The organism is Pseudomonas zhanjiangensis (assembly GCF_041027545.1).
GTDB lineage: Bacteria > Pseudomonadota > Gammaproteobacteria > Pseudomonadales > Pseudomonadaceae > Aquipseudomonas > Aquipseudomonas zhanjiangensis.
Window position 1 is genome coordinate 113,295 of record NZ_JBFTEG010000003.1, and the last position, 56,526, is coordinate 169,820.

General features: G+C 65.9%; 50 protein-coding genes, 2 tRNA genes and 1 pseudogene (2 of these 53 running past the window's edge). 37 read left to right on the forward strand and 16 right to left on the reverse strand.

The annotated features are described in order from the left end of the window. The 5 genes in view from parC to AB5S05_RS05335 are tightly spaced (at most 13 nt apart) and all read left to right on the forward strand, a layout consistent with a single transcriptional unit that may run on beyond the window. Nucleotides 1-830, forward strand: the end of a protein-coding gene (parC, locus tag AB5S05_RS05315; protein WP_369286455.1) for a DNA topoisomerase IV subunit A. The gene continues 1,429 nt to the left of window position 1, outside the view; only the last 830 of its 2,259 coding nucleotides appear in the window; its start codon lies off the left edge, out of view; the stop codon is at nt 828-830. A 13-nt stretch (nt 831-843) separates the two neighbouring features. Continuing rightward, the gene (locus AB5S05_RS05320; protein ID WP_369286456.1) at nt 844-1,974 is read left to right on the forward strand and encodes an MlaE family ABC transporter permease; all 1,131 of its coding nucleotides are present in this window, start codon (nt 844-846) and stop codon (nt 1,972-1,974) included. Between the two features lies 1 nt (nt 1,975). Then, nucleotides 1,976-2,746 (forward strand): ABC transporter ATP-binding protein, encoded by a 771-nt coding sequence (locus tag AB5S05_RS05325; RefSeq protein ID WP_369286457.1) that lies wholly within the window; start codon nt 1,976-1,978, stop codon nt 2,744-2,746. Next, nucleotides 2,743-3,696, forward strand: a complete 954-nt coding sequence (locus AB5S05_RS05330; protein WP_369286458.1) for an MlaD family protein — start codon at nt 2,743-2,745, stop codon at nt 3,694-3,696. Before AB5S05_RS05325 ends, AB5S05_RS05330 begins: the two co-directional genes overlap by 4 nt. 7 nt (nt 3,697-3,703) lie before the next feature. Next, complete coding sequence (locus AB5S05_RS05335; protein WP_369286459.1) at nt 3,704-4,405, forward strand: PqiC family protein; 702 nt, start codon at nt 3,704-3,706, stop codon at nt 4,403-4,405. 15 nt (nt 4,406-4,420) lie between these two features. Here the strand turns inward: AB5S05_RS05335 and AB5S05_RS05340 are convergent, their stop codons facing one another. After that, a complete protein-coding gene (locus AB5S05_RS05340; RefSeq protein WP_369286460.1) occupies nt 4,421-5,944 on the reverse strand; it encodes an AhpA/YtjB family protein in 1,524 nt (507 codons plus the stop codon). A gap of 167 nt (nt 5,945-6,111) precedes the next feature. Here AB5S05_RS05340 and serB point away from each other — a divergent pair, with 167 nt between their 5' ends. Continuing rightward, nucleotides 6,112-7,326: a phosphoserine phosphatase SerB gene (serB, locus tag AB5S05_RS05345; RefSeq protein WP_369286461.1), complete on the forward strand. Its 1,215-nt coding sequence runs from the start codon at nt 6,112-6,114 to the stop codon at nt 7,324-7,326. A gap of 54 nt (nt 7,327-7,380) precedes the next feature. Here the strand turns inward: serB and AB5S05_RS05350 are convergent, their stop codons facing one another. The 5 genes from AB5S05_RS05350 to AB5S05_RS05370 form a co-directional block, all read right to left on the reverse strand. Further along, the gene (locus AB5S05_RS05350) at nt 7,381-9,450 is read right to left on the reverse strand and encodes an EAL domain-containing response regulator (RefSeq protein WP_369286462.1); all 2,070 of its coding nucleotides are present in this window, start codon (nt 9,448-9,450) and stop codon (nt 7,381-7,383) included. Between the two features lie 63 nt (nt 9,451-9,513). After that, entirely contained in the window at nt 9,514-11,319 is a 1,806-nt protein-coding gene (locus AB5S05_RS05355; protein ID WP_369286463.1) for a cyclic-di-GMP receptor FimW-related protein, read from the reverse strand. Nucleotides 11,320-11,513: 194 nt separating this feature from the next. Then, nucleotides 11,514-12,377 carry an archaetidylserine decarboxylase gene (gene asd / locus AB5S05_RS05360; RefSeq protein ID WP_369286464.1) on the reverse strand — a complete coding sequence of 288 codons (864 nt, stop codon included), beginning with the start codon at nt 12,375-12,377 and terminating at the stop codon, nt 11,514-11,516. 21 nt (nt 12,378-12,398) lie between these two features. Next, nucleotides 12,399-13,214 (reverse strand): rhodanese-like domain-containing protein, encoded by an 816-nt coding sequence (locus AB5S05_RS05365; protein WP_369286465.1) that lies wholly within the window; start codon nt 13,212-13,214, stop codon nt 12,399-12,401. A 46-nt stretch (nt 13,215-13,260) separates the two neighbouring features. Continuing rightward, entirely contained in the window at nt 13,261-14,787 is a 1,527-nt protein-coding gene (locus AB5S05_RS05370; protein ID WP_369286466.1) for an HDOD domain-containing protein, read from the reverse strand. Nucleotides 14,788-14,900: 113 nt separating this feature from the next. Between AB5S05_RS05370 and motA the strand changes: the two genes are divergently transcribed. After that, a complete protein-coding gene (gene motA / locus AB5S05_RS05375; RefSeq protein WP_369286467.1) occupies nt 14,901-15,749 on the forward strand; it encodes a flagellar motor stator protein MotA in 849 nt (282 codons plus the stop codon). A gap of 5 nt (nt 15,750-15,754) precedes the next feature. Further along, nucleotides 15,755-16,777 (forward strand): flagellar motor protein MotB, encoded by a 1,023-nt coding sequence (gene motB / locus AB5S05_RS05380; protein WP_369286468.1) that lies wholly within the window; start codon nt 15,755-15,757, stop codon nt 16,775-16,777. 44 nt (nt 16,778-16,821) lie between these two features. Here the strand turns inward: motB and rsgA are convergent, their stop codons facing one another. Further along, nucleotides 16,822-17,853: a small ribosomal subunit biogenesis GTPase RsgA gene (rsgA, locus tag AB5S05_RS05385; protein WP_369286469.1), complete on the reverse strand. Its 1,032-nt coding sequence runs from the start codon at nt 17,851-17,853 to the stop codon at nt 16,822-16,824. A gap of 108 nt (nt 17,854-17,961) precedes the next feature. On the opposite strand from rsgA, the gene AB5S05_RS05390 reads away from it, so the two are divergent. Then, nucleotides 17,962-18,762, forward strand: coding sequence for a class I SAM-dependent methyltransferase (locus AB5S05_RS05390; RefSeq protein WP_438943543.1), 801 nt, complete (start codon nt 17,962-17,964; stop codon nt 18,760-18,762). A gap of 57 nt (nt 18,763-18,819) precedes the next feature. Next, a complete protein-coding gene (gene orn / locus AB5S05_RS05395; RefSeq protein ID WP_369286470.1) occupies nt 18,820-19,362 on the forward strand; it encodes an oligoribonuclease in 543 nt (180 codons plus the stop codon). Here the strand turns inward: orn and queG are convergent. Beyond that, complete coding sequence (gene queG / locus AB5S05_RS05400; protein WP_369286471.1) at nt 19,359-20,444, reverse strand: tRNA epoxyqueuosine(34) reductase QueG; 1,086 nt, start codon at nt 20,442-20,444, stop codon at nt 19,359-19,361. The two genes, orn and queG, sit on opposite strands and share 4 nt — an antisense overlap. Before the next feature lie 59 nt (nt 20,445-20,503). Between queG and AB5S05_RS05405 the strand changes: the two genes are divergently transcribed. The 14 genes and pseudogenes from AB5S05_RS05405 (at nt 20,504) to AB5S05_RS22105 (ending at nt 35,545) form a co-directional block, all read left to right on the forward strand. After that, a complete protein-coding gene (locus tag AB5S05_RS05405) occupies nt 20,504-22,006 on the forward strand; it encodes an NAD(P)H-hydrate dehydratase (RefSeq protein WP_369286472.1) in 1,503 nt (500 codons plus the stop codon). Beyond that, complete coding sequence (gene tsaE / locus AB5S05_RS05410; RefSeq protein ID WP_369286473.1) at nt 22,003-22,470, forward strand: tRNA (adenosine(37)-N6)-threonylcarbamoyltransferase complex ATPase subunit type 1 TsaE; 468 nt, start codon at nt 22,003-22,005, stop codon at nt 22,468-22,470. Before AB5S05_RS05405 ends, tsaE begins: the two co-directional genes overlap by 4 nt. Before the next feature lie 8 nt (nt 22,471-22,478). Next, nucleotides 22,479-23,909 carry an N-acetylmuramoyl-L-alanine amidase gene (locus AB5S05_RS05415; RefSeq protein WP_438943544.1) on the forward strand — a complete coding sequence of 477 codons (1,431 nt, stop codon included), beginning with the start codon at nt 22,479-22,481 and terminating at the stop codon, nt 23,907-23,909. Further along, on the forward strand, nt 23,906-25,783 hold the full coding sequence (mutL, locus tag AB5S05_RS05420; protein ID WP_369286474.1) for a DNA mismatch repair endonuclease MutL: 1,878 nt from the start codon (nt 23,906-23,908) through the stop codon (nt 25,781-25,783). The genes AB5S05_RS05415 and mutL overlap by 4 nt, the downstream gene beginning before the upstream one ends. Nucleotides 25,784-25,820: 37 nt before the next feature. Then, nucleotides 25,821-26,795 (forward strand): tRNA (adenosine(37)-N6)-dimethylallyltransferase MiaA, encoded by a 975-nt coding sequence (gene miaA, locus AB5S05_RS05425; RefSeq protein ID WP_369286475.1) that lies wholly within the window; start codon nt 25,821-25,823, stop codon nt 26,793-26,795. A gap of 101 nt (nt 26,796-26,896) precedes the next feature. Next, complete coding sequence (gene hfq, locus AB5S05_RS05430) at nt 26,897-27,157, forward strand: RNA chaperone Hfq (protein WP_369286476.1); 261 nt, start codon at nt 26,897-26,899, stop codon at nt 27,155-27,157. A 14-nt stretch (nt 27,158-27,171) separates the two neighbouring features. After that, entirely contained in the window at nt 27,172-28,473 is a 1,302-nt protein-coding gene (gene hflX / locus AB5S05_RS05435) for a ribosome rescue GTPase HflX (protein WP_369286477.1), read from the forward strand. A gap of 97 nt (nt 28,474-28,570) precedes the next feature. Then, on the forward strand, nt 28,571-29,725 hold the full coding sequence (hflK, locus tag AB5S05_RS05440; RefSeq protein WP_369286478.1) for an FtsH protease activity modulator HflK: 1,155 nt from the start codon (nt 28,571-28,573) through the stop codon (nt 29,723-29,725). Next, on the forward strand, nt 29,725-30,594 hold the full coding sequence (gene hflC / locus AB5S05_RS05445) for a protease modulator HflC (protein WP_369286479.1): 870 nt from the start codon (nt 29,725-29,727) through the stop codon (nt 30,592-30,594). Before hflK ends, hflC begins: the two co-directional genes overlap by 1 nt. Nucleotides 30,595-30,702: 108 nt before the next feature. Then, complete coding sequence (locus AB5S05_RS05450; RefSeq protein WP_369286480.1) at nt 30,703-30,888, forward strand: DUF2065 domain-containing protein; 186 nt, start codon at nt 30,703-30,705, stop codon at nt 30,886-30,888. A gap of 37 nt (nt 30,889-30,925) precedes the next feature. Continuing rightward, nucleotides 30,926-32,113, forward strand: a complete 1,188-nt coding sequence (locus AB5S05_RS05455) for an ATP phosphoribosyltransferase regulatory subunit (protein ID WP_369286481.1) — start codon at nt 30,926-30,928, stop codon at nt 32,111-32,113. A 67-nt stretch (nt 32,114-32,180) separates the two neighbouring features. After that, nucleotides 32,181-33,476 (forward strand): adenylosuccinate synthase, encoded by a 1,296-nt coding sequence (locus AB5S05_RS05460; RefSeq protein WP_369286482.1) that lies wholly within the window; start codon nt 32,181-32,183, stop codon nt 33,474-33,476. Between the two features lie 950 nt (nt 33,477-34,426). Continuing rightward, nucleotides 34,427-34,687: pseudogene (locus tag AB5S05_RS22100) on the forward strand (HAMP domain-containing protein); the annotation flags it as partial. Further along, complete coding sequence (locus AB5S05_RS22105) at nt 34,661-35,545, forward strand: methyl-accepting chemotaxis protein (RefSeq protein WP_438943549.1); 885 nt, start codon at nt 34,661-34,663, stop codon at nt 35,543-35,545. The pseudogene AB5S05_RS22100 and the gene AB5S05_RS22105, both read left to right, overlap by 27 nt. 101 nt (nt 35,546-35,646) lie before the next feature. On the opposite strand, the gene AB5S05_RS05470 is transcribed toward AB5S05_RS22105, so the two are convergent. Both AB5S05_RS05470 and AB5S05_RS05475 read right to left on the reverse strand, forming a co-directional pair. Then, nucleotides 35,647-35,733 (reverse strand) — tRNA-Leu (locus tag AB5S05_RS05470). A gap of 91 nt (nt 35,734-35,824) precedes the next feature. Then, a tRNA-Leu gene (locus tag AB5S05_RS05475) sits at nt 35,825-35,911 on the reverse strand. 205 nt (nt 35,912-36,116) lie between these two features. Between AB5S05_RS05475 and rnr the strand changes: the two genes are divergently transcribed. From rnr to dnaB, 7 genes are all read left to right on the forward strand, one after another. Then, nucleotides 36,117-38,651 carry a ribonuclease R gene (gene rnr, locus AB5S05_RS05480; RefSeq protein ID WP_369286484.1) on the forward strand — a complete coding sequence of 845 codons (2,535 nt, stop codon included), beginning with the start codon at nt 36,117-36,119 and terminating at the stop codon, nt 38,649-38,651. Next, a complete protein-coding gene (gene rlmB / locus AB5S05_RS05485; protein ID WP_369286485.1) occupies nt 38,648-39,418 on the forward strand; it encodes a 23S rRNA (guanosine(2251)-2'-O)-methyltransferase RlmB in 771 nt (256 codons plus the stop codon). The genes rnr and rlmB overlap by 4 nt, the downstream gene beginning before the upstream one ends. A 232-nt stretch (nt 39,419-39,650) precedes the next feature. Continuing rightward, nucleotides 39,651-40,076 carry a 30S ribosomal protein S6 gene (gene rpsF / locus AB5S05_RS05490; RefSeq protein ID WP_369286486.1) on the forward strand — a complete coding sequence of 142 codons (426 nt, stop codon included), beginning with the start codon at nt 39,651-39,653 and terminating at the stop codon, nt 40,074-40,076. Between the two features lie 28 nt (nt 40,077-40,104). Next, nucleotides 40,105-40,335: a 30S ribosomal protein S18 gene (gene rpsR / locus AB5S05_RS05495; RefSeq protein ID WP_213639508.1), complete on the forward strand. Its 231-nt coding sequence runs from the start codon at nt 40,105-40,107 to the stop codon at nt 40,333-40,335. Nucleotides 40,336-40,371: 36 nt separating this feature from the next. Next, nucleotides 40,372-41,265 carry a YybS family protein gene (locus tag AB5S05_RS05500; protein ID WP_369286487.1) on the forward strand — a complete coding sequence of 298 codons (894 nt, stop codon included), beginning with the start codon at nt 40,372-40,374 and terminating at the stop codon, nt 41,263-41,265. Between the two features lie 21 nt (nt 41,266-41,286). Further along, complete coding sequence (rplI, locus tag AB5S05_RS05505; RefSeq protein ID WP_369286488.1) at nt 41,287-41,733, forward strand: 50S ribosomal protein L9; 447 nt, start codon at nt 41,287-41,289, stop codon at nt 41,731-41,733. 117 nt (nt 41,734-41,850) lie between these two features. Then, on the forward strand, nt 41,851-43,245 hold the full coding sequence (gene dnaB, locus AB5S05_RS05510; protein WP_369286489.1) for a replicative DNA helicase: 1,395 nt from the start codon (nt 41,851-41,853) through the stop codon (nt 43,243-43,245). Between the two features lie 21 nt (nt 43,246-43,266). Here the strand turns inward: dnaB and AB5S05_RS05515 are convergent, their stop codons facing one another. Then, nucleotides 43,267-43,968, reverse strand: coding sequence for a helix-turn-helix transcriptional regulator (locus tag AB5S05_RS05515; protein ID WP_369286490.1), 702 nt, complete (start codon nt 43,966-43,968; stop codon nt 43,267-43,269). Between the two features lie 29 nt (nt 43,969-43,997). Continuing rightward, nucleotides 43,998-44,363, reverse strand: coding sequence for a VOC family protein (locus tag AB5S05_RS05520; RefSeq protein ID WP_369286491.1), 366 nt, complete (start codon nt 44,361-44,363; stop codon nt 43,998-44,000). A gap of 440 nt (nt 44,364-44,803) precedes the next feature. Between AB5S05_RS05520 and AB5S05_RS05525 the strand changes: the two genes are divergently transcribed. The 5 genes from AB5S05_RS05525 to AB5S05_RS05545 are packed head-to-tail and all read left to right on the forward strand — an operon-like array spanning nt 44,804 to nt 49,539. Beyond that, nucleotides 44,804-46,804: an FAD-dependent oxidoreductase gene (locus tag AB5S05_RS05525; RefSeq protein WP_369286492.1), complete on the forward strand. Its 2,001-nt coding sequence runs from the start codon at nt 44,804-44,806 to the stop codon at nt 46,802-46,804. 9 nt (nt 46,805-46,813) lie between these two features. Next, nucleotides 46,814-48,154, forward strand: coding sequence for a cytochrome c3 family protein (locus AB5S05_RS05530; protein ID WP_369286493.1), 1,341 nt, complete (start codon nt 46,814-46,816; stop codon nt 48,152-48,154). A gap of 39 nt (nt 48,155-48,193) precedes the next feature. Next, complete coding sequence (locus AB5S05_RS05535) at nt 48,194-48,769, forward strand: Tll0287-like domain-containing protein (RefSeq protein ID WP_369286494.1); 576 nt, start codon at nt 48,194-48,196, stop codon at nt 48,767-48,769. After that, entirely contained in the window at nt 48,750-49,085 is a 336-nt protein-coding gene (locus AB5S05_RS05540) for a c-type cytochrome (protein ID WP_369286495.1), read from the forward strand. Before AB5S05_RS05535 ends, AB5S05_RS05540 begins: the two co-directional genes overlap by 20 nt. Nucleotides 49,086-49,122: 37 nt before the next feature. Further along, entirely contained in the window at nt 49,123-49,539 is a 417-nt protein-coding gene (locus tag AB5S05_RS05545) for a globin family protein (protein WP_369286496.1), read from the forward strand. 37 nt (nt 49,540-49,576) lie between these two features. Here the strand turns inward: AB5S05_RS05545 and AB5S05_RS05550 are convergent, their stop codons facing one another. Next, nucleotides 49,577-51,475: a diguanylate cyclase domain-containing protein gene (locus AB5S05_RS05550; protein ID WP_438943545.1), complete on the reverse strand. Its 1,899-nt coding sequence runs from the start codon at nt 51,473-51,475 to the stop codon at nt 49,577-49,579. Nucleotides 51,476-51,674: 199 nt separating this feature from the next. On the opposite strand from AB5S05_RS05550, the gene AB5S05_RS05555 reads away from it, so the two are divergent. After that, nucleotides 51,675-53,996: a YgiQ family radical SAM protein gene (locus AB5S05_RS05555; RefSeq protein ID WP_369286497.1), complete on the forward strand. Its 2,322-nt coding sequence runs from the start codon at nt 51,675-51,677 to the stop codon at nt 53,994-53,996. Between the two features lie 62 nt (nt 53,997-54,058). Here AB5S05_RS05555 and AB5S05_RS05560 read toward each other — a convergent pair whose 3' ends face one another. From AB5S05_RS05560 to AB5S05_RS05570, 3 genes are all read right to left on the reverse strand, one after another. Then, nucleotides 54,059-55,324, reverse strand: a complete 1,266-nt coding sequence (locus AB5S05_RS05560) for an Hsp70 family protein (RefSeq protein ID WP_369286498.1) — start codon at nt 55,322-55,324, stop codon at nt 54,059-54,061. A gap of 85 nt (nt 55,325-55,409) precedes the next feature. Next, the gene (locus tag AB5S05_RS05565) at nt 55,410-55,847 is read right to left on the reverse strand and encodes a YqaA family protein (RefSeq protein WP_369286499.1); all 438 of its coding nucleotides are present in this window, start codon (nt 55,845-55,847) and stop codon (nt 55,410-55,412) included. Nucleotides 55,848-55,876: 29 nt separating this feature from the next. Continuing rightward, a protein-coding gene (locus AB5S05_RS05570) for a VC0807 family protein (RefSeq protein ID WP_369286500.1) crosses the window boundary here: on the reverse strand, nt 55,877-56,526 show its 3' portion. The gene runs 79 nt beyond the window's last position; 650 of the gene's 729 nt are visible here — the last part of the coding sequence; its start codon lies beyond the right edge, outside the window; its stop codon occupies nt 55,877-55,879.

Consider the following 56,526-nt stretch of genomic DNA (forward strand, 5'->3'; position numbering starts at 1 on the left):
AGACCTATGGCGACGCACGCCGCTCGCCGATCGTCGCCCGCGCCGAGGCCCGCGCTCTGTCGGAAACCGAGTTGATGCCGACCGAGCCGGTCACCGTGGTGATCTCGGAGAAGGGCTGGGTGCGCTGCGCCAAGGGCCATGACATCGATGCCACCGGGCTCTCCTACAAGGCTGGCGACGGCTTCAAGGCCGCGGCGCCGGGGCGCTCGAACCAGTACGCGGTGTTTATCGACTCGACCGGACGCAGCTATTCGCTGGCCGCCCACTCGCTGCCCTCGGCGCGGGGCCAGGGCGAACCGCTGACCGGGCGCCTGGCGCCGCCGCCGGGGGCCAGCTTCGAATGCGTGCTGCTGCCGGAGGACAATGCCCTGTATGTGATCGCCTCCGATGCCGGCTACGGCTTCGTGGTCAAGGGCGAGGACCTGCAGGCCAAGAACAAGGCCGGCAAGGCCCTGCTCAGTCTGCCGGTCGGGGCCCGGGTGATGCCGCCCAAGCCGCTGGGCAATCGCGAGGAAGACTGGCTGGCGGCGGTCACTAGCGAGGGTCGCCTATTATTGTTCAAGGTGGCCGACCTTCCGCAGCTGGGCAAGGGCAAGGGCAACAAGATCATCGGCATTCCCGGCGAGCGGGTGGCCAGCCGCGAGGAGTACCTGAGCGATCTGGCCGTGCTGCCGGCCGGCAGTACCCTGGTGTTGCAGGCCGGCAAGCGCACCCTGTCGCTCAAGGCCGATGACCTGGAGCACTACAAGGGCGAGCGCGGCCGCCGCGGCAACAAGCTGCCGCGCGGATTCCAGCGGGTCGATGGGCTGCTGGTGGAGAGCCTGAGCTAACCGGGGAGAGCGGATGACTGAGGGCGTGCAGGCAGCGGGGTTGCAGTGGGCGCCTGAAGACGGTCAGGCGGCGCGTCTGCAAATAGAGGGCGCCTGGCTGCTGGAGGTCGCCAAGCCAGACCTTGAGGCCGTCTGGCATGGCCGCCGGCAGCGAGGGCGGCAGGTGGCGGTCGAGGTGGCGGTGAGCGCCTGGGACAGCAGCCTGCTGGCCCTGCTGCGGCGTCTGCAGCGCCTGGCCAAGGCGCAGCAGGTAGAACTGCAGTGGCAGGGCCTGCCCGACGGTGTTGAACGCCTGCTGCAGATGGCGGCCACGCCCTCCACGCAACCCCAGGGACGGCCGCGCCCACGTTTCGGCCCGGTGTCCCGGCTGGGCCTTCTGGTGCTGGTGGGGCTGGCCAGTCTCGGCCGCGCCTGCCGCTTCCTCGGCGAGGTGGTGCAGGCCCTAGGGCGCCAGCTGCGTGGGCGCGGGCGCATGCGTGGCAGTGACTTCTGGCTGGCGCTGCAGCACTGCGGGCCGGGTGCGCTGCCGATAGTCGCGCTGATTGCCACCCTGGTCGGCCTGATCCTGGCATTCGTCGGCGCGGCGCAGCTGGAGGCCTTCGGCGCCCAGCTGTACATCGCCAACATGGTCGCCATCGGCATGACCCGCGAGATGGGCGCGCTGATGACCGCGGTGATCATGGCTGGCCGCACCGGTGCGGCCTATGCCGCGGAACTCGGCAGCATGCAGGCCAACGAGGAGATCGATGCGCTGAAGACCTTCGGCTTCCCGCCCCTGGAGTTCCTCGTTCTGCCGCGCCTGCTCGCACTGCTGGTGGCCATGCCGCTGCTGTGCGCCTTCGCCGATGCCCTGGGTATCCTCGGCGGCTTCGTCATCGGTGCCGGGCTGTTCGACATCTCCGCGACCCAATACCTCAACCAGAGCCTGGCGCTGCTCAGCCTCGCCGACTTCCTGCTGGGCATCTTTAAGAGCCTGGTGTTCGCCGTGCTGATCGGCCTGATCGGCTGTCACTATGGCCTGGCCAGCGGGCGCGATGCCCAGGCGGTGGGCCAGGCGACCACCCGCGCGGTGGTCAGTATCGTCGTCGCCCTGGTGGTCAGCGATGCCCTGATCACCCTGATCTGCACCCGCCTGGGGATCTGAGATGAGCGAGCCGGTGTTGCGCATCGAGCGGCTCAGCGCCGGCTATGGCAGCCTGGTGGTGCAGCGCGAGCTGGAGTTCTCGGTGCGCCATGGCGAGGTGTTCGTGGTGATGGGCGGCAGCGGTTGCGGCAAGAGCACCCTGCTGCGCCACCTGATTGGCCTGCAGGCACCACTGGCCGGACGGGTGTCGTTCAAGGGCGAGGACTTCTGGGCGTGCAGCGAGGAGCGGCGCACCCAACTGCAGCAGCAGTTCGGCGTGCTCTACCAGAATGGCGCGCTCTGGGGGGCGATGACCCTGCGCGAGAATATCTGCCTGCCTCTGGCGGCCTACCGGCAACGGCTGCAGGCGGTCGAGCGCACCGAGCTGGCGGCGCTCAAGCTGGCCCTGGTCGGCCTGGCCGGCTGCGACGAGTTGTATCCGGCGCAGCTGTCGGGCGGCATGCGCAAGCGTGCGGCGCTGGCCAGGGCGCTGGCCCTGGACCCGCAGGTGCTGTTTCTCGACGAGCCCTCGGCCGGTCTCGACCCGCTCAGCTCCATGGCCCTCGACGAATTGATCCTGCAGTTGCGCGACAGCCTGGGCGCCAGCATCGTGCTGGTTACCCACGAGCTACCGAGCATCTTCAGGGTGGCCGATACCTGCCTGTTTCTCGACAGTCAGAGCCATACCCAGCTGGCCCTGGGCAGCCCACAGGAACTGCTGGCCCACGGCCCGGCTCAGGTTCGGCGCTTTCTGCGCCGGGACCCGGCCCTGCCAGCAGCGGAGGTACCATGAGCGAAGCACGCAAACCCTTGTTCATCGGCGCCTTCCTGTTGACCGGCCTGGCGCTGCTGGCTCTGGGCATCCTGATGCTCGCGCGCGACAGCTGGTTCAGCCAGCCGAGCGAGTATGTGGTCTACTTCACCGGTAGCCTCGATGGCCTGGATGTCGGCGCCGATGTGACCTATCGCGGGGTCAAGGTCGGTACCGTGCAGGAGATTCGCCTGTCCTACGACCCCCAGCTCAACGACGTGGTGATGCCGGTGGTGCTGCGCATCAGCGATCCGGGGCGAGAGCGCGAGGCGGGGCGCGGACTGGACCAGTTCATCGGTCAGCTGGTCGAGCGCGGTCTGCGCGCCCAGTTGCAGACCCCCAGCCTGTTGACCGGCAAGGCGATCGTCGCCCTGGACATGTTTCCCGAGCAGCCAGGCTATGTGCGCACGCCCCATGAGCTCGAGCTGCCGACCATCCCCAGCGTGCCGTCGCGGATCGATCAGATCGCCGACGTGCTGCGCGAGCTGGCCGGCAGCCTGCGTCAGTTGCCGCTGCAGGATCTGGCCGAGTCGGCCCAGCGGACCCTGCAGGCGGTGGAGAAGCTGAGCAGCTCGAGCGATCTGCAGCAGAGCCTGAGCAGCATGAGCCAGCTGCTGGCCAAGCTCGATCGCCTCAGCGGCCGCCTGGAGCAGCAGCTGCCGCCGATCATGGATAACGTCCAGCAGGGCAGCAGCGACCTGCGGGCGGCGGTCGAAGACATTCGCCGGGCTGCACAAGGCACGGCGCAGGCCGTGGAGCAGGTCAACGCACTGGTGGCTGACAGTCGCCACAGTCTTGGGCCAGAATCCGCGCTACAGTACGAGGCGTTGCGTGCATTGCAGGAGCTGAGCCTGGCCGGCAAGGCCGTTCAGCGCCTGGCCGAAGGGCTCGATCAGCAACCCCAGTCGCTTATTTTTGGTAAATCAAGGTGATGTTTCGATGAAACCGATGCGCTTCTCGCCGCCATTGTTACTGCTGTTCGCGGCGCTGACCCTGCATGGTTGTGCGCTGCTGCCCTCGGCGCAGTTCTACCAGTTGGAGCAGGGCCAGGCCGCCCTGCCCGAAGGCGACAAGGGGCCGGCATTGCTGCTCGGTCCGTTGAAGCTGGCCGATTACCTGCAGCGCGAGCAGCTGGTGCAACGCGAGGCCGATGACAGCCTGACCCTCAGCCAGCGCACGCGCTGGGCCGGCAGCCTGCAGGACGACATCGGTCAGTTGCTCCTGCGCCAGTTGGCGGGGCAGCTGGATACCAGTCGCATCGCCCTCTACCCGGACCGCATCGGTTTCGACAGCCAGGTGCAGGTGGTCCTGAATATCAGCCGCCTGGATTCCGGCGCGTTGCAGCCGGCCGTGCTGGAGGCGCAGTGGCGACTGCTCGACGCCGCCGGGGTGCAGCGCGGCAGCCGGGTGCTGCGCCTGCAGACCGCCCACGGCGGTTCGGTCGCCGATCAGGTGCATGCCCAGAGCGTGCTGTTGCGCCAGCTGGCGGATGAGCTGGCCCTGGCGATCAAGGCCATGCCGGTGGCCGAGCGGGCGCCGGCGCGCAAGAGCGCACCCGCCGCGCCCGCCAAGCCGCCGGCGCGCAGCCAGCGCTTGCCGGTGCTCGAGCCGAACCCGCAGCTGGATGTGTTCCGCTTCTGAGTGAGCGCGCCGCGCTTAGTGCGGGCGCTGTTCGTGCATGCTCGCCAGCTGGCGTTCCAGCAGCGACGGATAGGGGTCCAGCAGGCGTTCGACGCAGCAGGCGCCTTCCGGGCTGGCGATGGCGCGGATCCGGGCGCGCTGGCGCACGCGCGGATCGTCGCCGACCTGGCGCTCGAGCAGCAGCAGGTTGCGACTGTGCTGGGACAGGGCCAGGGCATCCTGGGCGCTGTCGCTGAGCAGCAGCTCGCCCTGGCTCAGGTCGAACAGCTCGTCGCCCTGGGTCAGGCCCAGTTGCAGTTGCAGGGTGATGCCGCTGTCGGCCACCTCGACCTGCAGGGCATGCCCCAGGGCGCGCATCAGCTCGCCGCAGCAGATGGCGTGGGCCAGGTAGTCTTCGCCGCTGTCCTGCTGGTGGAACAGCATCAGGCTGCTGCCGTCGTTGAGGGTGTGCAGTTCGCCCCGGTAGAGGGCTGCAGCCTGGTTCAAGCAGTCGCGGTAGCGTTGCAGCAGATCGAGCAGGCGCGCGCGGGGCAGACGGCGCAATTGTTCCTGGGCGCCCAGCTGGATCGCCAGCACGGCACTGTGCTGGGGCTCGCGCAGATGCAGGGTGGGCGGGGCGAGTGACTCGTCGAGTTCGTCGTCCGCCGCCGCTGCCTGCTGTGCTGCGCTGCCGAAGGCGGCCGGTTGCGGGGCTGGCTCGTCGTATTCTGCTTGCGCCTCGTCGAACGGCGGATCGCTCAGGTCCTGCTCGCGGAAGCCGGGCTCGTCGTCGAGCTCTTCAAGGTAGTCTTCGTCGTCCTCATCGGCAGGCTGCGGATAGTCGTCCTCGGCCGTGATCGCCGGCTTCTCCGGCACTAGGCGCGCTTGCAGTTGACGGGCCAGGTCGCCGATCTCGTCCTGGCGTGTCGAGCCGGGGGCCGGGTCGTCCGGGTCGCGCAGCCAGATGCGCAGTTGCAGCAGTGGCGTGGCGATGTGCCGGCCCAGGCGCATGCTCAGGGACAGGGCCAGCGCCAGCAGGATCAGGCTGAGGATGCCCATGCTCTGCAGGCTGATGGTCATTGGCTGCTGGAACTGGCGCATGTCCAGGCTGATGCGCAGCTGGCCGGCGATCACCTCCTGAAAGGTGATGGGCGTCGAATACAGCCCCTCGGTATCGCCGAGCATGCTGGTGCTCGGTCGAGAGCCAGCCTCGGCGAGGATGCGGTTGTCCACGCTGTAGATCGCCGCATGGGCCACCAGCGGGTTCTTCACCAGGTTGCTCAGCAGCACATTGAGGCTGAGGATATCGTTGGATACCAGCAGTTCGGTGGCCGAGGCCGCCGTCTGGGTGATCAGGCTGGTACCGAGGGCATCGGCCTGCTGCTGCATGGCCTGCTTGAACTGCATGCCGATCACCCAGGCGTAGATCACCAGGGCCAGCGCCACCAGCAGGAGGCTGTGGCTGGCGATGCGCAGGGCCAGGGGAACCCGCCGTTGGCGCAGGGCCTGAAACAGCAACAGGAAGAAGTTATCGGGTTTGACGGGGGCGGGCCGGTTCACAGAGCTCGGCTCTTGTCGACTGGAGATGCCGCGCAGTATAGCGAGGGCACTGCACAGGGCAAAGCGTCGCGCGTGCCCGTATGGCGGGGAAAATGGGTAGAATGTGCGGCTTTCGGCGACCCATTGGGCGGGCCGCTCATCACTACTCGAACCCCGGAGGGTACGCCTTGCGCGAAATCGTCCTGATCAATATCACCGGCGAAGACCGTCCCGGCCTGACCGCCGCGATAACCGGCGTGCTGGCTCAAGAGGGGGTGAATATCCTCGACATCGGCCAGGCGGTGATCCACGACACCCTGTCCTTCGGCATCCTGGTGGAAATCCCGCACACCGAGCGCGCCTCCTCGGTGCTCAAGGATGTGCTGTTCACCGCCTACAAGCTCGACCAGCAGGTGCGCTTCACCCCTGTGGCCGAAGCCGATTACCAGCAGTGGGTGGCGGGGCAGGGCAAGCCACGGCATATCGTCACCCTGCTGACCCGCAAGGTCACCGCCGAGCAGCTGCAGCGGGTCAGCGCCATCACCGCCAAATACCAGCTGAACATCGATCATATCGACCGCCTGTCCGGGCGCATGCCGCTGGACATGCCGGCCGAGCAGGGCAAGGGCTGCATCGAGTTCTCCGTGCGCGGCGAGCCGGCCGACCCGGTGGCGCTGCGGGCCGAGTTCCTCAGCGTGGCCCAGGAGCTCAACGTCGACATCGCCTTCCAGCGCGACTCGCTGTTCCGGCGCAATCGGCGCCTGGCGGTATTCGACATGGACTCGACGCTGATCGAGGCCGAGGTGATCGACGAGCTGGCCAAAGCCGCCGGCGTGGGCGAGCAGGTCTCGGCCATCACCGAGCGGGCGATGCGTGGCGAGCTGGACTTCGCCGCCAGCTTCAGGGAACGCCTGGCCCTGCTCAAGGGCCTGCCGGAAACCGTGCTGGCGGACATCGGCGCCTCGCTGCGCCTGACCGAGGGTGCCGAAACCCTGTTCGGCGAATTGCGTCGCCTGGGCTACAAGACGGCGATCCTGTCTGGCGGTTTCAGTTACTTCGCCAACCAGCTGCAAGCCAAGCTGGGCATCGATTATGTGTTCGCCAATGAGCTGCAGATCGTCGATGGCCGGGTCACGGGGGTCGCGGTCGAGCCGATCGTCGACGCCCAGCGCAAGGCCGACCTGCTTCGCGAACTGGCGTTGCGTGAAGGGCTGCAACTGGAGCAGACCATTGCCGTCGGCGACGGTGCCAACGATCTGCCGATGCTGGGGCTGGCCGGGCTGGGGGTGGCCTTTCGGGCCAAGCCACTGGTCAAGCAATCGGCCAAACAGGCGATTTCCACCCTGGGCCTGGATGGCATTCTCTACCTGTTGGGCTTTCGCGACCGCGACGGCCTGGCGTAACCGTCCAGCCATGAAAAAGCCGCCTTCGGGCGGCTTTTTCGTTTCTGCCGCGGCCTATTCGTCGCCGGCGGAGAAATCGTAGTCCATCGACTGGCTGGGACCCTGCAGGTAGTGGCCCTGGATGTAGTTGACCCCTGCCTGCCAGAGAATGGCCAGCACACTGGCACTCTCGATGAACGGCACTATGGTCAGCTTGGCCTGGGCATGCAGGCTGGCCAGCAGGGCCTTGAGCGCCTCCTGGTTGTCCGCCGAGGACAGCTCCTGGGAGAAGGAGCCGTCGAGTTTGACGAAGTCGATATTCAGGTGCTTGAGGGTGTTGAAAGGGTTGATCGCACAGCCGAACTGGCTCAGCGCCACCTGGCAGTGCAGCTCCTTGAGGCCATGGGTCAGGGCCTTGGCCTGCTTCAGGTAGGCGATGGCGTCCGGCTCGCTGAACTGGAACGCCAGGGCGTCCGAGGGCAGGCGCGCGGCCTTCAGGGCCACGCTGAGCCAGGGCAGCAGGGTCTGGTCCTGCAGGCTGGCGCTCGACAGGTGAACGAACAGGCGGGTGTTGTGGCCCTTGTTGCGATGGTCGGCAAGCAGCTTGATCGAGTTGAGGATCACCCAGCGGTCGATCTTCTCGCCGAGGCCGGCCTCCTTGGCCGCATTGAGGAAGTCCGGCGGAGGCACTTCCTCGCCCTGTGGGCTGAGCAGGCGCAGCAGCACCTCGTAGTGCTCATGGCTGTCGCCGCGCAGGCTGATGATGGGTTGGAACAGCAGGCGGAAACTGTTGTTTTCCAGGGCCTGCTGGACCATGGCGACTATGTTGCCGCGGTTGGCGGCGGCGGCCAGTTCATCGGCTGGATCGAACAGCTTCAGCGCGTTGCCCTCGGCCAGTTCGTCGGCGCAGCGTTGCGCGCGGTTGACCACTTCCTGGGCCTTGACGGTCTTCTCGTTGAGGCCGGCGACGCCGATCGACAGGGTGGTCTGGGCCGTGCGGCCACTGACGTCGAACAGGTGGCCCTCGACTTTCTTCAACAGGCTGGCGAGTTCGGCCTCGCACTGCTCGGGGGTCTTACCCGCCTGCAGCACGGTGAAGACATCGTCACCGAAGCGGGCCAGCTTGGCCTCGTCGGCAAAGTGGCCACGCAGCAGGTTGGCCAGATCGGTGAGCAGCAGATCGATGCCGGCCAGGCCGACTTCCGCCAGCAGGCTGGGGTAGCGGTCGAGGCGGATGTAGGCCAGGCTGGCGGGCTGGCCGGCCTTGACGGCGCGCTCGGCGGCCGCGTCCATCAGTTCGAGGAAGTGGTTGCGGTTGAACAGGCCGGTGACCAGATCCTGGCTGCTGATCTCGCGCAGCTTCTCTTCCAGTTCGGCATTGCCACTCTCCGCCCGGATCACCACCTGGATGCAGGGCTCGCTGTCGTAGGTGGCTGGCGAGAAGCTCATCCGTGCCTGGAACGTCTTGCCACTGGCCTTGACCCCGGCACAGGCTATCTCGGCGTTGCCCTCGAGGTGCTGGTGGTTCTTCAGAAAGTCCTTGAAGCTGGCCTGATCGGCTGCCGCGATCAGGTCGATCATCGGCATGCCCTCCAGCTCGTCGGCATCCTCGTAGCCGAACAGCTCGAGGTAGGCGCGGTTGGCATAGATATGCATGCCGTCGTGGACATAGGTGATGGCGTCGACCGAGCTGTCGAGCAGCAGTTGACAGCGTTTTTCCGCCTCGCGCAGGGCCACTTCGGCGGTGCGTCGGGCGCGGCGTTCTTCCAGGTTGGCCAGCTCGCGCTTGGCCACCAGCACCAGGCGTTCGTCCTCGCCCTGTGGCAGCGCATCCTGAGCGCCCAGGGCCAGGGCCTCGGTGATGCCGTCGGAGTCGTTATCGGCGAGCAGCTGGATCACCGGGATGTCTTTGGCCTGCCGTCGAATCGCCGCTATGGCTTCGCTGGGGGCCAGGTGTTCGCTGCTGGGCGCGGCAATCAACAGGTCCCAGCCTTGCTGCAGGGCGTCGGCCAGGTCTTCGCTGGACGTCAGCCGGTGCACGCGGGTGGCGCGGCCGGCATTACGGAAAAGACTGACGAGGCGCTCGGCCTCGTTCTGTGAGTCTTCGAGGATCAGTAGCCGTATGGTTTTTTTTTCAATGGCCATGGCAGGGATCAAGTCGGCGCCAAACGGGCGCGAAAAGGCGACAAAAGGTAGTGAGCCGGCAATCTACAGCGACTTCCAAAGTGAGTCAAAGTCTTCCTCCCCGCCTGGCTTGCGGCTTTGCGAGGCTGTGACGGGCTTCCCTTGCTCGCTGGGCGCCTGCTCGACGCTGCGGTACTCGAACTGGTTGAAGCTGCCGGTGCTGCTCTGACGGCGGCTGAGTACCGCCCGGCTTTCGTTGCCGTTGAGGTTGATCATCACCTTGTTGCCTTCCTGAAACGGCAGGCGCGGGGTGATCAGGGTGGCAGGCTGGGAGATGGCGCTGATTTCCGGCAACAGCAGGGTACGCAGGTACTGGCTGTGCTGCTCGGTTTTGCGCAGCAACTGCAGGCCGCAGGGTTGGGCGTGGGGGGCGATCAGTTCGATGCCCATCTGGGTGCCACCGCCGCGCACCTGGCGGATCCAGCGCACCACGGCGACGCTCCAACCCTGGTCGGGGGTGTCCTGCACGCCAAGCAGTTCGCCGGCCTGTAGCTGGTTGGGCACCTCCTTGGGCCAGGACAGGCAGTAGCCGCCGGGGCTGTGGTTGATGATCGGCAGCTTGAAGGTGGGGTGCTCTTCCTGGCTGGCGGCTGACGGTTGGCCTTCGTTCGGTTGGCTGGCGCCGTATTCGATCTCTTCCATGGGCAGCCCATTGGCCCAGCCGTTGTTCTTCTGTACATCGAATGCCTTGGCCCAGACATCGGCTGCACCGCTGCCGGCCTGGTAGACCGCGCTGGTGGTTTGCGCCGGGCGCATGAGGATCTCGTTGAACGGGCGTTTGCCGCTCAGGAAAAAGTGCAGCGCGCTCATGCCGATGCACAGGGTCAGCGTGCCCTGGCCCTGGGTGCGCTGAAAGGTGCGCTCGGAGATGTCGCCCCAGGCGGCTGCCAGGTGCTGCAACATGTCCAGGCTGAAGCCCTCGGGAACCGTCAGGTCCGACTGAACCTTGCTGTCCTCGGCGGCCTGCAGGTGTTGCGTGATGGCCTCGACCAATGCCCTGGGGTCGACGCCCAGGGCATTGGCCAGTTCGCTGCGCTGGAACAGTGAACTGTAGCGGGGCGGCCCGTCGACCTGAGGGGCGACGGCAAACAGGCACGAGGAGGCATTGCCCGTCTGCAGCTTGACCCGCGAGCTCCAGGGTTCGAGGACCTCGGCGAGGCGCGCGATTGCATTCTGGCGCATCTGGTTGGTCCGGGCGCAGCCGAGCAGCAGGGCGACCAGGTAGCTCTGCTCGGTGCTCGAGCCTTGGGTATGGCGGGCCAGGGGGTCGCTGAGCGGCAGCTTGTGCAGGCCCCGTTCATGGGCGATCTGATACAGCTGATGCAGCTCCAGCCACAGCCCCTCGGGTACTGGGCAATACAGCTGGCTGGCGCGTATCAGCGGGGCGCACAGGCTGTGGGTGGCGCGCTGCAGGGCGACCAGCAGCAACTGGTTGCGCTCGCGCTGCGGCTGGCTGGCTATGTTGGCGACTATCAGCTTGTAGCCGATGGCCAGGTGATTCTGCAGGGCCTGGCACAGGTTGGCGACCTTGCGCGGTCGCTCATCGAGGACGATGGCTTGATTGAGGAAGTGGCGCTCCAGGTGCCTGCAGACGAAGTACACCTCCGGGCGCAGCAGCTCCAGCATCTGCAGGCGGTTTTCCGCGGGGGTCACCAGCTGATTGAGTTCGACCAGTGCCTGGTAGAGCTGGCGTGCGGTCTCGCCAATATTGGCTTTGGGCAACCCGGCGATCCAGCGCTTGAGGTCGCGCGGATTGGCAGGGCAGAACTTCAGGCTTTGCTGGTTCGGCGTGGGAACGCGGAGTAACAGGTGCGGGCTGTGTTTATCCATCTAGTTCGGAGGCTCCGACACCAACAGGCAGGGCGGGTGCTTCTGGGAATATGTTGCAGACTCTAGCAGCATCTACGCGGCGCCGCAGCCATCGCCAGGCCCGGGCGGGCCGTACTGTGACCCTGTGTCGCTTTCGCGCGCGAGCCTGGCAGCGGCGCTGGTTCATCACCCGCGCCCCTGCGGCTGCCGTCGGCTCAGCTGCTCAGGCCGTTGCCCAGGCATTGGCCCATGCGCACCGAGCCGTTTGCCGCAAGCCCCTCGGCCCACTGCACCTGGTTCGGGCCGAACAGCACGATCGCGGTCGAGCCCAGCTTGAAGCGTCCCATCTCGGCGCCGGTGTCCAGGGTGATGGGCGCGCGTGCCGCCTCATCGTAGCGGAAGGTCTTCAGGACGCGTTTGGGTGGGGTGACCAACCCGGCCCAGACGGTTTCGATCGAGGCGACGATCATGGCGCCCACCAGCACCACGGCCATCGGCCCGCGCTCGGTGTCGAACAGGCAGACCGCGCGCTCGTTGCGGGCAAACAGCTCGGGAACGTTTTCGGCGGTGGTCTGGTTGACCGAGAACAGTCGCCCCGGCACGTAGACCATTTCCCTGAGCGTGCCGGCCAGGGGCATGTGCACGCGATGATAGTCCTTGGGCGACAGGTAGATGGTGGCGAACTCGCCGCCCATGAACGGCGCGGCGCGCTCACTGTCGCCGCCAAGCAGTTCGACCACGCTGAAACTGTGGCCCTTGGCCTGGAATACCCGGCCATGCTCGATGGTTCCCAGCTGGCTGACCGTGCCGTCGGCCGGGCAGAGGATCGCGCCGGGCGTCGAGTCCAGCGGCCGCGCGCCGTCCTTCAGGGCGCGGGTGAAGAATGCATTGAAGTGCTCGAAGGCGCTGGGGGTCTCGACCTGGGCTTCGCTCATGTCGACGCCATAGCGCTTGATGAACCAGCTGATCAGGCGGTTCTTGAAGGCGTCGATACGGCATTCGGCGGCGAAGCCGATCAGGCGCGACAGCAGGTGATGGGGCAGAAGGTACTGGCTGAGGATAAACAGACGTTGTTTCATCGGGTTTCCTTAAGGGATGGATCAGCGCTCGACCGGCGTGTCGGGGAGGTTGCCCCATTCACCCCAGGAGCCGGCATAGGCCTTGACTCGCGGGTAGCCGAGGGCCTTGGCCGCCAGGTAGGTGAAGCCCGAGCGGTGGTGCGTCTGGCAGTGGGTGATGACTTCCTTGTCCGGGGTGATGCCCAGGGCGGCCAGCTGCGTGGCCAGGTCCTGGCGAATGCGCAGGGCCCGCGATTGATCCATGCCGGCGGTCCACTCGAAATTGATCGCCCCGGGGATGTGTCCGGCCCTGGCCGCGAAGGCTTTCTCGCCGCAGTACTCGGCGGGCGAGCGGGCATCCCAGATGGCCAGGTCGGCGGCGCCGAGCCGGCCCTGCAGGTAGTGGCGAGTGGCCGTCGGGGCATCGTCCAGGGTCAGGCTCAGGCTGGCGCTTGCCGGAGCCGGCGATTCGCTGCTCAGTGGTCGCTGCTCGGCCAGCCAGGCCTGCAAGCCGCCATTGAGGTAGTGATAGCGATGATGGCCGATCACATCCAGCAGCCAGATGAAGCGCCCGGCCCAGCCGCCGCCTTCATCGTCGTAGACCACGTAGACGGCATCGGGACGATGCCCCAGTTCGGCGAACAGCCGTTCCAGTTCGTGGCGCTCCGGCAGCAGGCCCGGGGCTGGCGGCTGGCCCAGCTGGGTGCGCTTGGGGTCGACGAAGCGGGCGCCGGGTATGTGTCCGGCGGCATAGCGCGGCGCGCTGGTCAGGTCGACCAGGATCAGCTCGGGGGCCGTCAGGCGACTGGCCAGGTCCGCCGGTTCGATCACCAGCGGCAGGTCGGCGAAGGCTGTCATGCGAGGCCTCGTGGGTGGAAGAAAAAGGGCGATTGTAGCGGAAAGCCTAGCGCTCGCGTTTGCCGAAGCTGGTCAGGGCGCGCTCGATGCATTGCGCGGTCTTGGTGAAGGCGCGCAGGGCGGTATCGTCGATGGCGCTGCCGGCCTGGTCGGCGACCAGAATCATCACGACCCGGCCCTGGTTGGCCAGCGAGCGGAGCAGCAGGTGCTCGCTGGGGAACAGCGCCTTCAGCGAGCCGGGCAGCAGCGCGGAGAACTGCGCGATGTTGGCCGGCGTCAGGCGCAGCTGCGCAGGCGCCTGGAGCAGGCGGCGAAGTACCTGGCTGTGCTGCGGATCGAGCTTCAGACTGCCCGCCGCGGCTGGCAGGCCCAGTTGCTGCTGGGCCTGCAGGCGGCTGTGGCTGCGGTCGGCGAGCAACAGCAGCACGCGTTGCAGGCCGGCGGCCTGCAGGGCCAGGCTGGCGCATCCGGTCAATTGGGCGACATTGTTGAACGCGCTGGGCTGGGCGAGCAGGCGCGCGCAGTGCTCGCGCCAGGCATCCGCTGCGGGCGCGGGGGGCTTGGCTGGGGGCGGCATGGCGCGCAGGCGCCGGGCGCTCCAGGGCCAGAGTAGCGCCTGCGCAGGGTGCCAGAGGTCGCCGCTGGCGTGCTGGCGGGCGCTCTGCACGGCGTGCTGGTGGACCTGCTGCTGCACCTCGTCAAGTGACAGGTGCAGGTACAGGCCGGTCAGGCGCTGCCAGCGCAGGCTGTGGGATTCGCTCCAGGCGACATGGGCAGAGAGTGCCAGGCCGTTGGCCAGCAGGATGCTGTTGGCGGGTCGGGTCAGCCAGCGGCGCAACGCGCTGTCGGCGTCGAGCAGTTGCTGTTGATGCAGGGGGTGCTGGTTGTCGCGGGCGATATGCAGGGCCTTGACCAGTTGCCGGCGGTCTTCGCAGAGCAGGCGGTAGCCCTGGATTATCCAGTCGGGCAGACGCCAGCGTTCGGCCAGGGCCAGGCAGAGCTCGAGCAGGGGCACGCCGAGCAGCTGTTGCTCGACCCTGGCGGCCGGCTCGCCCCGGGTCAGTACGCGTTGCTCCCAGGCGTCGAACAGCTCGGGCTGCGCCGCCAGCAGCGTCCAGACCGGCGCGAGGAACAGCAGGCTGCCCCAGTGGATCTCCTGCCAGAGTCGCGCCAGGCGCCCGGCGAACAGGCCATTGGCCTGCTGCGTGGCGTGCTGACTGATCAGCTGCAGCTGCCGCAGCGGCAGGGGGATGTCCTCGGCGGCGCAGGCCGGCTGGCGTTTCAGCAGCTCGGCGGTGCGCTGCAAGCCCAGGCGCCCCAGCGCGCTCTCCAGGCTCTCCGCCGGTTCGCTGAAGCTGCCGGCATGCCGATTGGCTTCGCGCAGTACGCTCAGCGCCAGGGCCGGGCTGCCTTGCATCAGGTCGGCAATTTCGCGCAGCGAACGGCGGCTGTCGTTCAGCGCGCGGCTCACGCTCTGGTGGCTGGCGAGCGGTATCGGCAGCGCTTGTTTGTCCAGCCGCTCGAGCCAATTGTCGAGGGTACGCGGTAGGGAAGGGGACGGCGATCTGTGCATTTAGCCACGCTGGCTTTTAGCCTTAACTGGCTATAGTCTCGCGCATTACTTCCGATACATAGAAGGGTTGATTTGCAAAAACCCTCTACTACAGGCCTCGCAAGTTTCTTTTTATGGCAAAAATCATCGGCATCATCGTCGTGTTCGCCAGCGTGTTCGGCGGATTCATCCTCTCGGGCGGGCATTTCATGGCGCTCGTCCATCCTTTCGAAGTCATGATCATCGGCGGCGCGGCGCTGGGCGCCTTTCTCCAGGCCAACCCCGGCAGCATGTTCATGCAGGTATTCAAGAAGTCGCTGAAGATGTTCAGCTCGCGCTTCAGTCACGCCTACTACCTGGACGTGCTCAAGCTGATCTACGAGATCCTCAACAAGAGCCGGCGCGAGGGCATGATGGCGATCGAGGCCGATATCGAGGAGCCGGCGGCCAGCCCGATATTCAGCAAGTACCCGGGCATTCTCAAGGACGAGCGGATGACCGCCTTCATCTGCGACTACCTGCGCATCATGTCCTCGGGCAACATGGCCCCCCATGAGCTGGAAGGATTGTTCGACATGGAGATCGCCAGCCTCAAGGAGGAACTGGAGCATCCGGCCCACGCCGTGGCCAAGGTCGCCGATGGCATGCCGGCCATGGGTATCGTCGCGGCGGTGCTGGGGATCGTGATCACCATGTCGGTTCTCGCCGAAGCCGATAACGCCGAGATCGGCGAAAAGGTCGGGACCGCGCTGGTCGGCACCTTCCTCGGGATCCTCGCCTCCTATGGCTTCTTCGGGCCGCTGTCCGGTGCCCTGGAGCACGACGCCAAGGAGGAGGTGAACGTCTACGAGGCGATCAAGGCCGGTCTGGTGTCTTCGGCCTCCGGAATGCCGCCGTCGCTGGCGGTGGAGTTCGCGCGCAAGACGCTGTACCCCGCCCACCGGCCGAGCTTCAGCGAACTTGAGCAGGCCATGCGTGGCTAAGCGCTATGGAAAATAACCAGCCGATTATCGTCAAGCGGGTCAAGAAGACGGCGGGCGGCCACCATGGTGGCGCCTGGAAAATCGCCTTCGCCGACTTCGCCACGGCCATGATGGCCTTCTTCCTGGTGATGTGGCTGATGTCGGTGGCCACGCCCGAGCAGAAGAAGCTGATCTCCGGGTACTTCAAGGACCCCATCGGTTTCTCCGAAAGCGCCAGCCCCTTCGTGATCGACCTGGGCGGCTCGCCGACGCCGGCACCGGACCGCACCCTCAACCAGCCGGTCGACGACCAGACCGAGGGCGAGCAGCGCGAGATCGAGCCAGGCCAGGTTGCCCCCGATCAGGCCGAAGGTATTGCCGAAGAGGTCGAGCGCGAACGCCTCGAGCTGCTGTTGCAGGAGCTGCAGAACAAGGTCGAGGAAAACCCGCAGCTGCAGCGTTTCAAGGACCAGATCCTCTTCGAGATCACCCAGGACGGCCTGCGCATCCAGATCATGGATGCCGAGAACCGGCCGATGTTTGCCAGCGGCAGCGCGCGTCTGCAGCCGTATTTCGAGGACATCCTGCTGGCCCTGGCCGACACCATCAAGGCGGTGCCGAACAAGATCAGCATCAGTGGCCATACCGATGCCAAACCCTTTGCCGGTGACGGCGAATACGGCAACTGGGAACTCTCCGCCAACCGGGCCAATGCGGCTCGCCGCGCCCTGATCGCCGGCGGCTACGATGAGGCGCAGGTCGCGCGGGTGGTCGGCTACGCGTCCTCGGCCCTGTTCGATCGTGACGATCCGCTCAATCCGGTCAACCGGCGCATCGACATCGTGGTACTGACCAAGAAGGCCCAGCGGGCCATCGAGGGCGAGCAGGATGGCAGCGGCGATTCGTCGCCCGCGGCGCCGCCTGATCAGGCCGCCCCCACCGCATCGCCAGTCGAGCCTGCGGCCGCCCCCTTGCCGTCGACCGAGGTGCGCGAGCGCCTGAATATCTTCGATCAGGGACAGTTGCTGCTCGATCCGGCGGGGGAATAGGCGGAGCCGACACGCAGGGGCCGCGGTCGAGTGCGGCCTGCGCTTTAGTAGTCGTCTTCGGGCAGGCTGGCGATGATGTGCCGGTAGCTGGCCATGCGCTGCGGCTGAATGCGCCCCTCCTCGAGGGCCTTGAGCAGGGCGCAGCCCGGTTCGCGGTCGTGCTTGCAGTCGCGGAAGCGGCAGTGACCGAGCAGCTCGTGGAACTCGATGAAGCCCGCCTCGACGTCGTCGCGGCTGACATGCACCAGGCCGAACTCGCGGATGCCGGGAGAGTCGATCAGTTCACCACCGCCGGGGAAGTGGAACAGGCGCGCGGTGGTGGTGGTGTGGGTGCCCTTGCCGGTCAGCTCCGAGAGCGCGCCGACCCGGGTGTCGATGCCGGGCAGCAGGCTGTTGACCAGCGACGACTTGCCGACTCCGGACTGGCCGACGAATACGCTGACATGACCATCGAGCTGCTGCTTGAGCTGGTCCATGCCGTCGCCCTGGTGGGCCGAGACCTCCAGCAGCGGGTAGCCCAGCTGGCGATACACCGCGAGCAGGGCATTCAGCGCCACGGCGTTCTGTTCGTCGATCAGGTCGGCCTTGTTCAGCAGCAACAGCGGGCGGATGCCGGCGTGTTCGGCGGCGACCAGGTAGCGGTCGATCAGGTTGGCATGGGGTTCGGGCAGTGGGGCAAAGACGATCACGATCAGATCGACGTTGGCGGCGACCGGCTTGAGCTGGCCGCGGTTGTCGGGCCTGCACAGCTCGGTGGTACGCGGCAGTTGCGCGACTATCACGCCGATGCCTTGGTTGCCCGGGCGCCAGACCACCCGATCGCCGGTGACCAGGGTCGGCAGGTTGGCGCGCAGGTGGCAACGGAACACCTGGCCGGTCAGTTCGCCCTCCTGGGCTTCCACCTCGACCTGGACGCCGAAGTGGGCGATCACCAGGCCGACTTGCTCCGCGCCGAGGTCGCCGCCTTCCAGGGTCTGCACGGCCTGGGATTCGCGCTTGGCGGCGCGGGCGGCGCGCTCGCCCTGGATCTTGTCGATTCGCCAGCTTTGCCGGCGGTTGAGTTGGCGTTTGGCCATGAGGGTTCCGAGGTTGAATAGCAGTGAAAACCGGTCGCGAGTCTAGCACGCGCCGCAGTTAGACTAGCGCTGGCGTATGGCGAGTCGCCGGGCAGGTGGAGAGGCGTGATGATGGAGCAGGTGCGGTTGATTCGACGGCTGGGCGGCCGCTATCCGGCGTTGCTGGCCCTGTTGGCGCAGCTGGCCGCGACCTTGCTGCTCGCGGCACTGGTGGTGCTGCTCGCGCAGTTCTCGGCCTGGCGCCCGACCTGGTTGGCGGCGGGCCTGGTGCAGGGGTTGCTGGCCGCCAGTTTCGGCCGCTGGCTCGGCTTGTCGCGCAGCTGGTGGTGGTTGAACCTGGCCTTCGTGCCGGCCTTGCTGGTCTTCGCCGGCGCGCCGCTGCCCTCCTGGGTGTTCCTTGCCGCCTTTGTGCTGCTGGCGCTGCTCAACTGGAACAGCGTCGGCGAGCGGGTGCCGCTCTACCTCAGCGGGGTTCGCTGTCGCCGTCGCCTCGTCGAGCTGCTGGCTCGGCGGGCGCCGGCATTTCGCTTCGTCGACCTGGGCTGCGGGCCGGCCGGCACCCTGCTGGCGCTGGCCCGGCAGTTTCCCCGGGCCCAGTTCGTCGGGGTGGAGACCGCGCCCCTGTCGTTCCTCGTCGCCTGGTTGCGTTGTCTGGGCCAGGGCAACTGCCAGATTCGCTACCAGAGCCTCTGGCGCACCGACCTGGCCGAGTTCGACGTGGCCTATTGTTTTCTTTCGCCGGCCCCCATGGCCGCACTCTGGAACAAGGCCTGCGCGCAGATGGCCGGTGGTGCCTGGCTGGTCAGCAACAGCTTCGAGGTGCCAGGGGTGGCCGCCGACGAGGCGATCGAGCTGCATGACTGGCGCCGCTCGCGCCTGCTGTTGTGGCGTCTGCCAGGCAAGTCGTAGGCGCATCGCCGGCCGATGATTTTCGTTAAACTGCCGGTTCTAGCCGAGGAGCGCACCATGCAGAACCCACAGAACTTGATCTGGATCGACCTGGAAATGACCGGTCTGGATCCGGAAAAGGACGTCATCATCGAAATGGCCACCGTCATCACCGACAGCCAGCTGAACGTGCTGGCCGAGGGGCCGGTGATTGCCGTGCACCAGAGCGATGAGCTGCTCGCCGGCATGGACGAGTGGTGCACCCGCACCCATGGCGAGAGTGGCCTGACCCAGCGTGTGCGTGACAGCAAGATAGACACCGCGCAGGCCGAGGCCATGACGCTTGCCTTTCTCGAGCAGTGGGTGCCCAAGGGCAAGTCGCCGATCTGTGGCAACAGCATCGGTCAGGATCGGCGCTTTCTCTACCGCTATATGCCGGCCCTCGAGGCCTATTTCCATTACCGCTACCTGGACGTCTCGACCCTGAAGATACTCGCCGAGCGTTGGGCGCCGCAGCTCAAGGACGGCTTCCAGAAGAAGGCCAGCCACCTGGCGCTGGACGACATCCGCGAGTCCATCGGCGAACTGCGCTACTACCGCGAGCACTTCCTCAAGGTCTAACCGGCGCTCGGTGCGGCGCCACGCGCGGCGTGTTGCGCGAGTGCCCATTCGACGTGTTCGCGCACCAGTGCCGAGGGGTGCTCGCGGCGCGCCTGGAGCGCCTGCAGTACCGCGATGCTCGAGGGCGCATTGCCCAGGCCCACCGCCAGGTTGCGCAGCCAGCGCTCGTAGCCTGCCCGGCGCAGCGGCGAGCCCTCGGTGCGGCTGAGGAACTCTTCCTCGCTCCAGCGGAACAGGGCGGCCAGCTCGGCATTTTCCAGGCCGTGGCGCGGCTGGAAGTCGCCTTGCTCGGTGGGGCGGGCGAAGCGGTTCCACGGGCAGACCATCTGGCAATCGTCGCAGCCGAACACCCGGTTGCCGATCGGGGCACGCAACTCCTGTGGAATCGGGCCCTTCAGCTCGATAGTCAGGTAGGAGATACAGCGCCGCGCATCCAGCACGTAAGGCGCGACGAAGGCGGCGGTCGGGCAGATGTCCAGGCAGGCCGTGCAGCGCCCGCAGTGCTCGCTGGCGTGAGGCGCATCGAGCGGCAGGGGGATGTCGACGAACAGCTCGCCGAGGAAGAAATAGCTGCCGGCCTTGCGGTTGAGGACCAGGGTGTTCTTGCCGATCCAGCCGAGTCCGGCCTGCTCGGCGATGGCTTTCTCCAGCACCGGAGCGCTGTCGACGAAGGCGCGGTAGCCAAATGGACCGATGGCCTGCTGGATGCGCTCGGCCAGCTGCTGCAGGCGCTTGCGGATCAGCTTATGGTAATCGCGGCCCAGGGCGTAGCGCGACACATAGGCCTTTTCCGGCTCGCCCAGGCGTTCGGCCATGCGCGTGTCGCCCGGCAGGTAGTCCATGCGCAGCGACACCACCCGCAGGGTGCCGGGCACCAGCTGGTCGGGGTGTGAGCGTTTGCTGCCATGGGCGGCCATGTAGTCCATCTCGCCCTGATAGCCGGCCGCCAGCCAGCGCTGCAGGTGCGCCTCGTGCTCGGCCAGATCCAGGCCGGCGATACCGACCTGCTGAAAGCCCAGCTCGCGGCCCCAGATCTTGATCGATTGGGCGAGGCTGGCGAGATCGGCGGGGGAAACAGGCATGCTGGAGGAGAAACCTGGGTGGAGGTGGGTATAATTCTGCCAGACATCGGAGCCGACGCATGCCCCATTCGCCAGACAACCTTCCCCTCGAACTGTACAGCGCCGCCCAGGTGCGCGAACTCGACGGCCGGCTGATCGCCGCCGGCACGCCCGGCTTCGAGCTGATGAGCCGCGCCGCCCACGCCATCTGGCGCGCCTTGCGCCGGCGCTGGCCGGATGCCGGGGCGGTCACGGTGCTGGCCGGGCGTGGCAACAATGCCGGTGACGGCTACTTGGTTGCGGCCCTGGCGCAGCGCGCCGGCTGGCGGGGGCGGGTGGTGGCGGTGGGCGACCTGGCGCAGCTGCAGGACGACGCCGCGTCGGCACGTGACGAGGCGTTGGCCGCCGGGGTGCAGGTCGAGGCCTGGAGCGAGTGCGCGGGGCTGCAGGGCGTGCTGGTCGATGCCTTGCTCGGTACCGGTCTCAGCGGTGCGGTTCGCGAGCCCTATGTCCAGGCGATCCGTCTGATCAACGCCAGTGGTCTGCCGGTAGTGGCGGTGGATATTCCTTCCGGGCTGTGCGCCGACACCGGCCAGGTGCTGGGCGTGGCGGTGCGCGCGCAGCTGACGGTGACCCTGATCGGCCTGAAGCTCGGCCTGCTGACCGGCGCGGCTCCGGACTGGGTGGGCGAGTTGCAGTTCGATGCGCTGCAGGCCGATCCGGCATTGGTGGCCGAACAGGCCTGCGCCGCCGAGCGCCTGGCGCAGGCTAACCTGCCGCGCCTGGCGGCGCGGCAACGAACCGTGCACAAGGGACAGCTGGGGCATGTGCTGGTGGTCGGGGGCGACCGTGGCTATGCCGGCGCTGCCCTGCTCGCCGCGCAGAGTGCCTTGCGCAGCGGCGCCGGCATGGTATCGCTGGCCACCCGCGGCGAGCACCTGGCGGCGGCCCAGGCGCGCCTGCCAGAGGTAATGAGCAGCGCGGTGGCCTCGGCCAATCAGCTGCTGGCGCTCGGCGCCGCCGCCAGCGTCTGGGTGGTCGGGCCGGGGCTAGGTCAGGGCGCCTGGGGCCGCAGCCTGTTGTCGGCTGCTGCGGTCGGTGCGGCGGCCACTGGTGCGCCCCAGGTGTGGGATGCCGATGCCTTGAACCTGTTGGCGGCGGATCTGGCGGAGCTGCCGAGCGGGGCGGTGATCACCCCGCATCCGGGGGAGGCCGCGCGCTTGCTCGGCCTGGACACGGCCGCGGTGCAGGCCGACCGTCCGGGTGCGGCGCGGGCCCTGGCAAAGCGCTACCAGGCGGTCTGCGTGCTGAAGGGTGCGGGTACCCTGGTCGCCGCCCCCGAGGGTCGGCTACTGCTGTGCGATCATGGCGATCCGGTGATGGCCGGTGCCGGCCTCGGCGATGTGCTGGCCGGTTTGATCGGTGCGCTGCTGGCCCAGGGTTTGGAGCCATTGCAGGCGGCCGCCCTGGCGGTGTGGTTGCATGCCTGCGCCGGGGAGCGCCTGGCCGGGCAAGGCCGTGGGCTGGCGGCCAGCGATCTGTGCGTCGCCATTCGTCAGTTATTGCAGGAGCAGAGCGTTTGACCGAATTACAGCTGTATGTGGCCGACGAGCAGGCGATGGGGGAATTGGGGGCGCGAATCGCGGCGGCGAGCGCGGGTCTTGGGGTGATCTACCTGCATGGCGACCTGGGGGCCGGCAAGACCACCCTGGCGCGCGGCATCATCCGCGGCCTGGGCCATCTGGGCGCGGTGAAAAGCCCGACCTTCACCCTGGTCGAGCCCTATGAGCTCGATGCCGCGCGCGCCTTTCATTTCGACCTTTATCGCCTGGTCGATCCGGAGGAGCTGGAGTTTCTCGGCATCCGCGACTACTTCGAAGGCGATGCCCTGTGTCTGGTGGAGTGGCCCCAGCGCGGGGCGGGCGTTTTGCCAAAGGCCGACCTGGACATTACCATTACTCCACAAGCGGCCGGCCGTTCGTTGCGCCTGCAGGCGCAGAGCGCGCGTGGCGAAGCCTGGTGTGCCGCATTGGCCGCCGGCACATGATCAGAACAATGGGGTTGGCTATGCGCATAGGCGCGCGTTTCATCGCGTTTGGAGTGGTGTTGGCGGTGATGGCCGCCGAGGTTCTTGCCGCGTCCGATGTGCGCAGCGTGCGTCTGTGGCGCGCGCCGGATAACACCCGGCTGGTCTTCGACCTGTCCGGTCCGGTGCAGCACAGCGTGTTTACCCTCAGCGCGCCCGACCGCATCGTCATCGACGTCAGTGGGGCCAAGCTGGCCACCCAGTTCGACCAACTGGCCCTGAGCAATACGCCGATCACCGGGGTGCGCTCGGCGCAGCGCGCGCCCGAGGACCTGCGCGTGGTGATCGATCTGTCGGCGCCGGTCACGCCGAAGAGCTTCACCCTGGCGCCCAATCAGCAGTATGGCCATCGCCTGGTGGTCGACCTGTTCGATCAGGACCCGGGCGCGCCGGCCATCGCCCCCGCTGCACCGGTCGCCACCGCGCCGCAAGCGCCTGCAGCCGCGCCGCAGACGCCGCCCAAGCTGACCCCCGTGGCTGGCGGCAAGCGCGATATCGTGGTGGCTGTCGATGCCGGTCATGGTGGTGAGGACCCGGGGGCGCTGTCGCCGGTCAAGGGCCAGTTCGAGAAACATGTGACCCTGGCAATCGCCAAGGAGCTGCAGCGGCAGATCAATGCCGAGAAGGGCTTTCGCGCCGAACTGGTGCGCACCGGCGACTATTTCATTCCGCTGCGCAAGCGTACCGAGATCGCCCGCAAGAAGGGCGCCGATCTGTTCGTCTCGATTCACGCCGATGCGGCGCCGCGTTCGGCCGCGTTCGGTGCGTCCGTGTATGCCCTGTCGGATCGTGGCGCAACCTCGGAAACCGCACGCTGGCTGGCCGACGCGGAGAACCAGTCGGACCTGATCGGTGGTGCCGGCAACGTCAGCCTGGACGACAAGGACCGCATGCTGGCCGGCGTGCTGCTGGACCTGTCGATGACCGCCTCCTTGTCCTCCAGTCTGAATGTCGGGCAGAAGGTGCTGAGCCACATGGGCCGGATCACCCCGTTGCACAAGCGCCGGGTCGAGCAGGCCGGCTTCATGGTGCTCAAGTCGCCGGACATCCCCTCGATCCTGGTCGAGACCGGCTTCATCTCCAATCCCAACGAGGCGCGCAAGCTGGCCAGTGCCAGCCATCAGCAGGCCTTGTCGCGCTCGATCGTCACCGGGGTCAAGCAGTTCTTCCAGCAGAACCCGCCGCCGGGTTCCTACCTGGCCTGGCTGCGTGACAACGGCAAGCTGGCCCTGGGGCCGCGTGAGCATGTGGTCAGCTCCGGCGAGAGCCTGGCCTTGATTGCCCAGCGCTACCAGGTCGCCCTGAGCGCGCTGCGCAGTGCCAATGCACTGCGTTCGGACCTGATCCAGGTCGGTCAGACGCTGCAGATTCCGACGACGGCGCTGGCGGTGCAGCCATGAGCGGCGCGTCGCGTATTCAGCTGCTCAGCCCGCGCCTGGCCAACCAGATCGCCGCCGGCGAGGTCGTCGAGCGGCCGGCCTCGGTGATCAAGGAGCTGCTGGAAAACAGCCTGGATTCCGGGGCTCGACGCATCGAGGTGGATGTCGAGCAGGGTGGGGTCAAGTTGCTGCGGGTGCGCGATGACGGCAGCGGCATACCGCCGGATGACCTGCCACTGGCGCTGGCGCGGCATGCCACCAGCAAGATTCGCGAGCTCGAAGACCTCGAGCAGGTGATAAGCCTGGGCTTTCGCGGCGAGGCCCTGGCCTCGATCAGTTCGGTCGCCCGCCTGACCCTGACGTCGCGCACCGCCGATGCCGAGCAGGCCTGGCAGGTGGAGACCGAAGGTCGCGAGATGCAGCCGCGGGTGCAGCCGGCGGCGCATCCGGTCGGTACCTCGGTGGAGGTGCGCGACCTGTTCTTCAACACCCCGGCACGGCGCAAGTTCCTCAAGGCCGAGAAGACCGAGTTCGATCACCTGCAGGAAGTCATCAAGCGCCTGGCCTTGGCCCGTTTCGACGTGGCCTTTCACCTGCGCCACAACGCCAAGACCATCCTCTCGTTGCACGAGGCGCGCGACGATGTCAGTCGCGCCCGGCGCGTCGCCTCGGTGTGCGGTCCGGCGTTTCTCGAGCAGGCGTTGCCGATCGAGATCGAGCGCAATGGCCTGCACCTGTGGGGCTGGGTCGGCCTGCCGACCTTCTCGCGCAGTCAGGCGGACCTGCAGTATTTCTACGTCAATGGGCGGATGGTGCGCGACAAGCTGGTGGCCCATGCGGTGCGCCAGGCCTACCGCGACGTGCTGTTCAACGGGCGCCATCCGACCTTCGTGCTGTTTCTCGAGATCGACCCGTCGGTGGTGGACGTCAACGTGCACCCGACCAAGCACGAGGTGCGCTTTCGCGACGGGCGCATGGTTCATGACTTCCTCTACGGCACCCTGCACCGGGCGCTGGGCGAAGTCAGGCCGGAGGATCAGCTGGCGGCGCCGGCTGCCGTGGCGGGCATGGTCCGGCCCAGCGGTCAGGCAGCCGGCGAATTCGGTCCGCAAGCTGAGATGGGCCTGGCGGCCGGGGGGCTCGAGCGTCCGCAGGGCGAGTCGCTCTGGCGTTCCCCGGGGGCCGGTTATCAGGGGCCGCGGCCGGAGCCGGCAATGCCGGCGGCCGAGGCGCAGGGCGCCTACCGCGAGTTCTTCGCACCGCTACAGGCGGCAGCAGTGCCGCCTGGGCTGCCCGAGGCGCAGGGCGACGTGCCGCCCCTCGGCTACGCCATTGCCCAGCTCAAGGGCATCTATATCCTGGCGGAGAACGTGCAGGGCCTGGTCGTGGTGGATATGCACGCGGCCCATGAGCGGATTACCTACGAGCGTCTCAAGGTGGCCATGGCCAGCGAGGGCTTGCGCGGTCAGCCCTTGCTGGTGCCCGAATCCATCGCCGTCAGTCAGCGTGAGGCCGATTGCGCCGAGGAGCATGCCGGCTGGTTTCAGCGCCTGGGCTTCGAGTTGCAGCGCCTGGGGCCCGAGAGTCTGGCGATCCGCCAGATTCCGGCGTTGCTCAAGCAGGCCGAGGCGACCCGGCTGGTCCAGGACGTGCTCGCCGATCTGCTCGAATATGGCACCAGTGACCGCATCCAGGCGCATCTCAATGAGATGCTCGGGACCATGGCCTGCCATGGTGCGGTGCGCGCCAACCGCCGCCTGAGCCTGCCGGAGATGAATGCCTTGTTGCGCGATATGGAGCACACCGAGCGCAGCGGCCAGTGCAACCACGGCCGGCCGACCTGGACGCAGTTGGGTATGGATGATTTGGACAAGCTGTTTCTGCGCGGTCGCTAGTCGAGCGGTTGCCAGCCCTTTTTAGAGACCTGTATGCATGTCTGAGCGCCTGCCGCCGGCAATTTTCCTGATGGGGCCGACGGCCGCGGGCAAGACCGACCTGGCCCTGGAGTTGGCCAGGGTGCTGCCCTGCGAGCTGATCAGTGTCGACTCGGCGCTGGTCTATCGTGGCATGGATATCGGTACCGCCAAGCCCGATCCGGCCACGCTCGCCGAGTTTCCCCATCGCCTGATCGATATCCGCGACCCGGCCGAAAGCTACTCGGCCGCCGAGTTTCGTGCCGATGCCCTGGCGGCCATGGCCGAGATCAGCGGACGCGGGCGCATTCCGCTGCTGGTTGGCGGCACCATGTTGTATTACAAAACGTTACTCGAGGGGCTGGCCGACATGCCGAGCGCCGACCCACGGCTGCGGGCCGAACTGGAGGCGCGAGGCCGGCTCGAGGGCTGGCCGGCGTTGCATCGGGAGCTGGCGGCGGTGGATCCCGAGTCGGCAGCGCGCATTCATCCCAATGATCCGCAGCGCCTGGTTCGGGCGCTGGAGGTTTTTCGGGTCAGCGGCTCGAGCATGTCCGAGCATCGTCGGCGTCAGGCAGCGCAACGTCTCGAATGGAATGGCTCGGCGCAGGGGCAATTCCCCTATACTGTCGCCCACTTGGCCATAGCGCCGGCGCAGCGTCAGGTGTTGCATCAGCGAATCGCACAACGATTTCAGTCGATGCTGGAACAGGGCTTCGTCGAAGAGGTCGAAGGCCTGCGCCAGAGAAGTGACTTGCATGCAGGGCTGCCGTCTATACGGGCGGTGGGATATCGTCAGGTGTGGGATTATCTCGAGGGCGATCTGAGCGAGGCGCAGATGCGCGAGCGCGGCATCATTGCCACGCGGCAACTGGCCAAGCGACAGTTCACCTGGTTGCGCAGCTGGACCGGTCTGCAGTGGCTGGACAGCCTGGAGCGCGACAATCTGCCGCGCGCCTTGAAATACCTGGCATCGGTCTCCATATTGGACTGAGACACTGCCGTTGGCCGTCTATCCTTGGGGGTGAAGCGGCTTCAAACTGTTTGTTGGCTTACTAAAACTATTACTTATTGATTTTCATAGGAGTGCGGCACATGTCAAAAGGGCATTCGCTACAAGACCCTTACCTGAACACCTTGCGTAAGGAACGCGTCCCGGTTTCCATTTATCTGGTCAATGGCATCAAGCTGCAGGGCCAGATCGAGTCCTTCGACCAGTTCGTGATTTTGCTGAAAAACACTGTCAGCCAGATGGTCTACAAACACGCCATTTCCACTGTGGTGCCGAGCCGTCCGGTGCGCCTGCCGAGCGCTTCCGAAGGCGAGCAGGCCGAGGTCGAGCCAGGTAACGCCTGATTTAGGAGGTCGCATTGTTCTTCGAGCGCCATGAGGGTGGAGAGCGGGCCATTCTGGTTCATCTGGACGGCCAAGATTCCGAGGCGCGCGAGGACCCGCAGGAGTTTCAGGAGCTGGCCCTTTCGGCCGGCGCCGATGCGGTGGACTTCCTCAATGTGCCTAGCGCCCGACTGACTGCCAAGTATCTGATTGGCAGCGGCAAGGTCGAGGAATTGCGCGACCGGGTCAAGGCCGTCGAGGCCGACCTGGTGATCTTCAACCACGTCCTCACGCCTAGCCAGGAGCGCAACCTGGAGCGTGTCTTCGAGTGCCGGGTGCTCGATCGCACCGGCTTAATCCTGGATATTTTCGCGCAGCGCGCCCGCACCCACGAGGGCAAGCTGCAGGTCGAGCTGGCGCAGCTGGATCATCTGAGCACGCGCCTGGTGCGTGGCTGGACTCACCTGGAGCGGCAGAAGGGCGGTATCGGTCTGCGCGGTCCGGGGGAGACCCAGCTGGAAACCGACCGTCGCCTGTTGCGGGTGCGCATTCGCCAGATCAAGCAGAAGCTGGAGAAGGTGCGCAGTCAGCGCGAGCAGGCGCGCCGTGGCCGCAAGCGCGCGGACATCCCCTCGGTTTCTCTGGTTGGCTACACCAATGCCGGCAAGTCGACCCTGTTCAACGCACTGACCTCCTCGCAGGTCTATGCTGCCAACCAGTTGTTCGCCACCCTCGACCCGACGCTGCGCCGACTGGAGCTCGATGATCTCGGGCCGGTCGTGTTGGCCGATACCGTGGGGTTCATCCGCCACCTGCCGCACAAGTTGGTCGAGGCGTTTCGCGCGACCCTCGAGGAATCGAGCAGCTCCGATCTGTTGTTGCATGTGATCGACTCGCATGAGCCAGAGCGCATGGAGCAGATCGAGCAGGTCATGGCCGTGCTGACCGAGATCGGTGCCCAGGAGTTGCCGATGCTGGAGGTCTACAACAAGATCGATCTGCTCGAGGGCGTCGAGCCGCAGATTCAGCGCGATGCCGACGGCAAGCCGCAGCGGGTATGGTTGTCGGCGCGTGATGGGCGAGGCTTGCCGCTGCTCAAGCAGGCAATTGCCGAGCTGTTGAGTGATGATCTGTTTGTCGGAACTCTGCTCCTGCCCCAGCGCCTGGCTCGCCTGCGCGCGCAGTTTTTCGCCTTGGGCGCGGTGCAGAGCGAGGGGCATGCCGAGGATGGCAGCAGCCTGTTGGCGGTACGCCTGCCGCGGGTTGAGCTCAATCGCCTGGTTAGCCGCGAAGGCATGCAGCCTGTGGAATTTATCGAGCAACACACTTTGCAATAAAGCCTGTGAAAGTGATTTTGCCGCTGATAGAGGGCATTCGGTAGCATTGGGCGGCGCGCCGTGGGCGCGTCTTTGCTTTATCAGTATGGAGAGCGCTATGGCTTGGAATGAGCCGGGTGGCAACTCGAATAATCAGGATCCCTGGGGCGGACGCCGTGGTGGCGACCGCAAGGGGCCGCCAGATCTCGACGAGGCCTTCCGCAAGCTGCAGGAGAGTCTGAATGGGCTCTTCGGCGGCGGAAAAAAACGCGGTGGTGACGACGGTCCGGGCAAGGGCAGTTTCGGCCTGCTGTTCATCGGTCTGGCGCTGCTGGCGGTCGTCTGGCTGTACAGCGCGATCTATGTGGTTGACGAGCAGGAGCAGGCAGTGGTGCTGCGCTTCGGCAAGTACTACGAGACAGTCGGGCCGGGCTTGAACATCTACTTCCCGCCGATCGATCGCAAGTTCCAGGAAAACGTCACGCGCGAGCGGGCCTACAGCAAGCAGGGGCAGATGCTCACCGAGGATGAGAACATCATCGAGGTGCCGCTGACGGTGCAGTACAAGATCGGCAACCTGCAGGACTTCGTGCTCAACGTCGATCAGCCAGAAGTCAGTCTGCAGCACGCGACCGACAGCGCCGTGCGTCATGTGGTTGGCTCCACCGAGATGGACCAGGTGCTGACCGAGGGGCGTGAGCTGATGGCCAGCGAGGTCAAGGAGCGCTTGCAGCGTTTCCTCGACACCTATCGCACCGGCATCAGCGTGACCCAGGTCAACCTGCAGAGTGCGGCGGCGCCACGCGAAGTGCAGGAAGCGTTCGACGATGTGATCCGTGCCCGTGAAGACGAACAGCGCGAGAAGAACCAGGCCGAGACCTATGCCAACGGCGTCGTGCCCGAGGCGCGTGGTCAGGCTCAGCGCCTGATCGAGGATGCCAGCGGTTATCGCGATGAGGTCATCTCCCGGGCGGAGGGTGAGGCGGATCGCTTCACCGCCCTGGTCGCGGAGTACCGCAAGGCGCCGGAGGTGACGCGCGAGCGGCTCTATCTGGACACCATCCAGGAGCTGATGAGCAATACCAGCAAGGTGCTGGTGACCGGTGACCAGGGGCAGAACAGCATGCTCTATCTGCCGCTGGACAAGATGCTCGACGGTCGCAGCAGCGCTGCGCCCAGTGCCATTTCCGGCGCTGGTGCGGCGAGTACTCTGGGAGCGCGCCTGAACAGCGATAGCCGCCAGCCTGAACTGCGTACAAGGGAGAGCCGTTGATGAGCAATAAATCGCTGGTCGCCCTGATCGTTGGCGTGGTGCTGGCGCTGGTGGCCTGGAACAGTTTCTATATAGTCGCGCAAACCGAGCGTGCGGTGCTGCTGCAGTTCGGTCGGATCGTCGAGCCCGACGTGCAGCCCGGGCTGCATGTGAAGATTCCCTACGTCAATCAGGTGCGCAAGTTCGATGGGCGGCTGCTGACGCTGGATGCCAGCAGTTCGCGCTTCCTGACTCTGGAGAAGAAGGCGTTGATGGTCGACGCCTTTGCCAAGTGGCGGGTGCTCGACGCCGAGCGTTACTACACCGCGACTTCCGGCGTGAAACAGATCGCCGACGAGCGCCTGGCGCGCCGCCTGGAGGCCTCGCTGCGCGACCAGTTCGGTAAGCGTACCCTGCACGAGTCGGTTTCCGGTGAGCGCGATGCCTTGATGGCGGATGTGACGGCATCGTTGAACCGGGCTGCTCAGCAAGAGTTGGGCATCGAGGTGGTCGACGTGCGGGTCAAGGGCATCGACCTGCCGAAAGAGGTCAACCGCAGCGTGTTCGATCGCATGGGCTCGGAACGTGAGCGGGAGGCCCGCGAGCACCGTGCCAAGGGCAAGGAGCTGGCCGAAGGGATTCGTGCCGATGCCGATCGCCAGCGCCGCGTGTTGCTGGCCGATGCCTATCGTCAGGCCGAAGAACTGCGTGGTGAGGGGGATGCCAAGGCGGCGGCGATCTATGCCAAGGCCTATGGTCAGGATCAGGAGTTCTATTCCTTCTACCGCAGCCTGAGGGCCTACCGCGAGAGTTTCGCGGACAAGCGCGACGTGCTGGTGCTGGATCCGAGCAGCGACTTCTTCCGTTACCTGGAGAAGTCCAAGCCGTAAGCGAGCTGCCCCGGTCGGCGTCGATCGTCCGCCGGGGTGACCGTTCGGGAAAACGTGGTATGATGCGGCAGCCGGGAAAATCCCGGCTTTTTTGCGTCTGTGGGAATCATGTGGCAGGAACTGGGCATCGCGTTCTGTCTTGTATTGGTGCTGGAAGGCGTCCTGCCCTTCCTCTGTCCGCGCTCCTGGCGTCGGGCGGTCGCGCAACTGTTACAGCTGTCGGATCATCGACTGCGTCTGATGGGGCTGGCCAGCATGCTGCTGGGAACAGCGCTCCTTTATCTGCTTCACTAAAGGCTTGTGCCGCCCGGTTCAAGAGGGGAATGGCGAAATGGCAACGGTAGACCGCTGGCTGCTGCCAGATGGCATCGAAGAAGTACTGCCGCCGCAAGCGGCGCGCATCGAAGTGGCGCGTCGCCAGGTGCTGGATCTGTTCCAGCGTTGGGGCTATGAATTCGTGGTGACGCCGCATATCGAATATCTGGAATCGCTGCTGACCGGTGCCGGGCGCGATCTCGATCTGCGCACGTTCAAGGTGACCGATCCGCTGTCCGGGCGGCAGATGGGCTTTCGAGCCGATATCACGCCGCAGGTCGCGCGCATCGATGCGCATACCCTGCGCCGCGCGGGGCCGAACCGCCTGTGCTACGCCGGTAGTGTGGTCCACGCCCAGCCGCGGGCGCTGACCACCTCGCGCAGTCCGATTCAGCTCGGCGCCGAACTCTATGGCGATGCCAGTCCGGCCAGTGATGTGGAAGTGATCAGTCTGCTGGTGGAGACCCTCGAGTTGGCGCTGGTGCCGGATGTGCACCTGGATCTCGGGCATGTGGGCATCTACCGCGGCCTGGCCCGTGCGGCCGGTCTCTCCGGTGAGGTCGAGCAGCAGTTGTTCGATGCGCTGCAGCGCAAGGCAATGGATGAAATCGCCGAGCTGACCGAGGCCCTGCCGGTTTCGCCGGGCAGAATGTTGCGCGCGCTGGCCGAGCTCTGTGGCGGGCGTGAGGTCCTCGACCTGGCGCAGGCCTGTCTGGTCGAGGCGCCGGATGAAGTGCATGCCGCGCTGGACGAGCTGATGGCCATCGCCGATGCGCTGAGCTTGCGTTATCCAGAGTTGCCGCTGTACTTCGATCTTGGCGAGCTGCGCGGGTACCACTATCACACCGGTGTGGTGTTCGCGGCCTTCGTGCCGGGAGTCGGCCAGTCTATCGCCCAAGGGGGTCGTTATGACGACATCGGCGCCGACTTCGGGCGGGCACGTCCGGCCACCGGCTTCTCCACCGATCTGAAGACGCTGGTTGGTCTGGGGCAGATGCAGTTGGGTGATTGCCCGGCGGGTATTTGGGCGCCGGACAACCATGACATGGCTCTGTGGCGAGTCGTGCAGCAGCTGCGCGCAGAAGGGGCGCGAGTGGTCCAGGCCTTGCCTGGTCAGGCGCTGAGCGAGGCGCCCGAGGCAGGCTGTGATCGCCAGCTGTTGTTCAGTGACGGTCGCTGGCAGGTGGCGCCGTTGGCGCCCTGAGTGGGCCTCCTAATTTGTTTCCGCCGGCTGCGGCCGGTATCAAGCTTGCGCGAAGAGGACAAGTGTTATGGGTAAGAATGTCGTAGTCCTGGGGACCCAGTGGGGCGATGAGGGCAAAGGCAAGATCGTCGACCTGCTGACCGAACAGGCTGCAGCCGTCGTGCGTTACCAGGGCGGCCACAACGCCGGTCACACCTTGGTGATCGACGGCGAGAAGACCGTTCTTCACCTGATCCCCTCGGGCATCCTGCGCGAGAACGTCCAGTGCCTGATCGGCAATGGTGTGGTGGTAGCCCCCGATGCGCTGATGCGCGAAATCGTCAAACTAGAAGGCAAGGGGGTGCCGGTGCGTGAGCGTCTGCGCATCAGCCCGTCCTGCCCGCTGATCCTGTCCTACCATGTCGCCCTGGATCAGGCGCGTGAGAAGGCGCGCGGTGATGCGAAGATCGGCACCACCGGGCGCGGCATCGGTCCGGCCTACGAGGACAAGGTGGCGCGCCGCGGTCTGCGCATCGGTGATCTGTTCCACCGCGAGCGCTTCGCTGCCAAGCTGGGCGAGTTGCTCGATTATCACAACTTCGTGCTGCAGAATTTCTACAAAGAGCCGGCCATCGACTTCCAGAAGACCCTGGATGAGTGCATGGAGTACGCCGAGCTGCTCAAGCCGATGATGACCGACGTCACCGCGGTGCTGCACGACATGCGCCGCGAGTCCAAGGACATCATGTTCGAGGGGGCCCAGGGATCGTTGCTGGATATCGATCACGGCACCTACCCCTACGTCACCAGTTCCAACACCACGGCCGGCGGCATCGCCACCGGTTCGGGATTCGGGCCCATGTACCTGGATTACATCCTGGGCATTACCAAGGCCTACACCACCCGTGTCGGCTCCGGTCCGTTCCCCACCGAGCTGTTCGATGAAACCGGTGCATTCCTGGCCAAGCGCGGCCATGAGTTCGGCTCCACCACCGGCCGGGCGCGCCGCTGTGGCTGGTTCGATGCGGTGATCCTGCGCCGGGCCATCGAGATCAACAGCATTTCTGGCCTGTGCCTGACCAAGCTGGACGTGCTCGATGGTCTGCAGAGCATCCGGATCTGTGTCGGCTACAAGGATCAGAATGGCGAAGTGCTGGTGGATGCGCCTACCGACGCAGACAGCTACCTGGGCTTGCAGCCGGTCTACGAAGAGATGCCGGGCTGGAGCGAGTCGACCCTGGGCGCCAAGAGCCTGGACGAGTTGCCGGCCAATGCGCGCGCGTACATCAAGCGGGTCGAGGAGTTGGTTGGTGCGCCGATCGACATCATCTCCACCGGTCCGGATCGCAACGAGACCATCGTGCTGCGTCATCCGTTTGCCTGATAGATTGTGAGCGGATCGATAGGGGTCGCCATGGGCGGCCCTTTTCGTTTTTTGCGCCGGCCGATATTCGGGCTCAATAAACCGGCCAAGCCGCCGCTATAACTCTTAAGTTCAAGCCTTAGAGGTGTTCACCTGTGTCCGCGATCCTCTCGTTGTTGCGTAGTCGCTTGCTGCGCCCGGTTTTCTTGGCGCTGGGTGTTGCCTTGCTGGTCCAAGTGGTGGTGGCCGTGGTGCTGACGCGCAGTACCGTGGGGGCCCTTGAGGCCGAGCTCGCCGGACAGCTGGGTGTGGACACCCAGCGTCTGGCGGGGGAGTTGGAGCAGGCGGGTCGCGAGGTGGTATCCGATCTCGACGAGCTGTCCGCGCGCACCCAGGAAAAGCTGGTGGCTGGCCTCTCGGTGCACCTCAAGGAGGAGCACGCGCAGGCGCGAGTAGCATTGGAGCGCAGCCTCAAGGAGTCGGCCGAGGATATGGCGCAGCTGCTCGCTTCGGTGGCGCCCAAAGCGATGTGGGATAACGATGGTCCGGCGCTGTCGGAGTTCGCGCGGCGTGCACAGCGCAATCCCAATGTGCTGTTCGTCGTCTATGACGACGCGAAAGGCCAGCATTTGACGCGTTATTTGAATCGGGGGAATCCGCTGATCACCGCGCTGCTGGAGAAGGGGAAGGGCAGGCGGGCCCTGGATAAGTTGCTGGATGCCGCCCGGCATGACAGTTCGGTATTTTTCGTGGAGGCTCCCATCAGTCCCAATGGGATTGAAATCGGCAAGGTCCTGATGGGGGTGTCGACGGCGGCAATCGAAACTGAGAGTGCGGCGCTGGACAAGCGTTTCGGCGAGCTGATCGCCAGTGCCGGTCAGCTCGTGGCCGGGAGTCTCGGTGGTGCGGCGGCCGACAGTTCCAAGGCCTTGACCACGCGCCTGCAGACCGCGCGTGGCGTGGCGCTGGACATGTCCAAGAACACCCAGGGCGCGGTGCGTGGCGCTGCCGATGCGCTGCGCTGGCGGATCGGCTCGAGCCTGATCGTGGTTGGCTTGGGCGTGCTGCTGGTCTTGGCCGTGGTGCTGGGGCGTCGGGTCGTGAGCAAGCTGCACCTGTTGATTGCGGCGCTCAATGACCTGGCGGCCGGCGAGGGCGATCTGACCCGGCGTATCGAGGTCAACAGTCGTGACGAGATCGGCGATATGGCGGCGGCGGTCAACCGTTTCCTGACCAAGTTGCAGCCAATCGTCCGGGAGGCAGGCGAGGTGGCGGTGCGCACCGGTCAGGAGATCGCCAGTCTGGCGTCACGCAGTGCCTTGGCGGAATCGGCGGCCGAGCGCCAGCGCGACGAGGTGGCGGGCAGCTTGCAGGCGCTGGCGCAAATGGCCGGCGAGGCCGAGGGCGAGAGCCAGTCGATGCAGGAAGCCCAGCGGCGGGTGGCGGCCATTCGTCAGTCGACCCTGGAGAATGCGGCCATCGCCGCCCGGGTTGGCGGCGCGATCGAGGAGTTGGTGTCACGCGTGGAGACGGGTGCGGCGGTGATCGAGCGGCTCGCCAAGCAGAGCGAGCAGATAGAGGTGGTGCTGACGGTTATCCATGGCATCGCCGAGCAGACCAACCTGCTGGCGTTGAATGCGGCCATCGAGGCGGCTCGGGCGGGGGAGAGTGGTCGTGGTTTTGCCGTGGTGGCCGATGAGGTGAGGGCGCTGGCAAGCAAAACGCAGCAGTCTACCGGCGATATTCAGGCGCATATCGGTGCGCTGCAGAAGGGGGCCCGCGAGGCGGTCGGTGCGATCTCGCAAGCCGGGCGGCAGGCTGACGAGGGGTTGGCGGCATTGCGCGAGAGTGATCGCGTGCAGCAGTCGGTGCAGGTGGCGGTGGAGGAGGTGCATGGCGCCATCAATGCCGCTACTCAGGCGGCGGCTCACCAGGCGCAAGGGGCCGATGCGGTACGCGGTCGGGTCGAGATCATCCATGCGGAGGCTCAGCGCGCAGCCGAGGCGGTGGCGGCGACGGCGGCCAGCGGTCGGGTGCTGGACGACTTGGCCGCTCAGCTGAAGAGCAGTCTCGGCCAGTTCCGCGTATAGCGGGGCATGAGGTGCCTGGCGGATGGGTCCGCCAGGTGCTTTGCGCGGTCGGCGGAACGGCAGGCAATAAAAAACCGAGCACTTGGCTCGGTTTTTTGAATTGGTGCCCAGGAGAAGACTCGAACTTCCACGACCGTAAGGTCACCAGCACCTGAAGCTGGCGTGTCTACCAATTTCACCACCTGGGCTTGCACGATGACGCTGCACCGCACTGCAGTGATTGCGGAGCACTGCCTCCGTTGTCGCTCAAGCCGAGCTGACCGCTCGACTCGTTGAATTTGGTGCCCAGGAGAAGACTCGAACTTCCACGGCCGTAAGGCCACCAGCACCTGAAGCTGGCGTGTCTACCAATTTCACCACCTGGGCACAGAAACCGATGATTGCTCACCCGCTTCATGTTACAACGTCTGCTCGACGCTGTGGGCGCGAACTATACGGGCGGTCATTTGCCTTGTAAAGCCCCGTTGGCAACAAATTTTATTCTGCATGCCGGGCTGACCCGGGCACCAGTTTCGCGCTTCAATAGGCACATGGCAAACCGACTGTATATGAACAAGGTGAACTCTCTCTAATGGCCGATTGGCAATCCCTCGATCCCGAGGCCGCTCGTGAAGCGGAAAAATATGATAACCCCATCCCCAGCCGCGAGCTGATCCTGCAGCACCTCAGTGACCGCGGCTCGCCGGCGAGTCGAGAACAATTGCTTGATGAGCTCGGGCTTGCCGGTGAGGAGCAGGCCGAAGCGCTGCGCCGCCGGCTGCGGGCGATGGAGCGCGATGGTCAGTTGATCTATACCCGTCGCGGTACCTATGCGCCGGTGGACAAGCTGGATCTGGTGCTTGGCCGTATCAGTGGCCATCGCGACGGCTTCGGCTTCCTGATTCCCGATGACGGCAGCGATGACCTGTTCCTCAGCCCCGCGCAGATGCGCCTGGTATTCGACGGCGACCGCGCCCTGGCGCGTGTGTCCGGTCTGGACCGCCGCGGTCGGCGCGAAGGGGCGATCGTCGAAGTGATCTCCCGGGCCCACGAGACCATCGTCGGGCGTTACTACGAAGAGAGCGGCATCGGCTTTGTGGTCGCCGACAATCCGAAGATCCAGCAGGAGGTACTGGTTACCCCGGGGCGCAATGCCGGCGCCAAGCAGGGCCAGTTTGTCGAGGTGAAAATCACCCATTGGCCGACCCCGCGCTTCCAGCCGCAGGGCGATGTGCTCGAGGTGGTGGGCAACTACATGGCACCGGGCATGGAAATCGACGTGGCGCTGCGCAGCTACGACATTCCCCATGTCTGGCCCGAGGCAGTGGTCAAGGAGGCGCACAAGCTCAAGCCGGAGGTCGAGGAGAAGGACAAGGACAAGCGCATCGATCTGCGCCATCTGCCTTTCGTCACCATCGACGGCGAAGATGCCCGTGACTTCGACGACGCGGTCTACTGCGAGAAGGGCGGTGGTAGCTGGCGGCTGTTTTCCGGTGGCTGGAAACTCTACGTGGCCATTGCCGACGTCTCGCACTACGTCAAAATCGGCTCGGCTCTGGATGCCGAGGCTCAGGTGCGTGGCAACTCGGTGTACTTCCCTGAGCGGGTGATTCCGATGCTGCCGGAGGAACTGTCCAACGGATTGTGCTCGCTCAATCCCAAGGTCGATCGCCTGGCCATGGTCTGCGAGATCAGCATCTCGAAGGCCGGCAAGATGACCGATTACCAGTTTTACGAGGCGGTGATCCATTCGCATGCACGACTGACCTACAACAAGGTCAGCGCCATGCTTGAACAGCCCAAGAGTTCCGAGGGCAAGGCGTTGCGTGGCGAGTACGGCGACGTGCTGCCCCACCTCAAGCAGCTGTACGCCTTGTATCAGGTGCTGTTGGCGGCTCGTCACGAGCGCGGCGCCATCGATTTCGAGACCCAGGAAACGCGGATTGTCTTTGGTGCCGGGCGCAAGATCGCCGAGATCCGGCCAACCGAGCGCAACGACGCGCATAAGCTGATCGAGGAGTGCATGCTGGCGGCCAACGTGGCCACTGCGGCGTTCATGCAGAAGCATGAGATCCCGGCACTCTACCGTGTGCACGACGGTCCGCCGCCCGAGCGGGTGGAGAAACTCAAGGCGTTCCTCACGGAGCTGGGGCTGTCGCTGCATCGTGGCAAGTCCAAGGAGGGGCCGACGCCCAAGGACTATCAGGCCTTGCTGGAAAGCATTCGCGATCGCCCGGACTATCACCTCATTCAGACCGTCATGCTGCGTTCGCTCAGTCAGGCGGTGTACAGCGCGGACAACCAGGGGCACTTTGGCCTGAACTACGAAGCCTATGCTCACTTCACCTCGCCGATTCGTCGCTACCCGGATCTGCTGATCCACCGTGCGATCCGCAGCGTGATCCGCTCCAAGCTCGACACTCCGCACGTCAAGCGTGCCGGGGCTGCCAGCATGCCCAAGGCGCGCATCTATCCCTACGATGAGCCGACCCTGGAGCAGTTGGGTGAGCAGTGCTCGATGTCCGAGCGGCGTGCCGATGAGGCCACCCGCGATGTGGTGAACTGGCTGAAATGCGAGTTCATGAAGGACCGGGTCGGCGAAACCTTCCCCGGTGTGATCACCGCGGTGACCGGTTTCGGCCTGTTCATCGAGCTGACCGACATCTACGTCGAGGGCCTGGTGCACGTCACCGCCTTGCCGGCCGACTACTATCATTTCGATCCGGTTCATCACCGCCTCGCCGGCGAGCGCAGCGGTCGTAGCTTCCGTCTGGGCGACAGCGTCGAAGTCAAGGTCATGCGTGTCGACCTGGATGAGCGCAAGATCGACTTCGAAATGGTCCAGGGCGCCAGTCAGGAGCCGGCCGCCCCGCGGCGCGGCGGTTTCGAGTCCGCCGCCAGTCGCAGCGGTCGTCGCAGTGAGCGCCCCGCCGCCGGCAACACCGATGTGGCGAAGAGCCGTGAGCTGAAGAAGGCGCTGCTAAGCGAGTCCAAGGGCAAGGCCGGCAAGGGGCGCACAAGCAAGGCCGGGGCCGCGGTGCCGGCGGAAAAGGCGGCGAAGCCCAGCAAGCATCGCAAGGGGCCGCCCAAGTCGAATGGTTCGCGCAAGCCTAAGGCGAAGTCATGAATCAGTTGGAGAAGATCTACGGCGTGCATGCCGTAGAAGCCTTGCTGCGTCATCACCCCAAGCGGGTCAAGCAGGTCTGGCTGGCCGAGGGGCGCAGTGATCCGCGGGTGCAGCCGTTGCTGGCGTTGGCTGCAGAGGCGCGGGTGGCGGTCGGCCAGTGTGAGCGGCGCGAAATGGACGCCTGGGTCGAGGGTGTGCATCAGGGCGTGGTCGCCGAAGTCAGCCCGAGCCAGGTATGGGGCGAGGCGATGCTCGAGGAGCTGCTCGACCGCAGCGAGGGCGCGCCTTTGTTGCTGGTGCTTGATGGGGTGACCGACCCGCATAACCTCGGCGCCTGCCTGCGCACCGCCGATGCCGCCGGTGCCTTGGCCGTGATAGTGCCGAAGGACAAGTCCGCCACCCTCAATGCCACCGTGCGCAAGGTGGCCTGTGGCGCCGCCGAGGTGATCCCGCTGGTGGCGGTGACCAACCTGGCACGCTGCCTCGAGAAGCTGCAGCAGCGAGGCTTGTGGATCGTTGGTACGGCCGGCGAGGCCGAGCAGGAGCTGTATCAGCAGGACCTGACCGGGCCGACGGTGCTGGTCATGGGGGCCGAAGGCAAGGGCATGCGGCGCCTGACTCGCGAGCACTGCGATTACCTGGTCAAGCTGCCGATGGCAGGCAGCGTCAGCAGCCTGAATGTGTCCGTGGCGACCGGGGTCTGCCTGTTCGAGGCCCTGCGCCAGCGTCGTGCGCACAGGTTGCAGGCGTCCAGCCGCAAATCGTGAGTCTTCGCGGCCCCGTTCGCGGGCCGCGAATCATCAGTCTCTGCGCGTCGGGCTCAGGCTGTTCAAATAATCACCAGCCCGCCTTGCGTCTGGCTGGGGGCTTCTCTAGAATGGCGCCCCTTGCCGTGACGGCAGGCGCGTTCGCGCCCTTCTGTTTCAGCAAGACCAACAGTGTCATTCACTCCTTGCCTGACCGCGCCATGTGGCAGGCTACAACCCGTAAGGAGCATTTATGCGTCATTACGAAATCATCTTTCTGGTTCACCCGGACCAGAGCGAGCAAGTCGGCGGCATGGTCGAGCGCTACACCAAGCTGATCGAAGAAGACGGCGGCAAGATTCACCGCCTGGAAGACTGGGGCCGTCGTCAGCTGGCTTACGCCATCAACAACGTCCACAAAGCCCACTACGTGATGCTCAACGTAGAGTGCACCGGCAAAGCCCTGGCTGAGCTGGAAGACAACTTCCGCTACAACGATGCCGTGATCCGTAACCTGGTCATCCGTCGCGATGAAGCCGTTACCGAACAGTCTGAAATGCTCAAGGCTGAGGAAAACCGTAGCGAGCGCCGCGAGCGTCGTGACCGTCCTGAAAGCACTGATTCCGCCGATGGCGATGACAGTGACAGCAGCGACAGCAGCGACAACGCTGACGAGTAATCCACGGATCTATTGAGGAGCCAATCCCATGGCACGTTTCTTCCGTCGTCGTAAATTCTGCCGTTTCACCGCAGAGAACGTGAAAGAGATCGATTTCAAAGATCTCAACACCCTGAAAGCCTACATCTCGGAAACCGGCAAGATCGTTCCTAGCCGTATCACCGGTACCAAGGCTCGTTATCAGCGTCAGCTGGCTACCGCTATCAAGCGCGCCCGCTTCCTGGCCCTGCTGCCCTACACCGACAGCCACGGCCGCTGAGACAGGGTGCTCGACAAGTAGTAAGGGATAAAACGCATGCGCGCCTTGGCTGAATTCATCATGCGCGGCCGCATGCAGGCCACCCTCGTGGTGGTCGGTTCTGCGGCTTTGCCGCTGCTGTTCTGGTTAAGTGCTGCCGCCGGATGCCTGGTGCTCCTGCGGCGCGGTTTGAGTGATGCCGTTGGCATCCTCGCCTGGGCCCTGCTGCCGGCGATTGGCTGGTGGTATTTCGGTGAGCCGCGCACCCTGATGGTGCTGCTCGGTGCACTGGGGCTGGCGTCGCTATTGCGCGCCAGCCAGTCCTGGAATCGTGTGCTGCTCTGCAGCGTGGCAGTGGGCCTGGTGTACGGGCTGGTCTTGGGTGCGGTGTTCCGCGAGCCCATCGAGATGATGGCGGGCGAGTTGCAAAAACTCCTGCCGCAGATGCTCGATGGGGTCCACCAACAGATGTCGGTGGATGAGCGAGCGCGCCTGGATAGCCTGATTGCACCGGTGCTGACCGGTTTGTTGGCGGCCTTGTTGCAGATCGTCAGCCTGCTCAGCCTGATTCTCGGGCGTTTTTGGCAGGCGTTGTTGTACAACCCGGGTGGTTTCGGGCGCGAGTTTCGTGCCCTGCGACTGCCGCTGGCGCCGGCGATATTGCTGCTGGTCGGCATGCTGTTGGGACCCAATCTGGGGCCGCAAATGGCGATGTTGACCCCGCTGTGCAGCGTGCCGCTGGCATTTGCCGGCCTGGCCCTGATTCATGGGCTGGTGGCGCAAGGGCGACTGGCCAAGTTCTGGCTGGTCGGGCTGTACATCACGCTGCTGTTGTTCATGCAGCTGACTTATCCGTTACTGGTGGTCTTGGCCATCGTCGACAGTCTGTTTGATTTTCGTGGTCGCCTGGTGCGCAAGAATGGCCCGGGCTCCGCGGACGGTGAAGGTTAAAAGTTAAGAGGTTATTACCAAATGGAACTGATCCTGCTGGAAAAAATCGCCAATCTGGGCAACCTGGGCGACAAAGTGAATGTTAAGGCTGGTTACGGCCGTAACTTCCTGCTGCCGCAAGGCAAGGCCACCGCTGCTACCGCTGCCAACGTTGCCGCGTTCGAAGCGCGTCGTGCCGAGCTGGAAAAACTGGCTGCCGAGAAGAAGGCATCTGCCGAATCCCGTGCTGCCCAACTGGCCGAGCTGGAAGTCACCATCACCGCGACCGCGGGCGATGAAGGCAAACTGTTCGGTTCGATCGGTACCCACGACATCGCCGACGCCCTGACCGCCTCCGGCGTGGAAGTGGCCAAGGCCGAAGTGCGCCTGCCGAACGGCACCATTCGCCAGGTTGGCGAATACGACGTGGCCGTGCACCTGCACAGCGACGTTGAAGCGACCGTCCGGGTCGTTGTGGTCGCCGCCTAAGCGAACCGCCGAAGTGGTCTTGCACTCCGGTGCGAGGCTGCTGACAATCGGGCACGTCATCGCGCAAGCGGTGCCGTGCCCTTTGTTTTTCCATCGTCGAATTTTTTCCCAGAGCCTATGAACGACATCAGCATTCCCGAGCAGTACGACCTGCAAACTTCCGCCCTGAAGGTGCCGCCGCACTCGATCGAGGCCGAGCAGGCGGTCCTGGGGGGGCTGATGCTCGACAACAATGCCTGGGAACGCGTGCTGGATCAGGTCTCCGACGGCGATTTCTACCGCCACGACCATCGCCTGATCTTCCGCGCCATCTTCAAACTGGCCGAACGCAACCACCCGTTCGACGTGGTGACCCTGTCCGAGCAGCTGGACAAGGAGGGCCAGCTGTCGCAGGTGGGCGGTCTGGCGTACCTGGGCGAGTTGGCCAAGAACACCCCGTCGGTGGCCAACATCAAGGCCTACGCGCAGATCATCCGCGAACGCGCCACCCTGCGTCAGCTGATCGGCATCAGCAGCGAGATCGCCGACAGCGCCTATGCCCCCGAGGGGCGTACCGGCGAGGAGATTCTCGACGAGGCCGAGCGGCTGATCTTCCAGATTGCCGAGGCGCGGCCGAAAACCGGCGGCCCGGTCGGCATCAACGACATTCTGGTCAAGGCCATCGACCGCATCGACACCCTGTTCAACGCCGGCGATGCGATCACCGGCCTGTCGACCGGGTTCACCGACCTGGATGACCTGACCAGCGGCTTGCAGCCGGCCGACATGATCATCGTCGCCGGACGTCCGTCGATGGGTAAGACCACCTTCGCCATGAACCTGGTGGAGAACGCCCTGATGCGCAGCGACAAGGCGATCCTGGTCTATTCGCTGGAGATGCCCTCCGAATCCATCGTCATTCGTATGCTCGCCTCGCTTGGCCGGATCGACCAGACCAAGGTCCGTGCCGGTCGTCTGGACGATGATGATTGGCCGCGCCTGACCTCGGCGGTCAACCTGCTCAACGACCGCAAGCTGTTCATCGACGATACCGCCGGCATCAGCCCGTCGGAGATGCGCGCGCGTACCCGGCGCCTGGCCCGTGAACACGGCGAGATCGGCCTGATCATGGTCGACTACCTGCAGCTGATGCAGATTCCCGGTTCCAGCGGCGACAGCCGGGTCAACGAGATTTCCGAGATATCCCGCTCGCTGAAGGCCCTGGCCAAGGAGTTCAACTGCCCGGTGATCGCCCTGTCGCAGCTCAACCGTGGCCTCGAACAACGGCCGAACAAACGCCCGATCAACTCCGACTTGCGTGAGTCCGGGGCGATCGAGCAGGACGCCGACATCATCATGTTCGTCTACCGCGACGAGGTCTATCACCCGGAAACCGAGTACAAGGGCGTGGCCGAGATCATCATCGGCAAGCAGCGTAACGGTCCGCTCGGTACCGCGCGCCTGGCCTTCCTCGGCAAGTACTCGCGCTTCGAGAACCTGGCGCCGGGCAGCTATCAGTTCGACGACGAGTAAGCGGCGCAGGCGCGCCGGAGTTCAGGCCTTGTAGCGCGGGGCGAGCGCCGCGTTGCCCAGGTACGGGGCCAGGTAGTCCTCCAGGCGCTGGCCGGCCGTGGTCTCGAAGTGTTCCTCGGTATCGTTCAGGCTCTGCACCCGGTCGATGCGAAAGTTGCGAAAGTCATTGCGCAATTCACACCAGCTGCACAGGGTCCAGGTCTGCCCCCAGAAGAACAGGCCCAGCGGCCAGATAAGGCGCTGGCTGGCCTGGTCGTTTTGGTCGCGATAGCCGAGCTGCAGTTTGCGCCGCTGGCGGATTGCTTGGCGCAGCTGGGCGAGCCAGTGCACGGGGTAGCTGTTTACTTCGGGGGCAAACAGCTGGTTGCGGTTGAGTTCGTCGCGCAGACTGTTGGGCAGGACGCCGTGGATCTTCGCCAGCGCCGATTCGGCGGCCCGCTGCAGCTGTGGGTCGGCCCAGGCGTTGACCATCCGCGCGCCGATCAGCAAGGCCTCGATCTCCTCGCGCTCGAACATCAGCGGCGGCAGGTCCATCGGCTGGCGCAGCACATAGCCGACACCGGCCTCGCCTTCCAGCGGTACGCCGGAAAGCGAGAGATCCTGGATGTCGCGGTAGATGGTGCGCACCGACACCTGCAGGCGCTCGGCCAACCACCGGGCGGTGGTCAGGCGACGGCTGCGCAGGAACTGCACGATCTGGAATAGTCGGTCGGCGCGTCTCATGCTCCCTCTTGGCGATCTGGGTGGCCGGCTCAGGACATGCTGTGCAGGCCCACCTCATTTCCTTCGCTGTCTTTTATCACAGCGATGAAGCCGTGAGGCGCGATGGACATCTTGCCCTGGATGATCACGCCGCCAGCTGCCGGTACCCGGTTCACCACGGCATCCAGTTGTCCCTCGACATTCAGGTAGACCCGGGTGCCGCCGACGCCGCTTTGCTGCTCGGCCGAGTCGCTCAGGCAGCCGCCCACCCCGCTCTCGGGGGCGTGGGGAAACAGCGCCCTGCGCCCGTCCATGCCCTCCATCACCTCCAGCGGTTTGGCCAGGGCTCGCTCATAGAAGCCACGGGCGCGTTCGAAATCGCCGACGAACAGTTCGAACCAGTTGATCGCATTCATTTTCTCTCTCCTTGAAGTGGGGGTCTGGCAGCAGGACTGGCGGCCACAAGCGCCGCCTTTCGTTGTGCCGGGGGCCACTCTAGGACAGGGCTACTGACAGCCTCCTGTCAGTAGCCCGCGCAGGACTTTGCTGCTGGACGGTGCGGCGGCCCGTTGGCTGCCCCCTGATGCGGCAGGCAGGGCCGCGCGGGGTGCGGGCTGTGCGCCTTGTTGCGTCTTTAACTCCATATATTTCAATCGCTTGAGTGTGTGCCTCAAGTGCTGGCGCAGAGCTTGCTAGAGCTCGTCCAACACAACGACTGCGCCAACGGCGGTGCAGGGTTGACAGACAAAGACGTCGTGACCGGTACAAGCGCTAGTGCTTGTGCGCCGGCCGCGGCGTTTTTTTTCGGCTCAACCCGGTGCTCGCCTGGACAGGCGGTGGGCGCAGGAGGATGCAGATGCTGCTCGATCGTGCCACCGTCGTTGTACCACCGCTCGCCTCTTCGACCGAGGCGGCACAGCCGCTTGCCGAGGCTCCACTGGTCATCGTCGGTGCCGGCCCGGTCGGCGTGCGCTGCGCCCAGGAACTGCTGCGCCGCGGCTTTCCCGGGCGGATTCTGCTGTTCGGCGACGAGCCCTGGGTGCCCTATGACCGGGTTCGCCTGAGTGCGCTGCTGGCCGGCGAGATTCGCCTGGACGCCATCGCCACTCCCCTTGCCGACGACGGTCGATTGATCAGCCATCTGGGTTGCCGCATCAGCCGAATAGATCCGGCCTCGAACTATCTGGAGGACAGTCAGGGCAGGGGCTTTTGCTATTCGCGGCTGATCCTCGCCACCGGTTCGCGGGCGCACGTTCCCGAGGTGGGTGGCGCCAGGTTGCCCGGGGTGTTTGTCTTTCGCGACTTGGGCGATACCGCCGCCTTGCTCGCGCGCACCGCGCGCAGCCGGCACTGCGTGGTGGTCGGCGGCGGCCTGCTCGGCCTGGAGGCGGCCCGCGCGCTGCAGCGTGGCCACACCCGGGTGACTCTGGTGCACCAGGCGCCGCGGTTGATGAATCGACAGCTGGACGCGCCTGGCGCCGAAGTGCTGCTGCGCCAGGTGCGCGCGCTGGGCGTCGAGGTGTTGCTGGGCGCCGGCCTCGGCGCCGTGCTGGGCGACGAGCGGGTCACCGGCGTGCGCCTGCGTGACGGTCGCGAGTTGAACTGCGATACGGTGCTGCTCGCCACCGGCATCAGGCCCAACATCGACCTGGCCCTGGCGGCGCAGTTGCGGGTGGGCCAGGGCATCGTGGTGGACGATGAGCTGTGCACCTCGCAGGCCAACATCCATGCGATCGGCGAGTGCGCCGAGCACCGCGGCCTGACCTATGGCCTGGTGGCACCGGGGTTCGAGCAGGCCGCGGTCTTGGCCGCGCGCCTGACCGGCGAGCAGGCCCTGTACCGCGGCTCGCTGCAGGCGACCCAGCTCAAGGTGGCCGGCTTGCCGGTGTTCAGTGCGGGCGAGGCAGTCGAACCGCTTGGGCGCATTCGCCAGCGAGAAATACAGTTCTCCGATCCTCAGCGGGGTGCCTACCGCAAGCTGCTGGTCCACCGTGGTCGCCTGCGCGGCGCCCTGGCGGTAGGCGAATGCGCAGAAAGCCTGCGCTGGCTGGATGCCTTGCAGCACGGTCGACGGATTACCCCCTGGATGCTCTGGCGCTTTCGCCGCGAGGGACGGCTGTGGCCGGCGGCCAGCGAGCAGGTTGCGGCGTGGCCGACCAGTACGACGGTGTGCCAGTGCATGGACGTCAGTCGCGGTCAGCTCAGCGCCTGTATCGCCGCCGGCGCCGCCGATCTGGCCGCGCTGGGCCGGCAATCGGGCGCGGGTACCGTCTGCGGCGGCTGCAAACCCCTGTTGCACAACCTGCTTGGGAGCGCGGCCCGGCGCCAGCCCGAGCGTGCTGCCGCAGGGTTGATCGCGGGCGCTGGGCTGGCTCTGCTCGCGATTCTGCTGATGGCGATGCTGCCGGCCTTCGCCGCACCGACCTCGGTCTTGCAGGCCGGGCTTAGCTGGCTCTGGCAGGACGGTTTCTGGCGCCAGCTCAGCGGCTTCTCGCTGCTCGGCCTGGCCCTGCTCGGCTTGTTGATGTCGCTGCGCAAGCGCCTGCCGAGGCTGCCGCTGGGCGCCTTCGCCCTGTGGCGCGTGCTGCATGTGCTGCTTGGCGCGGCGAGCCTGGGGCTGCTGGCACTGCACACCGGGTTGGACGGCGGGCAGAACCTCAATCGCTGGCTGCTCGTCGACTTCCTGTTGCTGGTGGCGCTTGGCGCGCTGGCCGCACTGCTGCTTGCCATCGAACATCGCCTGCCCGCGGCGCTGGCCCGGCACGGCCGGCGCGGGCTGCTGTGGGCACACATTCTTGCGGTCTGGCCGTGGCCGGCGTTGCTCGCCGTGCATGTGCTCTCGGTTTATTACTTCTAAGGGCCTGTCATGAAGCGCGCGATCTGGGCACTCTGGTTATCGACCCTGCTGGCGTTGGCTGGCTGGTACGGCTATCGCTTGTACGCCGGCGACGAGTTGCAGGCGTTCAACCCGGGGCCGCTGTCGGCCGGCCACCATCAGCTCGAGCAGGCCTGTGGTGCCTGCCACCTGAATCCGTTGGGCGGCGGCGAGGTGCTGCAGAAGGCCTGCGTCAGTTGCCATGGCGAAGAGCTCAAGGCCGCCCACGACGCCCACCCGCAGAGCAAGTTCAGCGATCCGCGCAACGCCGACCGGCTGGCCCATCTGGATGCGCGGTATTGCCTGGCCTGTCATGTCGAGCATGCGCCTGAGCGCACCCGGGAGATGGCCGTGACCCAGCCCGACGACTTCTGCGTGCACTGTCACGCGCGGATCGCCGAGGAGCGCCCCAGTCACCAGGGAATGGCCTTCGCTACCTGCGCCAGCGCCGGCTGCCACAACTATCACGACAATCGCGCGCTCTATGAGGACTTCCTGGTCAGGAGCGCCGATCAGCCGGTGTTCCAGGCCATCGCCCGCATCGCCGCGCCGGCCAGCCTGGCCGACAAGCACCCGGGCTGGCAGAAACCGGCTGCGGCGCCTCAGGCCGACGCGCCGCTCGAGCGGCAGACGGACGCAGCCGTGGCCGACTGGTTGGCCAGCGCTCACGCCGAGGCGGGGGTCAATTGCAGCGACTGTCATCAGGCGCAGAGCGCCGGCTGGGAGGCCAGGCCAGCGCTGCAGGTGTGCCAGGGCTGCCATGCCGGCGAGGCCCAGGGGTTCTTCGCCGGCAAGCACGGCATGCGCCTGAATCCGGCGTTGCCGGTGAAGCTGACGCCAATGCGCCCACAATGGAGCCAGCTGCCGTTCACCGCCGAAAGCGCCGGGCATGAACTGGGGTGCAGCAGTTGCCACGGCGCACACCGCGTCGAGCAGCGTGAGGCTGCGGTGCAGGCGTGCCTGGGTTGCCATGCCGACGAGCATTCGCTGGCCTATCAGGATTCACCGCACCAGCAACTCTGGCTGGCCGAACAGCGCGGCGAACTGCCGCCGGGCAGCGGGGTGAGCTGCGCCAGCTGCCACCTGCCGCGCGAGACCGCCGAGGTTCACGGCCAGTCACGCCGCCTGGTTCAGCATAACCAGAACGCCAATCTGCGGCCCAACGAAAAAATGCTGCGCGGGGTCTGCCTGGACTGTCATGGGTTGCCGTTCGCCCTCGACGCCCTGGCCGATCCGCGGCTGCTGCAGAACAACTTCCAAGGTACGCCTGCGCAGCATGTCCCCAGCGTGGACATGGCGCTGGAGCGTGCCAGCTCCGAGCTGCACCGCTGATGTCTGCCGACACCCCAACAGTCTGATCTGGAGAACACCATGCACAAGACCTTGCAACCTGTATTCGCCGTTGCCTTAAGCGCCGGTCTGCTTGTCCTTCCCGGCTGCCAGGAAAGCAAACCGAGCGGCTTCAGTCCCCAGCAACTGACCGACAGCCTGCATTTGGTGATGGAGTCCGACCGAGCGGTTTACACCAAGCAGGTGGTCAATCGATTGAAGGATGCCGGGGTGATCAAGCCCAGCGAGCACTTCGTCGACGACAACGCGCTGCCGCTTCCGGCGCAGATGTTCCGCTTTGGCGCCGAGACCGTGGCCGCCAAGACCGATGCCTTCAGCTATTCGCTGCAATCGCTGTGGCCGATCAACAAGCAGAACGCGCCGCGCACCGAAGCGGAGAAGACCGGCCTGCAATACATCATGGATCACCCCGGAGAGAACTATTACGGCGAGGAAGAGCTGGGCGGCAAGCGCTACTTCACCGCCGTCTATCCCGATGTAGCCGTGGCGCCGGTGTGCTCCAGCTGCCACAACGAGCACAAGGACAGCCCGCGCACCGACTTCAAGCTGGGCGACGTGATGGGCGGGGTGGTGATTCGTGTTCCGCTGGGCGGCTAGCGGCGCGCTGGTCGCCGCGCTGTTGCTGGTCGGCTGCGGCCCCGGCCCGGAGCAGGCCGAGCTGCGCCTCGGCCAGCAGGTCTGGGACCGCACCTGCCGGGTCTGCCACCTGAACGGCCTGGCAGGTGCGCCGGCCAAGGGCAATCGCGTGGCCTGGGCGCCGCGCATCGACCAAGGCCTGGCGGTTCTGGTCGAGCATGCCCTGCAGGGGTTCAGTGGGGCGCAGGGCAGCATGCCGGCACGCGGCGGCAACCCGCAGCTCAGCGATGAGCAGGTCGCGGCGGCAGTGAAGTACATGGTTTCGCAAAGCCAATAGGCGGCTCGGCCGCAATTCCGATAGAGAGGAACGAGAGATGACCCCGAGACAGATCGAACTGGTACAGGGCAGCTTTGCCCAGGTGACGCCCATTGCCGAACAGGCCGCGGCGCTGTTCTACAGCAATCTGTTCAGCGCCGATGCCAGCCTCAAGCCGCTGTTCAAGGGCGACATGCAGACGCAGGGAGAGAAGCTGATGCAGATGATCGGCGTGGCGGTGAGCAAGCTCAACGAGCCGCAGGTGCTGTTGCCGGTGCTGCAGCGTCTGGGCGAACGCCATGCCGACTACGGCGTGGAGGACAGCCACTACGCCACCGTCGGTGGCGCCCTGCTGCTGACCCTCAGCCAGGGCCTGGCCGATGCCTTCACCGAGGAGGTGGAGGAGGCCTGGAGCAGCGCTTACGGCCTGATGGCCTCAACCATGATCGAGGCGGCAAACAAGGTCGGCGCCTGAGTCGCGGCGGGGCGTCGACCCGGCGCCCCGCAACGGGTCAGGCGCCACCGGGCAGCTTGATCACATCCAGATGCGCGAGCTCGCTGGCGCTCGATTCACCGTCCTCGCCATAGATCGATGAGCCCGAGCGGCCGCTGGCCTTGCTCCGGTAGAGCGCATCGTCGGCCGCCTTGTACAGGCCGCTGAAGTGTTCGGCATGCTGCGGGAAGATTGCCCCCCCGATGCTGATGGTCACGCTCAGTGGCTCGCTGCGATAGAGCACCGGATGCGCCAGCTCGGTAAGCAGACGTTCGGCGATGTCGCGGGCATGTTGCTCGGCATCGTCGCCGCCGATCAGCACGGCGAATTCGTCGCCGCCCAGGCGCGCCACGCTGTCGCCGCTGCGCACGTGCTCGCGCAGGCGCCGGCCGATTACCTGCAGCATCAGGTCGCCGGCATCGTGGCCGAAGCGATCGTTGACCGGTTTGAAGTGGTCGAGGTCGATCAGCAGCAGCGCCACGCTTTCGCCGTGCCGCCTGGCATGGGCCAGGGCCGAGCTGGTGCGCTCGACCAGGTAGCGGCGGTTGGGCAGTTCGGTCAGGGCGTCGTGGAAGGCGGCGTGCTCCAGTTCCTTCTCGCGCAGCGATAGGCGCTCGTTGGCCGCCGCCAGTTCGGCGGTGCGCTGGATCACCGCAGCATGCAACTCGTCGGCGCTGGCCTGGACCTGAGCCAGGCGCGCGGCTTTCTCCCGGTCGGCCTGGTTCAGGGCCATGGTCCTCTCCCGCTTGAGTATCTGGATGCGGTAGGCCAGGGCAAAGGAAAAAAGGATGGACTCGGCGGCGACCGCCAGCGGGAATACGATGGCATTGAGCGGCGAGGGCTGTAGCACGCCGGTCGCGCGCAGCAGCAGGACACTGATGCTGCCGAGCACCAGGCCGTAGCCGCAGAGGTACAGCAGGGCGGGGAAGAACCCCTGGCGCCAACGGATCAGCGCGCTGCCCAGGGCGGCGGGAATGCTGGTCAGCGACAGCAGGGCGATAATCCACGCCGCCAGGCCGCGCTGGCCAAACGCATCGAGGGCAATGGCGAGCAGATAGACCACGCAGGCCATGCTCAGCAGGTGGTGGGCCCAGCGTACGTGGCGGCGGGTCTGCATCAGGGTCTGGGCGAAGCGGCTGGCGCACAGCCCCCAGAGCGAGGGCAGGGTGATCCGGTCCAGCCAGAAGGGTACCTCGCCGCCCGGCCACAGGTACTGGAAGCCGTGGCCACTCATGCTCAGGATGAAGACCAGGGCGAAAGCGGTGGTCAATACATACCAGAAGTAGGCGCTGTCGCGCAGGCTGAAGAGGATGAACAGGTTGTATAGCAGCAGGGCGAAGATGACCCCGTAGATGGTGCCGAGCACGAGGTTCTCCCGTGCGGCGGTCAGGTCGAGGTCGGCGATCTGCCAGGCGCGCAGGGGGAACGAGTTGCCGGCCGGGTCATAGGTGCGCAGGTAGAACGTCAGCGGCTGCTCGTCCAGCGCCGGTAGCCGAAACAGCGCGCGGCGGTAGGGATGGTCGCGGCCGGCGGCGAAGGCGACACGTTCACCTGACTGGCGCTGCTGCCAGCCGCCCTGCTTGTTGGGCAGGTACAGCTGCAGGTCGAGCAGGGTCACGGCGCCGACTTCCAGCCACCACTGGCCCGGTGCGCTGGCTTCGCGCGCCAGCTGTACCTTGATCCACCAGGGGTTGCGGCTCTGGCCGACGCTGGCGCGGCCGTCGGCCGGGCGGAACCGTGCCTGCACGGTCGGGTCGGCCAGGTCGGCGATGTCGAGCCGGGCGCCGACATCCTCCAGCAGCTGGATATGGTCGTTCAGCGAACGGCCGCTGCTGGTATCGCTCAATATCAGCGGCGTGGCGCAGGCTGCCCCGGCCAGGCTCAACAAGAAGATCAGCGAGTAGATCAACCGCTGCACTGCACGCACTCCTTTTCGGCCTAGGGGCGACGGATCTGGTTGACGGCCCGAGTATAGCCATAAGCCACTAGTGTGATCACAAATACTTGACGCTACGGATCGCACAAGGCGTCGGCAAAACCCAGCGCCGTCGTCGGGTTTGGTCAAAATTTGTGCTATATTCCGCCCCCGTTAAAATCCGCCTATCTCGGTCATCGTCATGCAAGCAGCCAAGCCGTTATTCGACTATCCAAAATACTGGGCCGAGTGCTTCGGCCCGGCGCCTTTCCTGCCCATGAGCCGGGAAGAGATGGATCAGCTCGGCTGGGACAGCTGCGACATCATCATCGTCACCGGTGACGCCTACGTCGACCACCCCTCGTTCGGCATGGCCATCATCGGCCGCCTGCTCGAAGCCCAGGGCTTTCGCGTGGGCATCATCGCCCAGCCGAACTGGCAGTCCAAAGACGACTTCATGAAGCTCGGCGAGCCCAACCTGTTCTTCGGCGTGGCGGCCGGCAACATGGACTCGATGATCAACCGCTACACCGCCGACAAGAAGATCCGCAGCGACGATGCCTACACCCCCGGCGGCCTGGCCGGCAAGCGCCCGGACCGCGCCAGCCTGGTCTACAGCCAGCGCTGCAAGGAGGCCTACAAGCACGTGCCGATCGTGCTCGGCGGCATCGAGGCATCCTTGCGCCGCATCGCCCACTACGACTACTGGCAGGACAAGGTCCGCCATTCGATCCTGATCGATGCCTGCGCCGACATCCTGCTCTACGGCAACGCCGAGCGGGCCATCGTCGAGGTGGCCCAGCGCCTGGCCCAGGGACAGAAGATCGAGGACATCACCGACATCCGCGGCAGTGCCTTCATCCGCCGCGACACACCCGAGGGCTGGCTGGAGATCGACTCCACGCGCATCGACCGGCCGGGCAAGATCGACAAGATCATCAACCCCTACGTCAACACCCAGGACACCGCCGCCTGCGCCATCGAGCAGGAGAAGGGGGCGGCCGACCGCGGCCCGCTGGAAGACCCGAACGAAGCCAAGGTCGTGCAGTTGCTGCCGCACCCGCGCCTGGAGCGCGACAAGACGGTGATCCGCCTGCCGTCCTTCGAGAAGGTGCGCGGCGACTCGGTGCTCTATGCCCACGCCAACCGCGTGCTGCACCTGGAAACCAACCCGGGCAACGCCCGCGCCCTGGTGCAGAAGCATGGCGAGGTGGATGTGTGGTTCAACCCGCCGCCCATCCCGATGACCACCGAGGAGATGGACTACGTGTTCGGCATGCCCTATGCGCGGGTGCCGCACCCGGCTTACGGCAAGGAGAAGATTCCGGCCTACGAGATGATCCGCTTCTCGGTCAACATCATGCGCGGCTGCTTCGGCGGCTGCACCTTCTGCTCGATCACCGAGCACGAAGGACGGATCATCCAGAACCGCTCGCACGAATCGATCCTCCACGAGATCGAGGAGATGCGCGACAAGGTGCCGGGCTTTACCGGGGTCGTTTCCGATCTGGGCGGGCCGACCGCCAACATGTACCGCATCGCCTGCAAGGACCCGGAAATCGAGCGCCACTGCCGCAAGCCGTCCTGCGTGTTCCCGGGGATCTGCGAGAACCTCAACACCGACCACAGCTCGCTGATCGAGCTGTACCGCAAGGCCCGCGCCCTGCCCGGGGTGAAGAAGATCCTGATCGCCTCCGGCCTGCGCTACGACCTGGCCGTGGAGTCGCCGGAATACGTCAAGGAACTGGTCACCCACCATGTCGGCGGCTATCTGAAGATCGCTCCGGAGCACACCGAGCGTGGCCCCCTGGACAAGATGATGAAGCCCGGGATCGGCAGCTACGACCGCTTCAAGCGCATGTTCGAGAAGTATTCCAAGGAAGCGGGCAAGGAGCAGTACCTGATTCCCTACTTCATCGCCGCGCACCCGGGGACGACGGACGAGGACATGATGAACCTCGCCCTGTGGCTCAAGCGCAACGATTTCCGCGCCGACCAGGTGCAGGCGTTCTACCCCTCGCCCATGGCCACCGCCACCGCCATGTACCACTCGGGCAAGAACCCGCTGCGCAAGGTGACCTACAAGAGCGACGGCGTGACCATCGTCAAGAGCGAGCAGCAGCGCCGCCTGCACAAGGCCTTCCTGCGCTACCACGATCCGCGCGGTTGGCCGCTGCTACGCGAGGCGCTGGAGCGCATGGGCCGCAGCGACCTGATCGGCCCGGGCAAGCACCAGCTGATCCCGCTGCACCAGCCGGCCAGCGACAGCTACCAGAGTGCGCGACGCAAGAACTCCACCCCGGCCGGCAGCAAGAAGGTCGGTGCCCAGGGCAAGACGGTCGGCAAGATCCTCACCCAGCACAGCGGCCTGCCGCCGCGCGGCAGCGACGGCAGCAAGCCCTGGGACAAGCGCGAGCAGGCCAAGGCCGCCGCCGAGGCGCGGGCCAAGGCCGAGCGCAGTGGCAAGGCGGCGGACAAGAAGGGCGGCAAGAAGCCGGCCAAGCGCCCGGTGGCGCCACGCTGATCGCCCGCGCAACAAAAACGCCAGCTTAGTGCTGGCGTTTTTGTTGCGGCCTGGGTCGCTGATCAGCCGTAGCGCCTGTGCGCCTCGATGGCCAGGCCGCTGCCGATGCTGCCGAAGTTGTTGCCCTCCACGTGCCGTGCATTCGGCAGCATCGCCGCGACGCCCTGGCGCAGCGCCGGGATGCCACTGGAGCCGCCGGTGAAGTACACCGTGTCGACCTGCTCGACGCCGACCCCGGCGTCGCCGAGCAGTTGCGTCACGCTGGCGCGGATACGCTGCAGCAGGGGCTCGATGGCGGCCTCGAACAGTTCGCGGGTCAGCTCGGCGACCAGGTCCGCCTCGATGCGCTGCAGGCCGATCGGCCGCGCGCTGGCTTCGGTCAGGGCGATCTTGCTGTCTTCCACCTGTATCGCCAGCCAGTGTCCGGCGCGCTGTTCGATCAGTTTGAACAGGCGGTCGATGCCGGTCGGATCGACGATGTCGTAGCGCATGCTCTGCAGCGCGCGTTGCGACTGCGCCGAATAGACGGCGTTGATGCAGTGCCAGGTGGCCAGGTTGAGGTGCACGCTGGTGGGCATGGGCGCGTCGCTCTTCATCCGGCTGCCGTAGCCGAACAGTGGCATCACCCCGGCCAGCGACAGCTGCTTGTCGAAGTCGGTGCCGCCGACATGCACGCCGCCGGTGGCGAGGATGTCGTCCTGACGCTCGGCGACGGCGCGGCGCTCGGGCGACAGGCGCACCAGGGAGAAGTCCGAGGTGCCGCCGCCGATGTCGACGATCAGCACCAGCTCCTCGCGCTCGATGCCCGACTCGTAGTCGAAGGCCGCGGCGATCGGCTCGTACTGGAAGGACACCTCCTTGAACCCGAGCTTGTGCGCCACCGCCACCAGGGTGTCCTGCGCCTCCTGGTCGGCCGCCGGGTCGTCGTCGACGAAGAACACCGGACGGCCCAGCACCACCTCTTCGAACGGCCGGTCGGCGGCGGCCTCGGCACGCTGCTTGAGCTGACCGATGAACAGGCCGAGCAGTTCCTTGAACGGCATGGCGCTGCCCAGCACCGTGGTCTCGCTCTTGAGCAGCTTGGAGCCCAGGAGGCTCTTGAGCGAGCGCATCAGCCGGCCCTCGTAGCCTTCCAGGTACTCGTGCAGGGCCAAGCGGCCATAGACCGGGCGGCGCTCCTCGAAGTTGAAGAACAGCACCGAGGGCAGGGTGATCTTGCCGTCTTCCAGGGCGATCAGCGGGTCGGCGTCGGGCCGCAGCCAGCCGACGGTGGAGTTGGAGGTGCCGAAGTCGATGCCGCAGGCGCGGGCGGGAGAGAGTAAAGACATGCTGCGCGCTGTTCCAAAAAAACGGCCGCGCATTCTATGCGAGATGCCGGTCAATTGCTGCGTCGATTGGTCGGCCCGGCCGGGCTCAGAGGCTACCCAGGGTCAACGCCGCCACGACCGCATAGCGGCCGGCCTTGGCCAGGGTGACGATCAGCGTAAAGCGCCACAGCGGCTCGCGCATGATGCCGGCGGCCAGGGTCAGTGGGTCGCCGATGAAGGGCGCCCAGCTGAGCAGCAGCGACCAGTAACCATAGTGGGTGTACCAACCTTGGGCACGGTCCAATTGGCGCTCGCTCAGCGGAAACCAGCGACGGTGGCGAAAGTGTTCCAGGTAGCGCCCGAGCAGCCAGTTGATCACGGCGCCCAGCACGTTGCCGGCGCTGGCCACCGCCAGCAGCGCCCACAGCGGAAAGTTGTCGCTGAGCAGCAGGCCGACCAGCACGGCTTCGGACTGCAGCGGCAGCAGGGTGGCCGCGCCGAGCGCGGTGAAGAACAGGCCCAGGTAGGCGGAGAGCGTGAGCACCCTTCAGGCCCCGGACGCGCGCGGCGTCCTCAGGTCTCACTCTCCTGCTCGGCGCCGGCCATGATCTCTTCCAGCTTCAAGCCGGTCAGGCCGTGGATGGTGCGCCACAGGTAGTAGAAGATCGCCATCAGCATGATCATCGAGGGGATGGCGATCATCGGGTAGCTGAGCAGGTTCATCCGGCCCAGTTCGGCGTTGAACGCCTCGCTGCCGGAGGGGCTGACGACGATCCACTTGGCCAGGGCGTAGTTCATCGCCGAGGAAAAGAAGAAGGTGCCGCTGAGCCAGTAGGTGGCGGTCATCAGGCGGGTTTCGAACACCGCGAGGTGGCCGCCCTGTTCCAGGCGCTGATGGATCTTGTCGACGTTGAGCACCGCCTTGTTGAGCAGCATGGTGCGGATCAGCGGATGACGGGTGCGGGTCGACACCAGCACGGCGATGCCGATCAGCCCGGGCACCGCGGCTTCCTTGATCGCCAGCCATTGGCTGTCGAGCTTGAGCAGGCCGATGCCGCCGGTGAGCAGTACGCTGATCAGGCCGAGCAGGGCGATGAAATTGAACTTGCGGTACTTGACCAGCTCGAAGGCGCCCCAGCCGAAGGGGAAGGCCAGGGCCAGGAGCAGGGCACCGTCGGCGCCGAGGTTGGCTTCGCCGCTGAGCTTCATCAGGATCAGTGAAG

Coding starts and splice junctions, on each gene's coding strand:
- AB5S05_RS05320 (WP_369286456.1), top strand. CDS start 844: ATGACTGAGGGCGTGCAGGCAGCGGGGTTGCAGTGGGCGCCTGAAGAC.
- AB5S05_RS05325 (WP_369286457.1), top strand. CDS start 1,976: ATGAGCGAGCCGGTGTTGCGCATCGAGCGGCTCAGCGCCGGCTATGGC.
- AB5S05_RS05330 (WP_369286458.1), top strand. CDS start 2,743: ATGAGCGAAGCACGCAAACCCTTGTTCATCGGCGCCTTCCTGTTGACC.
- AB5S05_RS05335 (WP_369286459.1), top strand. CDS start 3,704: ATGAAACCGATGCGCTTCTCGCCGCCATTGTTACTGCTGTTCGCGGCG.
- AB5S05_RS05350 (WP_369286462.1), bottom strand. CDS start 9,450: ATGGCCATTGAAAAAAAAACCATACGGCTACTGATCCTCGAAGACTCA.
- AB5S05_RS05355 (WP_369286463.1), bottom strand. CDS start 11,319: ATGGATAAACACAGCCCGCACCTGTTACTCCGCGTTCCCACGCCGAAC.
- asd (WP_369286464.1), bottom strand. CDS start 12,377: ATGAAACAACGTCTGTTTATCCTCAGCCAGTACCTTCTGCCCCATCAC.
- AB5S05_RS05365 (WP_369286465.1), bottom strand. CDS start 13,214: ATGACAGCCTTCGCCGACCTGCCGCTGGTGATCGAACCGGCGGACCTG.
- AB5S05_RS05370 (WP_369286466.1), bottom strand. CDS start 14,787: ATGCACAGATCGCCGTCCCCTTCCCTACCGCGTACCCTCGACAATTGG.
- motA (WP_369286467.1), top strand. CDS start 14,901: ATGGCAAAAATCATCGGCATCATCGTCGTGTTCGCCAGCGTGTTCGGC.
- motB (WP_369286468.1), top strand. CDS start 15,755: ATGGAAAATAACCAGCCGATTATCGTCAAGCGGGTCAAGAAGACGGCG.
- rsgA (WP_369286469.1), bottom strand. CDS start 17,853: ATGGCCAAACGCCAACTCAACCGCCGGCAAAGCTGGCGAATCGACAAG.
- AB5S05_RS05390 (WP_438943543.1), top strand. CDS start 17,962: ATGATGGAGCAGGTGCGGTTGATTCGACGGCTGGGCGGCCGCTATCCG.
- orn (WP_369286470.1), top strand. CDS start 18,820: ATGCAGAACCCACAGAACTTGATCTGGATCGACCTGGAAATGACCGGT.
- queG (WP_369286471.1), bottom strand. CDS start 20,444: ATGCCTGTTTCCCCCGCCGATCTCGCCAGCCTCGCCCAATCGATCAAG.
- AB5S05_RS05405 (WP_369286472.1), top strand. CDS start 20,504: ATGCCCCATTCGCCAGACAACCTTCCCCTCGAACTGTACAGCGCCGCC.
- AB5S05_RS05415 (WP_438943544.1), top strand. CDS start 22,479: ATGGGGTTGGCTATGCGCATAGGCGCGCGTTTCATCGCGTTTGGAGTG.
- mutL (WP_369286474.1), top strand. CDS start 23,906: ATGAGCGGCGCGTCGCGTATTCAGCTGCTCAGCCCGCGCCTGGCCAAC.
- miaA (WP_369286475.1), top strand. CDS start 25,821: ATGTCTGAGCGCCTGCCGCCGGCAATTTTCCTGATGGGGCCGACGGCC.
- hfq (WP_369286476.1), top strand. CDS start 26,897: ATGTCAAAAGGGCATTCGCTACAAGACCCTTACCTGAACACCTTGCGT.
- hflK (WP_369286478.1), top strand. CDS start 28,571: ATGGCTTGGAATGAGCCGGGTGGCAACTCGAATAATCAGGATCCCTGG.
- hflC (WP_369286479.1), top strand. CDS start 29,725: ATGAGCAATAAATCGCTGGTCGCCCTGATCGTTGGCGTGGTGCTGGCG.
- AB5S05_RS05450 (WP_369286480.1), top strand. CDS start 30,703: ATGTGGCAGGAACTGGGCATCGCGTTCTGTCTTGTATTGGTGCTGGAA.
- AB5S05_RS05455 (WP_369286481.1), top strand. CDS start 30,926: ATGGCAACGGTAGACCGCTGGCTGCTGCCAGATGGCATCGAAGAAGTA.
- AB5S05_RS05460 (WP_369286482.1), top strand. CDS start 32,181: ATGGGTAAGAATGTCGTAGTCCTGGGGACCCAGTGGGGCGATGAGGGC.
- AB5S05_RS22105 (WP_438943549.1), top strand. CDS start 34,661: ATGGCGGCGGCGGTCAACCGTTTCCTGACCAAGTTGCAGCCAATCGTC.
- rnr (WP_369286484.1), top strand. CDS start 36,117: ATGGCCGATTGGCAATCCCTCGATCCCGAGGCCGCTCGTGAAGCGGAA.
- rlmB (WP_369286485.1), top strand. CDS start 38,648: ATGAATCAGTTGGAGAAGATCTACGGCGTGCATGCCGTAGAAGCCTTG.
- rpsF (WP_369286486.1), top strand. CDS start 39,651: ATGCGTCATTACGAAATCATCTTTCTGGTTCACCCGGACCAGAGCGAG.
- rpsR (WP_213639508.1), top strand. CDS start 40,105: ATGGCACGTTTCTTCCGTCGTCGTAAATTCTGCCGTTTCACCGCAGAG.
- AB5S05_RS05500 (WP_369286487.1), top strand. CDS start 40,372: ATGCGCGCCTTGGCTGAATTCATCATGCGCGGCCGCATGCAGGCCACC.
- rplI (WP_369286488.1), top strand. CDS start 41,287: ATGGAACTGATCCTGCTGGAAAAAATCGCCAATCTGGGCAACCTGGGC.
- dnaB (WP_369286489.1), top strand. CDS start 41,851: ATGAACGACATCAGCATTCCCGAGCAGTACGACCTGCAAACTTCCGCC.
- AB5S05_RS05515 (WP_369286490.1), bottom strand. CDS start 43,968: ATGAGACGCGCCGACCGACTATTCCAGATCGTGCAGTTCCTGCGCAGC.
- AB5S05_RS05520 (WP_369286491.1), bottom strand. CDS start 44,363: ATGAATGCGATCAACTGGTTCGAACTGTTCGTCGGCGATTTCGAACGC.
- AB5S05_RS05525 (WP_369286492.1), top strand. CDS start 44,804: ATGCTGCTCGATCGTGCCACCGTCGTTGTACCACCGCTCGCCTCTTCG.
- AB5S05_RS05530 (WP_369286493.1), top strand. CDS start 46,814: ATGAAGCGCGCGATCTGGGCACTCTGGTTATCGACCCTGCTGGCGTTG.
- AB5S05_RS05535 (WP_369286494.1), top strand. CDS start 48,194: ATGCACAAGACCTTGCAACCTGTATTCGCCGTTGCCTTAAGCGCCGGT.
- AB5S05_RS05545 (WP_369286496.1), top strand. CDS start 49,123: ATGACCCCGAGACAGATCGAACTGGTACAGGGCAGCTTTGCCCAGGTG.
- AB5S05_RS05555 (WP_369286497.1), top strand. CDS start 51,675: ATGCAAGCAGCCAAGCCGTTATTCGACTATCCAAAATACTGGGCCGAG.
- AB5S05_RS05560 (WP_369286498.1), bottom strand. CDS start 55,324: ATGTCTTTACTCTCTCCCGCCCGCGCCTGCGGCATCGACTTCGGCACC.